This window comes from Fundidesulfovibrio putealis DSM 16056 (assembly GCF_000429325.1).
Lineage (GTDB): Bacteria > Desulfobacterota > Desulfovibrionia > Desulfovibrionales > Desulfovibrionaceae > Fundidesulfovibrio > Fundidesulfovibrio putealis.
This window is the reverse complement of record NZ_AUBQ01000013.1, coordinates 1-57,671: the sequence shown is the minus strand read 5'-3', so window position 1 is coordinate 57,671 and position 57,671 is coordinate 1. Positions and strand designations below refer to the sequence as shown.

Below are 57,671 nucleotides of genomic sequence, written 5' to 3'. Positions count from 1 at the left end.
ACAAGTACGAGCCCCAGGCTCTGGGCGGCAAGGAGCCGGTCTTCAAGAAGATGCAGTGCATGCACTGCAAGGAGCCCGCCTGCGCGTCGGCCTGCTTCGTCAAGGCCTTCACCAAGCAGCCCGAGGGCGGCGTCACCTACAACGGCAGCGTGTGCGTCGGCTGCCGCTACTGCATGGTCGCCTGTCCCTGGGACGTTCCCACCTACGAATACAAGAAGCTCGTCCCCTACGTGCAGAAGTGCCACATGTGCCACCCGCACATTAAGTCCGGCGTCGCCAAGCTGCCCGCCTGCGTGTCGGCCTGCCCCATGGAGGCCCTGACCTGGGGCAAGCGCACCGACCTCCTGAAGGAAGCCTGGAAGCGCATCGGCAACGTGCCGGGCAAGTACCTGCCCCACGTGTACGGCGAGCGCGAGATGGGCGGCACCAACTGGATGTACATCTCCAACGTGCCCTTCGCCCAGATCGGCCTGCGCGAGGATCTGGGAACCACCCCTGCTCCCCAGCTGACCAGCTCCGCGCTGGGACTGGTCCCCCTGGTCGCGTGCCTCTGGCCCGTTCTCCTGGGCGGCATCTGGCAGATCACCAAGTGGAAGGACAAGAGGGCCGAGGACGAGAAACAAAAAGCCGTTGCCGAGGCGATCGCTCATGAGCGCGCCAAGGCCGGGAAATAAGGAGGCCGACCATGAGCAATCACGATCACGGCGCTCAGCCGGTCATTCTGCCTCCTACGGAGGCCTGGGGCGTAATCAAAAGCCTTATGAGCCCCAAGACCTATCTGCAGTTCGCCAAGGAACACCCGATCCTGTCGCTCATCTTCGTGGTGGGCGTGGTCGTCACCATCAACCGCTTCCTGGTGGGCGGACTGGCGGCTACCACCAACCTGGACGACAACAACCCCTGGGGCATCTGGATCAGCTTCGACCTGCTCTGCGGCGTCGCCCTGGCCGCCGGTGGCTACACCACCACGGCAGCTGGCCTGATCTTCAACATCAAGGGATTCCGCACGGCCATCAAGCCTGCGATCCTGACCGCGTTTCTCGGCTACGCCTTCGTCGTGTACGCCCTGCTGTACGACGTGGGCCAGCCCTGGCGCCTGCCTTACCCCGTGTTCTGGTCGCCGGGCACAAGCTCGGTCCTCTTCGAAGTCGGCCTGTGCGTCATGCTGTACGTCACGGTGCTGATGATCGAATGGATGCCCAACTTCACCGACTGGGTGGGTTGGCAGAAGATCAGCCACATCATCCACAAGTGCACGATTCCCCTGACCGTGATGGGCGTGGTGCTCTCCACCATGCACCAGTCCTCGCTCGGCATGCTCTACCTCATCGCGCCGCACAAGATGCACCCGCTCTGGTACACCTACCAGCTGCCCTTGCAGTTCTTCGTGTCCTCGATGTTCGCGGGCATGTCCATGGTCATCTTCGAGGGAACCATCTCGCATCACTACCTGCACAGCCGCATGAGCCCGGAATACAATCGTGACCACGATGGTATCCTGTTCTCCTTCGCCAAGGCCTGCTCCATCGTCATGCTGGGCTACTTCGCCATGAAGATCATGGCCATCGCCGGCGAAGACAAGTGGGGCTACATCTTCCACGGGAAGTACGGCCTGATGTGGCTCACCGAGATGTTCGGCTTCGTGCTGCTGCCCGCCTTCCTGTACGCAGTGGGCTACCGCAACAAGCACACCGGCACCATCAAGGTGGCCGCCACCCTGGCGGTGCTCGGCATCGTGTTCAACCGCTTCAACGTCTCCTGGTTCGGCTTCAACGTGCACCTGCCCGAGTCGGCACGGTACACGCCCTCGCTCCAGGAAATCATTGTCTCGGTTTTCGTGGTCACCCTGATCATCCTGTGCTTCCGCTTCATCTCCAAGTACATGGCGATCTTCTCCGACCACCCGGCCTACAAGGGCCACCATTAAGAGAGGAGAATAGGACATGGAATTCCACGTCTATCACGACTTCATGGTCTACACCAAAGGGGTGGCCTACATCCTGATGGCCGTCACCCTGGGCGCCGCCCTGGGCTGGTGGATCTTCCTGACCGGCAAAGAGCCCAAGGACGACAACCACCATTAGGCCCCGGCCCGCCGGACCGCCTTACGACTGCAAAGGCCACGGAGCACCGCTCCGTGGCCTTTTTGCGTCTGGCGGGGGATTTGCCGCATGTCCGCACACGGCACTATCGGCATGCCCCACATGGCAGGCATAGGCAGGCACAGCCCGATGCGATCCAACCCGGAGGGCATGTCTTGACCGGCGAGATATGGCGGGATCTGGCATGTCCCGGCGTAGCCCCAACCGCTTGCCCTGCGCGGGCCCTGCGGCTACAAGAGCTGAGCTTTTCGCGGAGGTTCTGCCATAGCCCTTTCCGTGCTCGTCGCGCTGGTCTTGGCGCTCATCCTTGCCGTGGTCGTGCTGGGCGGGATGCAACGCGGCCTGCGCTCCATCGCGGGGGCGGGGCAGCTCGCGTCGGGGCTGGCGCTGGTGGCAGCCGGGCAGGGCGCGTGGCTGCATTCCCTGTGGATGGGGGTCTCTTCCCGGGGGCTTGGCGGTCAGGCGGCTCACCGCGACATCTTCGATTTTTCCGACCCGCTTCAGGTCCTGCTGCTCCTGGCGGTTCCGACTGCGGGAGTCATTCTTCTCATCCTGGGCGTCAGGCGCATGGCCCCGAGCCTTCAGGAGCTTCGGGCCGCCCGCGAAGCCCTGCGCGACAACGAAGCCCGCTACCGTCTCGTGACCGAGAACCAGACCGACCTCATCATCAAGCTGGACCGTGTAGGCCGTTTCCTGTCGGTCAGCCCGTCTTATTGCCGGGCCTTCGGCAAATCCGAGGCCGAGCTCCTGGGCTCGGCCTTCATGCCCGTGGTCCACGAGGACGACCGCGCGGCCACGGACAGGTTCCTGAGCGCCCTGGCGCGCCCTCCCCATATCGCCACCATGGAGAACCGGGTACTGACCGCCCAGGGCTGGCGCTGGTACTCCTGGCACGACACCGCAGCTGTGGACCCGCAGGGGCTGGTGCACGAGATCATCGCGGTTGGCCGGGACGTCACCTCGCGCAAGCTGGCCGAGGAGGCCTCCCACGAGGATTCCGCCCGCTTCAGGGCCATCGTGGAGTCGTCGCCGCTTGGCATGCAGCTCTATCGCATGGAGCAGGACGGCACCCTCATCTTTGTGCGGGCCAACGCGGCAGCGGACGCGATCCTTGACCTGGACAACACCCGCTTCATCGGAAAAACCATCGACGACGCTTTCCCCTCCCTGGCAGGCACGGAGATCCCCGAGCGGTTCCGCGAGGTCTGCCGTACAGGCCAGACCTGGGAGGCCGAGCAGTTCCTGTACAAGGACAGGCACATCTCCGGGGCTTTCCGCATCAGGGCCTTCCGCACCGCGCCGGGCGAGGTGGCCGTGTTCTTCGAGGACATTTCCGAGCGCAACCGCCTGGAGTCGCAGGTGGAGCATCTGGCCCTGACCGACGCCCTGACCGGCACCGCCAACCGCACACTGCTCATGGAGCGCCTGGGGCGCGCCCTGGAACGGCGCAAACGGCGCGACGACTACCGCTACTGCCTGCTCTTCATCGACCTGGAGCGCTTCAAGACCGTGAACGACAGCCTGGGCCATCAGGCCGGGGACGACGTGCTGCGCGAGAGCGCCGTGCGCATCCAGAACTGCGTGCGCACCCTGGACACCGTGGGGCGTTTCGGCGGGGACGAGTTCCTGGTGCTGCTGGAGGATTTCGAGACCTTCCGTACCGTGATCAAGGTCATGAGGCGCATCCAGGAGGCCCTGAAGCTCCCCATCCCGGCTGGCGGGCGCGAGGTGCGCCTGGGGAGCAGCATAGGCCTGGCCATGGGACTGGCCACGCACAGCTGCGCCGAGGAGCTGGTGCGCCAGGCGGATCTGGCCATGCGCAGGGCGCGCGAGCGTGGGCGCAACCGCTTCCGGGTGTTCTCGCCCAGCATCCTGCGCCAGACCGAGCGCATCCTCCAGCTGGAAGGGGACCTGGAGAGCTCTCTGGCAAACGGCGACTACCATCTGGTCTACCAGCCCATCATGAGCCTGGGCGGCGGCGATCTGGTCGGCTTCGAGACCCTGGTCCGCTGGAACCATCCTGAGCTGGGACCGGTGTCCCCAATGGAGTTCATCCCCCTGGCCGAGGAGACCGGCAAGATCGTGCCCTTGGAGCAGTGGATCATGCGCGAGGCCCTGCGCACCTTCGCCGGGTGGCGCGCCAGCTATCCGCACGCGGCAGGGCTCACGCTCTCGGTGAACCTGTCGGCCCGGCACATCCCGGACCAGGATTTCACCCGTTTTGTGCTGGAGACGCTGGCGGAGAACGGACTGCCTTCGGCTTCGGTGAAGTTCGAGATCACCGAGACCTCGCTTTTGACCGGCGGCGCTCCCATGATCCGCAAGCTCGAACAGCTCCGGGCCGTGGGCGTGCGCTTCTGCATCGACGATTTCGGAACAGGGTACTCGTCCATGGCCTACCTGAACAGGCTGCCCATCGATGACCTCAAACTGGACATAGCCTTCGTCAGGCATCTGGAAACCCGCGCGGACACACTGGAAATCGCCAGGGCCATCATCGGGCTGGCCCACGGGCTGGGCCTCTCCGTGGTGGCCGAAGGCATCGAGACCCTGGGCCAGCGCGCCATCCTGCAGGAGATCGGTTGCGAGATGGGCCAGGGGTATCTGTTCGCGCGTCCGATGACTGCGCAGGACGTGGAATCCACATACTTCGAATCCCCAAGGAGAGAACATGCCCACCAGTGACCCCGCCAAGGATCTGGAGACGATCTTCACCGCAGCGCTTCACCGCATCGACCCCTACAAGATGATCACCAACCACGTCCGCCTGGAGGGCGACGTGCTGGTGGTGGACATGGAGGGCGAGGTGCGCCGGGTGGACCTGACGCCGTTTTCGCGCATCCTGGTGCTGGGCGGCGGCAAGGCTTCGGCCCGCATGGCCAGGGCCTTCGAGGAACTCCTGGGCGGGAGGATAACGGCTGGGCTGGTGGTGGTGAAGTACGGCCACACGGACACGCTCACGCGCATCGAGCAGGTGGAGTCCGGGCATCCCGTGCCGGACCAGAACGGCGTGGACGGCGCGCTCCGGCTGGCCGAGCTGGCCCGCGGCGCCGACGACAAGACCCTGGTCATCACCTGCATCTCCGGGGGCGGCTCGGCGCTCATGCCTGCGCCGCTTCGCTACGTGGTAAACGGCGAGACCATCGTGCTGACCCTTTCCGACAAGCAGGAGACCACCAAGGCCCTCTTGGCCTGCGGGGCCGACATCCGCGAGATCAACTGCCTGCGCAAGCACCTGTCCATGCTCAAGGGCGGGCGTTTCCTCAAGCTCATGGCCCCGGCCAGGAGCCTCAACTTCATCCTGTCCGACGTGGTGGGCGACTGCCTCCAGACCATCGCCTCAGGCGTCACCAGCGCCGACGAGGGCACCTTCGCCGAGGCCATGGGCATCGTTCGCAAATACGGCATCGCGGACAAGCTGCCCCCCAACGTGCTCAAGGTTTTGACCCTGGGCGAACAGGGTGCGGTGGAGGAGACGGTGAAGCCCGGCGACCCTGTGCTGGCCCTGGCCGACAACATCCTCATCGGCACCAACCAGGCCGCGCTGATGGCAGCCTGCGACAAGGCTCGCGAGCTCGGCTACAACGTGGCCCCCCTGACCTGCCTGCTGACCGGCGAGGCCCGCGAGGCCGCCAAGTTCCAGGCGGGCATCGCCAAGGACGTGCGCAAGTCCGGCATGCTGGTGGCCAAACCCGCCTGCGTGCTGCTGGGCGGCGAGACCGTGGTGACCCTGGCCGGAGAGGGCAAGGGCGGGCGCAACCAGGAGATGGCTCTGGCCTTCCTGGCCGAGATGGACAAGGACGCCGACTCGGGCAAAAACATCTATTACCTGTCCGCCTCGACAGACGGCTCGGACGGCCCCACGGACGCCGCAGGAGCCTTCGCAACGCCGCAATTGTTGGAAAAAGCCCGGAAAATGGGCCTGTCCATGGGGAAAGCCCTGGCCGAGAACGACTCCTACCACTTTTTCGAGGCCCTGGGCGGCCTGTACAAGACCGGCCCCACCATGACCAACGTGTGCGATCTGCATATGATCGTGGTGATATAGCTTGACAAGACAGCCTCGCTGAGAGGAATTTGTCTGGATTCGAACACATCCATCAGCCCGGAGGAGAGCATGACCCGAGTGATTGCGCTCATGGCTTTGCTGTTGTCGTTGGCGGTCCCCGCCATGGCGGAACCCGTCGCAAACCCCGTTCCCATCGGCTTTGCCGTGGCCACAACCAGCAACGTGGCCCTTTTCGGCGAAGAGCAGATGAACGGCGCGAAAATCGCCGAGGCCTATTTCAACGCCCAGAACGGCATCAACGGCACCCCCATCAAGCTGATCTACCAGGACACCGCCGGCGACGAAGCGGGCGCGGTCAACGCTTTCCAGAGCCTGATCACCGGCAAGGTCGTGGCCATCATCGGCCCCACCCTGTCCCAGCAGGCCTTCGCGGCCAACCCCCTGGCCGACCGGGCCAAGGTGCCCGTGGTCGGACCCTCCAACACCGCCAAGGGCATCCCCCAGATCGGCGAGTTCGTGGGCCGCATCTCCGCCCCCATGACCGACGTGGCTCCCAACTCCCTCAAGAAGGCCATGGCGCTGAACCCCAACATCAAGCGCGTGGTGGTGATGTTCGCCCAGAACGACGCCTTCTCCGCCTCGGAGACCGGCATCTTCCAGGAAGCCATCAAGGGCCTGGGGCTTGAGGTCGTCACCATCCAGAAGTTCCAGACCACCGACACCGACTTCACCACCCAGGTGACCGCCGTGCTCGGCGCCAACGCCGACCTGGTGGTCATCTCCGGCCTCGCCGCCGACGGCGGCAACCTGGTGAAGCAGCTGCGCCAGCTGGGCTACAAGGGCCTGATCGTCGGCGGCAACGGCTTCAACTCCACCAACATGTTCCCGGTGTGCGGCCCCCTGTGCGAAGGCATCCTGGTGGCCCAGGCCTACAGCCCCCAGGCCGACAACCCCACCAACAAGGCCTTCGTGGCCAAGTTCGAGGAAGCCTACAAGAAGACTCCCCCGCAGTTCGCAGCCCAGGCCTTCACCGCCGTGCAGGTGGTGGTCGAGTCGCTCAGGAACATCGAGAAGCAGACCGGCAAGAAGATCACCGACATGGATCTGGCCGAAGTGCGCGTTGCCCTGAACAAGGCCCTGCGTACCGGTTCCTTCATCACCCCGGTGGGCGAGATCAGCCTGACTCCGGAGGGTGAGGTCGTCCAGAAGCAGTTCTACGTCTCCACCGTCAAGATGAACCCCGACGGCAAGACCGGCGCGTTCGTCCTGACCAAGTAACGACAGCATCCGGGGGAGGCGCAAGCCTCCCCCTATTTGTAACGCGTCCCTGGCATTTCCGGCTTTTCGCCCGTCCGGGCGGCTTCGCGGGCGGGTCCGACACCGCTCCCGGCCTTCCGGCCCAAACGTGATACTCAAGCAGACCCTGGTACCATGTCCCTAGCCTGGTTTCTACAAAATCTCCTGAACGGCCTGTCCATCGGCAGCGTCTACGCCGTGTTCGCCCTGGGTTACACCCTGGTGTTCTCCATCCTGGGCATCATCAACTTCGCCCACGGCGCGGTGTTCACCCTGGGGGCCTACCTCACCTACGTGCTGGCCGTGGGCCAGTTCGGGCTGAACGGCATGCTGGCCGGAGTGACCCTGCCCTTCAAGCTGCCCTTCGTGCTGGCGCTTTTGGCGGGCGCGTTCCTCTCCGGACTCGCCGGGCTGGCCGTTGAGCGGCTGGCCTTCAGGCCGCTTCGCAAGCGCGGCGCGGACGCCCTGCTGGCCCTGGTGTCCAGCCTCGGCGTGGCGCTCATCCTGGTGAACCTGATCCAGTACCTCTTCGGCGCGGAGATATACTCCTTCCCGCCCGACGTGTTCGGCTCCCTGCCTGCGGCCATGATCTTCAAGATCGGCGACAAGATCGTCGCGGTGCGCTCCGTGCAGGTGATTCTTTTCGGCGTGAGCATGCTCCTGCTCCTGGCCCTGGTGTGGTTCATCCACTTCACCAAGCAGGGCAAGGCCCTCCAGGCCACCGCCGAGAACCCGGACACCGCGAGCTTACTTGGCATCGGCGTGGACACCTTCATCATGGGCACGTTCTTCATCTCTGGCATCCTGGGCGGGCTCTCCGGCACGCTCATCGGAGTCAGCTTCGGGCTGGCCGGGCCGTACTTCGGCGTGGCCTACGGCCTGAAGGCCCTGGCGGTCATCGTGCTGGGCGGCCTGGGCTCCATCCCCGGCGCCGTGGTGGGCGGACTGGTCATCGGCCTGGCCGAGGCCTTCCTGCCACCGGACATGTCCTCCTACAAGGAGGCTGTGGCCTACGTGCTGCTCTTCGTCATCCTGCTGGTGCGGCCTCAGGGCCTGCTTGGCAAAAACGCGGAACAGAAGGTGTAGCCGTGGAAGATTTCATCTCGCGCTACGGCTTTCTTTTCGTGACCATCATCCAGCAGGCGCTGCTGGGCCTGAGCCTGTATTTCCCGCTCATGGCCGGGCAGCTGTCCCTGGCCAGCATAGGGTTTTACGCCCTGGGCGGCTACGTGGCGGCCATCATGGGCACGCATCCGGCCCTGGCTCCCCTGCGCGAAACCCTGGGCTTCTTCATCTTCCCGCTGGAATGGCTGGTGGCCGGGCTCATCTCCATCCTCCTGGGGCTTGGGCTCGGATTCCCGGCGCTTCGCCTGCGCGGCATCTATCTGGCCCTGGCAACCATCGCCTTCGTGCAAGTCTTCGGCGTCCTGGTGCTGAACATGCCTATCGCGGGCGGAGCCGTGGGCATTTTCGGCATCCCCCAGGCCTTCGAGAGCCGTCTGGCCTACATCTGGTTCTTCGGGCCGCTCCTGGTGCTGACGCTTCTTTTCCTCAAACGCTTGGAGGCCACCGGCACGGGCCGCCTGTTCTTCTCCATCCGCGAGGACGAGCTGGCCGCCAGGGCCATGGGCGTGAACGTCACCTGGCGCAAGGTGCAGGCCTTCGTCATCGGCTGCGCCCTGGCCGGAGTGGTCGGAGCCATGAGCGCCCCCTTCCTGAACACCTGGAACACCCGCCAGGGAACATTCGACGCGGGCGTGGCCTGTCTGGCCTACGTGCTCATCGGCGGCGCGCGCTCCAAGTGGGGGGCGCTTCTCGGCGCGGCCCTGCTGGTGAGCCTGCCCGAGCTCCTGCGCCCGCTCAAGGATTCGCGCATGATATTGAACGGTCTGGTGCTGGTGCTGGCCTGCGTGTACATGCCCCAAGGCATCGTGGGCCTCTTCTCCCGGAGAAAATCATGAGCGCCGTCCTCTCCGTGGAGAACCTCTCCAAGAGTTTCGGCGGCCTGATGGCCGTCATGGGCGTCGGGTTCGAGGTGGCCGAGGGCGAAATCTTCGGCCTGATCGGCCCCAACGGCGCGGGCAAGACCACCCTGTTCAACATGCTCACCGGGCTTACGCGCCCAAGCTCCGGCACGGTGCGCTTCATGGGCCGCGACATCACCGGCATGGACCCGGACGTCATCGCGCGTCTGGGCATGGCCCGCACCTTCCAGAATATCCGGCTTTTCGGCGGCATGAGCGTGCTGGACAACGTGCGCATCCCGCGTCACGCCCTGGGCACGTCCCAGGACGGCGCAGGCCTCTGGGCTGGCGTCTTCGGCACCAAGGCCGCCCGCGAGCACGAGCGCGACGCCCTGGAGCGCGCCCGCTCCCTGGTGGACCTCGTCGGCCTCTCCGACCGTGCGGATGCGCCAGCGGCCAGCCTGCCCTACGGCGCGCGCCGCCGCCTGGAGATCGCCCGCGCCCTGGCCCTGTCCCCCAAGCTGCTGCTTCTGGACGAACCCGCCGCAGGCATGAACCCCTCCGAGAAGCAGGACCTTGCCCGCTTCATCCGCGACATCCGCGACCGCTTCGAGCTCACGGTGCTGTTCATCGAACACAACGTGCCCATGGTCATGGGCCTGTGCAAGAACGTCGCGGTGCTCAACTTCGGCGAGCTTCTGGCTGTGGGCAGCCCCGAAGAGGTGCAGGCCAACCCCGCCGTGGTGGAGGCCTACCTGGGCGAGTCGCCCGAGACGGCGATGGTCAAGCCGGAGGTGTCCCATGCTTGAGCTCTCCGGAGTCACCCTGGCCTATGGTCCGGTGCTTGCCGTGCGCGACGCCACCATCCGCGTCGACCAGGGCGAGATCGTCACGCTCATCGGAGCCAACGGCGCGGGCAAGACCACCATCCTGCGCGCCATCTCGCGCCTCATCTCCCCGAAATCCGGCACCATCAGCTTTGACGGGCATGACCTCGCCGGGCTCACCCCGGACAAGGTGCTGCGCCTGGGCTTGGCCCACTGCCCCGAGGGGCGCCAGGTGCTGGCCCGCCAATCCGTGCGCGACAACCTGGAGCTCGGAGCCTACATCCGCTCCGACAAGGCCGGGGTGCAGGCCGACCTGGAAAAGGTCTACGGGCTCTTTCCGCGCCTCAAGGAGCGCGCCGGGCAGCTGGCCGGGACGCTCTCCGGCGGCGAGCAGCAGATGCTGGCCATCGGCCGCGCCATGATGTGCCGCCCGAAGCTCCTGCTTCTGGACGAGCCGAGCCTGGGGCTTGCGCCCATCATCGTGCAGGAGATCTTCCAGATCATCGCTGATTTGAACTCCGAAGGCGTCACCATCCTGCTGGTGGAGCAGAACGCCAACCTCGCCATGAAGACCGCCCACCGCGCCTACGTGCTTGAGGCGGGAAACATCGTGGCCGAGGGCGACGCCAAGGAACTCGCGGGCGACGAGCGCGTGAAGAAGGCGTATCTGGGGTAGCACCCTCGTTATTGAAAGCATGAACATGTTTTCAATAATAAAGTATAATGGTTTTCCTGGGTTAGGTTGAAAAGCAGGTGAGAGAGAGGCTGGGCTCCGCCCAGACCCGGCGGGCTCCGCCCTGCACCCGCCAGGGGAGAAGCCTCCCCTGGACCCGGCTCTTAGCTTCGCGTCGTGCGCGGGAGTGTTGTGTATTTGGGGCAGGGGGCTGACCCGCCTGTCTCAGTTCTAGCCCTTGTCGATCATAAGAAATAACAGCCCAGAAACGCGGCTTTGCGCGTTTCTGGGCTTTCTTGCGAGAAATCTGAAAAGTGACGGTGTTGCCTGCGAAGCCCACTGAGGGCCCAGGGGGATCATCCTCCTGGCGGGTCCGGGCAGAGCCCGGCACGTTGCCTACCCAGGCTTAGCCATTCTGGCTTTGTCCACTGCCTCCGCTGTGTGCAGGGGGGGTGTATGGGGCCGGGACCATGACAGGGGAAGGACCGGGTGATGGCTTCGGTGCTGGGCTTGCATTGGGGGCTGGGGTCGAGCGAGTCCCGTCTGGCTGGTGTGCTTTTCCCGTGGTCGGTGGAGTCACGGCGGGATCACACCCGAACGCCTTGAGTGCATCCTTGCTTTGGCTGATCAGATACGGGGCGAACATGCTAAGCCCCGCCCACAGGAAACCTTGGGCGTCGCCCATTGACGTGATTTTTCCTGTCCTGCCCAGCGTCCAGACCATCACCGTTCCCAATGCCAGAAAAATCGAAAGGAGTACGATCATGCCCAGGAAAGCGATGAGTCTGCTGGAACTCGGCAGATCGATATAAACCAGTTTCTTCTTGCATTGGGCTTCATCGTCTTGTTGTTCCATTACCGTGTTTTCTGAAAGTGCGCGTCCTAAGGACCACTGCTGATCGGAGCGCAGTTTCAGGAATATGAAAAGAACAGCGAAACCAACCAATGCGTATCCAACAGAAAGGACACCATAGAGAAGCTCTTCAGGCATGGGCTCGTGGGGTATGCCCGACTGTTTCGCATCCTGAGGTGGGGGAATGGCGAGTTGCATGATAACTGGCACAATTGTTGGGCCAGGTGCAGCTGATGGCTGGTCAGCTGCGCGTGCGGGGAGAGTCAGGGTGAGGAGCAGTGAAATCAGGACGAACAGAAGAAAAGACCGTCTCATGGTGGTACCTCCTTGCGTTAGTGAAAAGAGGTGAGTCGAGAGGCGGTGGCGAATGCCATAATCCGATGGACTGGCATTGCAAGAAAGGATATTCCTGTCAAATTAAATATATACGTCAATAAACTGGTATAAGCAATTGACATTCAGTGTTGGCGTGTAGCCGCCATTTCTGAGTTTTGTACCGCTTGCTGTTTCCTCGATCCATTTACAAGAATAGGTGCAATCCGTGCAGACGCGAAAACGGCCGACGCTTTCGCGTCGGCCGTTTCCGGTTTGCGGGTGGTTGGTGGTGGAGGATGGGAAACTATCTGTCAACTAGCCCAGGATGGCCTTGATGTCCTCGTCCGGGGTGGTGATGGGCATGATGTTCAGCTTGTCCACCAGCACCTTCAGCACGTTGGGGGTGATGAAGGCGGGCAGGCTGGGTCCCAGGCGCACGTTCTTGATGCCGAGCGCCACCAGGGTCAGCAGAATGGCCACGGCCTTCTGCTCGTACCAGGACAGGATCATGGACAGGGGCAGCTCGTTCACGTCGCACTTGAAGGCTCCGGCCAGGGCCACGGCGATCTGGATGGCGGAGTAGGCGTCGTTGCACTGGCCGATGTCCAGGAGCCTCGGGATGCCGCCGATGTTGCCCAGGTCCTTGTCGAAGAAGCGGAACTTGCCGCAAGCCAGGGTCAGGACCACGGTGTCCTGGGGCAGCTTTTCGACGAACTCGGTGTAGTAGTTGCGGCCGGGCTTGGCGCCGTCGCAGCCTGCCACCAGGAAGAAGTGGCGGATGGCGCCGGACTTCACGGCGTCGATGACCTTGTCGGCGACGCCCAGCACCGCGTTGCGGCCAAAGCCGGTGAGCACCTGCTTGCCGGGGGCGTCGGCTGTGAAGCCGGGCATCTTCAGGGCGTGTTCGATCACGGCGGAGAAGTCGTAGCCTTCAACGTGCTTGATGCCGGGGAAGCCGACCAGGCCGTGGGTGAAGACGTTGTCCGCGTAGGACTGGGCGGGCTTCATCAGGCAGTTGGTGGTGAAGAGGACCGCGCCGGGGAAGGCGGCGAACTCTTTCTGCTGGTTCTGCCAGGCGGTGCCGTAGTGGCCGTAGAGGTGCGGGTAGGTCTCCTTCAGCTTGGGGTAGCCGTGGGTGGGCAGCATCTCGCCGTGTGTGTACACGTTGATGCCCTTGCCCACGGTCTGCTTCAGGAGCTCTTCCAGGTCCTTCAGGTCGTGGCCGGTGATCAGGATGGCCTTGCCCTTGATCTGTCCCAGCGGCACGCCGGTGGGCTTGGGGTGGCCGTAGGTGTCGGTGTTGCCCTTGTCCAGCGCTTCCATGGCCAGCAGGTTGACCTGGCCGCAGCGGATGCAGGAGTTGAACCAGTAGTCCATGCCCAGGCCCGGCTTGGTGGCGGCGGCCATGGCCTCGTGGATGTAGTCGTAAATTTCCTTGTTCTCGACGCCGAGGATGCGGGCATGGTCGGCGTAGGCGGCGACGCCCTTCAGGCCGAACAGCACCATGTGCTGGAGCGACACGATGTCCGGATCGGTGTCGGGATTGTCCTTCATGCCGCCCTTGCCTTCGGAGGCCTGGGCGATCAGTCCGGCCAGGTCGGCGGCGGGAGTGAAGGTGACGGTGGCGTGGCCGGGGATGGTTCCACCAGCGGCCTTGACCTTGGCGGCCAGGGCGTCGCGCAGCTGGACGGTCTGCTTGATCCAGGCCTGGAAGCGGGCGGGATCGAAGTTCACGTTGGTCAGGGTGGAGAAGAGCATGGCGGGCACGTGGCGGTCTGCGTTTACGTCAACCACGCCGACCTTGCGGCCTTCCTCGGCCACCAGGGAGAGGCCCCGCAGCGCGTAAACCAGGAGGTCCTGAAGGTTGGAGGTGGTCTCGTCCTTGCTGCACACGCCAATCTTGTCGCAGCCCTTGCCGTGGCTGGTCTGCTCACACTGATAACAGAACATATTCATAGTCGTCCTCCGTAAGGGTTGTTGTCTGATTGCCTCGTCTGGCAACATCAATAGGCCGCTTCCGGACAACCAGATGTGACCTGAATCACGCGCGGGATAAAAAAGATGATTTTTCTCCCGATTACTGAAATTTCCTGAGCAGGGAACACCGTCAATCCCGGCGGAGCGGCTGGAAGGCCCGCCCGGCATGGGTCAGGGCATGATTGCACAAGGAATTGTCGAGGACATAGCATGCTCAGGTCATCTTGTCCGCCATTTTTTCGGCGATAACCTGCGGGCGTGCCTGCTGGACCTGCAAAGGGGTATGCCCGTAGTGTGGATTCATGATGCAATCGGGCATGGACGCAACATGATGACAGGGCACAACACTCTGGCACGAGCCCAGGCGCTGGCGCTGGCGTTCCTGGCTTTGTTTCTGGCTGGCGAGGGCCGGGCCGAGCCGGCCCAGGTGCGCATGTCCGGCGAGCACTACGTGTACGGCGCGTCCTTCAGGAACCGCAATTTCATCGGCTGGAGCACGGACGGGACGCAGACCGAGGACGCCTTCGCCCTGTGGCAGCGGCTGCGTCTGCGCACGGACGTCACCCAGGGGGACAACCTGGGGTTCACCCTGTGGCTCCAGGTGAACAACACACCCTGGGGAAACGATTACCTCACCGTGGACAACCCGGCTGTGTCGGTGCAGGTGTTCAAGGCGTATCTCCAGTTCACGGTGCCGGGCACGGACGTGCAGGTGACCGCCGGGAAGCAGACCGTGACCCTGCCGCAGTCCGAGGCCTTCAACGGCAGCGTGGTGATGGACACGGAGCTGGGGGCCTTGGCCGCGAAGATTCCCCTGGCCGAGTGGGCCGACCTGATCCTGGGCTACGGCAGGCCGCTCTCCTACGTGAACGCCCTGGAGGACGTGGCCGCATCCCCGCGCAACATCCTGGACATGGCGTTCCTCAGCCTGCCCTTCAGCTCGGAGACATTCTCCGTGACGCCCTGGACCGCGCTGGCCCTGTCCATGAACGCGCAAGGGGCGCACCCCTACGTCGGCAGCCCGGACGGCGCGCCGGACCTGGGCTACATCCGCCAGGAGCTCTACTCCCTGGGCTACTTCGCGGGCAGGCCGGGCTACCGGCAGGACACGGCGTCGACCCTGTGGGGCGGGGCGGCCTCAAAGCTGGCCGTGCAGAACGTGGCTCTTTATGCCGACCTGATAGGCGCAAGCGGGGGCCTGGGGGATGCGGGCAAGAATAAGCGGCGCGGCCTGTTCGCGGACATGGCCCTGGAGTACACGGGGTTCGACCGGGTGACGCCGCGTGTGTTCGGCTGGTGGTCCACAGGCGAGGACGCGGACATCGCCAACGGGTCAGAGCGCATGCCTGCCCTGGTGCGCACCTGGAACGCGGGCGGCTCCTACCTGTTCAGCACCGGGCAGACCTTCGACAACTCCACCAGCGTGTATGCGAGCCCCATCGGGGCCTGGGGAATCGGCGTCACCCTGGACAGGATGTCCCTGATGGAAGACCTCTCCTCGCGCCTGACGGCGGTGTACATGCGCGGCACAAACGATCCCGCGCCGCTTCGGCGCTCCGTGGCCCTGAACGGTCCCGGTTATATGGTGACCATGGGCAAGAACCTGAGCGTGAACGAGTACCTGATGGGCGTGAACTTCGATCACGCCTACGCGGTGACCCCGCAGCTCAAGCTGATCGTGGAGACGGGGTTCGCGCACCCTGGCGGCCTGCAAAAGAGCATCTGGGGGGCGCGGTTCGTGAACGCCGCGCAGGACTCGTGGAAGGTCGCCGCAGGTTTTCTCTATAGTTTTTGATCCCGTGACAGCATGCCGCCATATCCCGCGAAGCGAAATGGGTGTCCAGAGGGCGTAGCCCTTTGGCCGCCGGAGGCCTTCTTAGGCCTCAATGATCGAATCCCGCAGCCGCCGCTTACTCACGGCGCGCCATCGCTCCCGACTTCCTGCCTCCCCTCTCTCAACTCTCCTCAGTTGATGCCCAGACGCCTCTTCTGATCAGCGGTCAGCAGGAGCGTGGCCGTCGCGAGCCTGCCCTGGGCCAGCTGCCGGGCTGCGTCGGGAAGGTCGGGGTGGTCGTGGGCGCGGTCGAGCCAGAACCAGGCCCACAGAAGGTCGCGGGGCACGGCGAGTCCGTCCATGAACATGATGCCGAGCTGGAATTGCGCCTGGGGCTCGCCCATGCGGGCGGCCTCCAGGAAGGAGGCTGCGGCGCGGGTGGCGTCTTTGGGGACGCCCTGGCCGGTCAGGTGCCGGTAGCCCTCTGCGAAGAGGTCGCCGGGTGTCTGGTCAGGCGTCTCCTGCGAGCTGGCGGGAAAGGGCGTCCAGAGCAGGGTGGCCATCAGGGCGAAGCATGGGAGGAGGGGGCGCATGGCGTGGTGCCTCAATGGGGGGCCAGGAGTCGGTCCAGGTCGGGCAGAGGTTCGGGGGAGAGCGAAACCGACACGGGGTCGCCGGTGCTCGCGCCGCGCAGGGGCTTCGCAGGCAGGACGAGCGGCAGTTTGCCCGCCAGCAGAGGGACGGGGTCCAGCCAGGCGTCCAGGCGCATGGGAGAGCCGGGCGCGGCCCGCAGGCGGGCCTTGTCGCTGGTGAGCTCCAGGCGCAGGTAGACGCGCTGGGCGGGCTCTTTCAGCGTGACCCAGGCCACGCGGCGCTTGCCGCCCTCCCAGAGCTCCGAGCCGGAGACGCTGAAGGAATCCAGCTCGCGGTAGGTATTGCCGTCCGTGGACAGGGACAGGCGCGCTCCGTTGGTCTGGCCGGGTTCGCCGTAGGCTTCGGGCGAGTAGACCATGCGCACGGCCCGGATGGGGGCCGGAGACTCCAGCGCATAGACGACGAAGCAGCTGTTCTCGCCCTTGCAGCTGAGGTACGGCTCCGAGGCGGACTTCTCCACGTTGAACTGCGTGAAGACCTGCCTGTCCCAGGAGACGGGGCCGGTGAAGTCCATCACGGTGCGCAGCCTGCCAGCCCCGGAAGGCGCGAGGCGCAGGAGCGAACCGTCTGGCGCGGTGGGCAGGCGCAGGGCGGCGTCTCCTAAGGCGACGGTCTGCCCGGCGAATCTGCCGGACACGCTGACTCCCTGGACCGTGCCGGGGGTGAAGAGGAACTCAGGGCCGGGGACGTCCAGCAGCGGACGGGCCAGGGCCGGGTCGAACAGTATGAATCCGGGCAGCTCTGCCACGGGCGCGATGCCGGGGTGCGCGGCCAGGAAGTCCGCCAGGGCCGGGTCGTCCGGAGCGAAGGCGTAGAGGGCGTCGTCGCCTGCGCGCACCAGACCGGGAGTCCAGGTGGCGATGTTCAGCCGCGCCTTGATGCGTTCGGCCTTAAGGACATGCCGGGCGGCGGCGCCGTCGGGGGGCAGGTCGATCTCCAGGGAGACGGGCTCCAGGTTGCCGTGGACGGTTCCGGGCTCCAGGGCCACGGCCAGGAACAGGTCGCTGTCGCCGGGGTTGGGGATGGCCAGGGATATTTCCGTTTCGCCAACCAGGGCGTCCGGCGGGAAATCGGCCTGGGTGACGCGGGCGAGCTCCGTCAGGGTGTCAGGTCCGTTCCCGGCCAGTATCATTGCCGAGGCGTCCGGCGCGGGCGTGGCCTTGCTGCGGGACAGGCGCAGGCGGCAGCGCAAGGGCACATCCGCCTTGAAGCCCCCGATGGGAGCCGTGAACCGCCACAGGGCCAGACCGGGGCGGTTCGGGTTGTAGAGGCTGAGGGTTTTCTGGAAGAGGTCCGGCCCGATGTTGTTAAAGCGTTCGGCCTCGCGGTAGAAGTCCATGCCGGAGAAGTCCGCGCGCCAGGGTCCGGCGCAGTCCAGGGGACTCAGGTTCACCAGGCCGAGGCGGTAGCCGGACAGATCTCCGAAGGTCTCCGGGTTGCCAAGGCCCGGAGGCGTGAAGTCCTGCCCGGCCAGCAGCAGGACCCGCCGGTAGGGTACGGCGTCGCTGGAGCTCAGGTCGTCGAACACGCCGGGCAGGTACCAGCGCGTGAACATTTTCAGATGGCGGTTTCGCGGGAAGGCCAGGGCGTCGATGTTGGTTTTTGCCTCGGCCACTGCCAGCAGGTCGTCTCGCACGGAGTGCTGGTCGCGGCGGTAGTACTCGGCCAGCGAGCCCGGCCCGGCCAGCCCCGGCAGGCTGACGGCCACTGCCGCAGCAAGGCCCAGGAGCGCGGCGGCGCGGTCCGGGAGGGCCAGGGAGACGCCGCGCACCAGCATGTCGATTCCGGCCCCGGCCAGGAGCGCCAGGCCGGGCACGAAGTTCAACAGCGCGCGCGGGGTGTCCGTGATGCCTGTGCGCATCAAGAGCACCGCCGCCAGAGACAGGCACGTCCAGAGCAGCAGCAGGGCGGTCCCTTTGGGGTTTCGCGGGATGCCCACGGCCAGCCCCAGACCGGCGCAGGCCAGATACAGGGTGCCCTGGGCGGAGTATTCCAGCATGGCCCGGCGCAGCACCTCGAAACTGAGGCCCATGCCCTCGCCGGGCGAGGCGATCAGCTGCATGTGGAACAGATGGCCCGGCAGCCAGGGGGCGTAGGCCAGCGCAGTGGCGGCGAACGCGCCCAGGGCGGCCAGGAACGTCCTGGCGGGCAGCTGGCGGGCGAGCCCCAGCATCAGCACGTAGCCCGCCTGGGCGGCCAGGCTGGCCCCGCCCAGGTAGGATGAATAGAGCGTGGCTGCGGCTGCCAGGGCGTAGGCGGCCCAGTCCGGGAAGCGGTTCTTTTCCAGCGCTCGCAAGAGAAGCCACAGGGACGTGACGCCAAGCAGCAGATAGAGCGAGTAGGGCCGCGCCTCGCGGCTGTAGTGGATGTGGTAGAGCGACAGGGCCAGCAGGGCCGAGGCGAAGAGCCCGGCGCGCCCCCGGTACAGGCGTGTGCCCAGCGGGTACAGCACCAGCACCGTGAGCGTTCCGAAAACGGCGCTAGGCAGCTTGACCCAGGTCTCGGTGGCGCTGCCCAGTTCGAGCGCGTAATGCACGATGGCGTGCAGCAGCGGCGGGGAGGAATCAAGGGAGGAGTCCGAGGGGCCCTGGAAGGAGAGGCTCTGCCACAGCTCGCCCAGGGGAAGGCGCGCCCGGCCCAGGGTGACGAACTCGTCCCACCACAGGGGGATGGATTCCAGCCAGGCCAGCCGCAGGGCGGCGGCGACACAGACGACGATGGCGAGCAGTATGATTCTTGCGCGTGAATGTGACACGAAGCATCTGTAACAGGTTTGCGGGGAAAAAACAGCTGGACAGTGGGCTTCCAAATCCGTAGGTGACTTTTTTCGAGCGATTACCGCCAGGAGGAACGACCCATGGCTCACAAGAAGATCGAACGCAAGAAAGAGTTGGACCGCCGCCGCAAACGCCGCATGGAGCGCATGAAAGAGCGCATCCGCGAAGCCAAGGCCGCCAAGAAGTCCTAAGCTTTCCGATTGTTGCATGAGCGTCCCGGAATGCCGGGACGTTTCAGGCCCACGCCGCGCACGGCGGGACGTCCGCCGCATCGGCGCGCGTGTCTTGTCCCGTGGCCTGTCGTGGCCATTCAGCGCAGGTCTGCCGAGATACCGCCGTCCGTGAGAGTTGTTTGACAACCGCGCTCCGGCGTCTTATTCCTGCGCCGTTACGAATTGCGCCGAGTTTGTTCAAGGAGGAAGCCATGCCCATCTACGAATACCGCTGCCAGGAATGTCAGCAGACTTTCGAGGAATGGCAGAAGGACTTCACGGAGCGCCAGGTACCCTGCCCCGTGTGCGGCGGCAAGGCCGAGCGTCTCATTTCCAGTTCGTCTTTCGTCCTGAAGGGCGGCGGCTGGTATTCCGATCTGTATTCCAAGCCTGCGGGGGACTCGTCAGGGTCGTCCGCTTCGCCCGCTTCAACGGGTGCTGGCGCGTCATGCGCGCCCAAGGCCGAGGCCAAGGCCGAAGCCGCTCCCGAAGCCAAGCCTTGCGCGCCGACCTGCGCATCGGGCGGCTGTTCCAACTGATTTTTGATCCTGCGGGGCAGCTTCGGCTGCCTCGCTGGTTTACAGGCCCCGCCCGCCGCGCGGCCATCCCGTCAAACGGCGCACTCCCGAAAGGCCCTTGCCGACCGGGGGGAGCCACTAGCAACCCACGGCACACATGATAGACCGCTACACCCGCCCGGAAATGGGCCGACTCTGGAGCCTTGAGAACAGGTTCCGGGTCTGGCTCGAAGTGGAACTGGCCGTTTGCGAGGGCTGGTGCGCCATGGGGCGCATCCCCGCCCAGGACATGCAGACCATCCGCGACAAGGCAGACATCAACGTGGAGCGCATCCTGGAGATCGAGGAGCGCACCCGCCACGACGTCATCGCCTTCCTGACCAACGTGGAGGAGATCGTCGGCCCCTCGGCCCGCTATATCCACCTGGGCTGCACAAGCTCCGACATCGTGGACACCGCCAACGGCGTGCTCCTCAAGCGCGCCGGAGCGATGATCCTGGACGGGCTGGACAAGCTCCTCGGCGTGCTCAAGGACATGGCTCAAGCCCACAAGGGCCGCCTGTGCATGGGCCGCACCCACGGCATCCACGCCGAGCCCACCAGCTTCGGCCTGAAGATGACCGTGTTCTACGCGGAGTTCCTGCGCCACCGCGAGCGCGTGAAGCGCGCCGTGGACAGCGTGGCCGTGGGCAAGATGAGCGGAGCCGTGGGCACCTACGCCTATCTCTCGCCTGAGCTGGAAGAGCGCGCCTGCGCCATACTGGGCCTGACCCCGGACCCGGTGTCCACCCAGATCGTGCAGCGCGACCGCCACGCCGAGTTCTTCACCGCCCTGGGCCTTCTTGGCGGCGGTATCGAACGGCTGTGCGTGGAGCTTCGGCACTTGCAGCGCACCGAGGTGCTGGAAGTGGAAGAGGGCTTCGGCAAGGGGCAGAAGGGCTCCTCGGCCATGCCCCACAAGAAGAACCCCATTTCCGCCGAGAACCTGGCCGGACTGTCGCGCCTCTTGCGCACCAACGCGCTGGCCTCCATGGAGAACATGGCCCTGTGGCACGAGCGCGACATCTCGCACTCCTCCGTGGAGCGCGTCATCATGCCCGACTCCACCATACTGGCCGACTACATGCTGCACCGTCTGGCCAACCTGCTTTCCGGGCTTCGCATCATCGAGGAAAACATGGAGCGCAACCTGTGGGGCTCCTACGGGCTGTTCTTCTCCCAGGCTGTTCTGCTTTCGCTTATCGACAAGGGAATGGACCGTCAGCAGGCCTATGAGCAGGTTCAGGCCATCGCCATGCGCTGTTGGACGGAAAAAAAGCTCTTTGCCGATGAGGTCCGGCGTGATACGGCCATCGCCAATGCGTTGGGGCACGAAATGCTGGACGAACTGTTCAATCCGGCCAACTTCCTCAAAGAGGAAGACGCCATCTACAAAAGGGTGTTCGGGGCGTGAAACAGCGGTTAGCCAGAATCATTCTCGACAAGTCCTATCGCGAAGGCGATTTCGTCCTCACCTCGGGTCGCAAGAGCGACTATTATTTCGATTGCAAGCCCACGGCCCTGCATCCTGAAGGGTCCTACCTGCTGGGCAACATCTTCTGCGACATGCTCTCCGGCCTGGACGTGCAGGGCGTGGGCGGCATGACCCTGGGGGCCGACCCCCTGGTGAGCGCCGTCACCGTGATGTCCTACATTGGCAAGCGCCCCCTGCCCGGTTTCATCGTGCGCAAGCAGTCCAAGGGGCACGGGACCAACCAGTTTCTTGAAGGGCTCGTCAACTTCCAGCCCGGCGACAAGGTCGCCATGCTGGAGGACGTGGTCACCACGGGCGGCACGCTCCTCAAGGCCTGCGAGCGCGTGCGCGACGCCGGACTGACCATCGTGGCGGTATTGGCCGTGCTTGACCGCCAGGAAGGCGGTCGCGAGAACCTGGCAGCCGCCGGGTACGATCTCAACGCCATCTTCACCCGAGCCGATCTCGTCGCGGCCAAAGGCTAAAGGTAGTTGAGCCCGTTCAAGCCCACCGTCGACTCAAGGAGGAGCCAGACCGTGGCACTGTCCCACGCCATCACATCCGTTTCCGGTATCGTCGCTGCCGTCTTCCTGCTGTTGTCCTCGGCAACCGCCTCCCTGGCCGGCGAAGGCTGGGCGGTGAGCCTGCGGGCCGACCCTTACGGCCCCCAGAGGTTCCTGGCCGTGGACAAGTCCTCGCAGACCTTCTGGTTCTTCGAGCAGCAGAGCCCTTTGCAGCCCATCAAGCAGCTGCCCTGCACCACCGGGCAGGAGCCGGGCACCAAATGGAAAGAGGGCGACCTGAAGACCCCCGAAGGCGTCTATTTCATCCGCGAACGCATCAACGGCGGCCTGGATTACGGTCTCTACGGCGACCTGGCCTTCACGCTGAACTACCCCAATCCCATCGACGTGATCAACGGCCGCAAAGGCTCGGGCATCTGGATCCATGGGCGGGGCAGGCCCATCACCCCCATGGAAAGCCGGGGCTGCGTGGCGTTGAACAACCCCGACATCAAGGAACTGGACCCCCAGTTCACCAAGCGCGTGCTGCCCGTGGTCATCGCCAACGAGGTCCACTGGTCCAAGGACGCCCCCGCTGCCGCCAAGGAGGCCCAGGAAGTGGTTGCCGCCACCCTGGAGTGGGCCAAGGCCTGGTCGCGCAAGTCCGAAGACTTCTTCGCCTTTCATGACGCAGCCAAGTACTCCGTGGCTACCGGCGAACCCTTCGACGCCTTCCGCAGCCAGAAGCGCCAGCTTTTCTCCAAGCTTCCCTGGATTCACGTGCTGATCGACGACGTGCGCGCCGTGCAGGGACCCGACTACTGGGTCACCTATTTCGGCCAGCTGTACCGTTCCCCGACGCTGGCCAGCGAGGGCGTCAAGCGTCTCTACTGGCAGCGTAACGAGCAGGGCCGCTTCGTGATCGTGGGCGTGGAGTATGCCGAGACCTCCCTGGGTCTTGAAGGCAAGTACCTGGCCCGCGTGCGCGGCGACGTGACCAAGGTGGTCGAGGCCTGGCGCCAGGCCTGGGAAAAGGGGAAGGTGGCCGAGTACATGCAGTTCTACGGTCCCAACGCCACCCAGGGCGACCGCAAGGGCGCGACCGCCATTCGCGAACACAAGCAGCAGATCTGGAACGGCAACAAGGCCCCCAAAAAGGTCGCCATCCGCGACATGAAGTTCACCCTGGCCCAGGAGGGCGTGCTGGTGGAATTCATCCAGGAGTACGCCAGCAAGGACGGCGTGGCCGACAAGGGCAAAAAGAAGATGGTCTTCGGCCCCGTGGGCGACGGCTGGGCCATCCTGGACGAGGACTGGAGCAAGATGTAAATGGCCCCCCCCGGCAAGCTCAACCTCATCTGGTTTCGCGATCAGGAACCGGCCAAACGCCTGTGCATCCGCTCCGGCTGGATTCGCGCGGTCACCTACCTCATGGTGTTCGTGACGCTGTGCGCCGCCGGAGGCCTGTTCGCCGCGTACGAGTTCTGGCGGCGCGGCCAGGAGATGCAGAATGAGCGTCGCGAGGTCGAGAAACGCCTGTCCGACACGCTCCTGAAGCTGGAGCGGCTCCAGAACATCGAGAAACTCCTCCAGACCTCCGACGCCAACGAGCTCTCCCAGCTGCTGGCCGGGATGGGGCTGGAATCCACCGCAACGAAAAATCAGGGCAAGCCTGCCAAGGATGCCCCGAAGGATGCACCCAAGGAAGCCGCCAAGAACAGCGCCCCCGCTGAACGCCCCGCCGGATTCGATCTGGCCGGCGTGATGGGCAAGGTGGACCTGGGACAGGTGGGCGTGGAGAACTTCCGCGCCAAGGTCGAGCCCAAGGGGTTGAGCTACGGATTCGACCTCTCCAACCTGATGCCCCAGGCGCTCTCGGGCAACGGCCAGCTCCTGGCTGTCAGCCGCGAGGGCAACATGGTCCCCTTGCAGACCGGCAAGGACGATCTGGGGTTCAATATTCAGCGCTTCAAGCAGGTCGCGGCCCTGGCCCCGATTCCCCAGGGCCTGGAACCCGGCTCAATTTTCGCAGTCAGGCTGGTGCTCACCAATGCTTCAGGAAAGACCATCTTCAGCGAGACGTATCCGCTTGCCCAGACTCCCTGACCGCCCAGGCCGCGCTGCCCGGTTGCGGTCCCTGCGGATCATGCTCTTCCCGTGCGTTCTGGCCGCCGCCCTGTGGCTGGCCCTGCCCTGCGCCCAGGCCCGGGCGGAGATGCACACATTTTTCCCCGGCACGCAGTATTCCCTGGATGTGCACTTCCTGAGGGGCGACAAGCCCGGCCCCACGGTCATGGTGCAGGGCGGCATCCAGGGCGACGAGTCCGCCGGATTCCTCACCGCCCAGCTGCTCACCAGGGCCAAGGTCACGCGCGGCACGGTCATAATCGTGCCCCGGGCCAACCCCCCTTCCATCCATGAGCGCAAGCGCGCCATCAACGTGGACCTGAACCGCCGCTTCGACAAAGACTACAACGAATTCTACGAGGACCGCCTCGCCCGCGTCATCCGCTATCTGGTGGCCCAGAGCCAGGCCCTGGTGCACCTGCACGAAGGCTCCGGCTTCTACGATCCCGTGCGCAAGTCCGACCTGCGCGGCCCCATGCGCTACGGCCAGTCCGTCATCATCGACACCACGGAGTACAAGCGCTCCGTGCAGCTGGAACGCCTGGTGCGCCAGGTGCTCGTGAAGCTGAACGACGGCTTAGCGCCCAAGGACTACGCCTTCCAGCTCTTCAACATGGACACCTTCAACGACCGCTCCAAATACCTGGAGCAGCGCAAGTCCCTGACCTACTACGCCCTGTCCAGCGTGGGCATCCCCGCCGTGGCCGTGGAGGTCAGCAAGAACATTCCGGACCTCTCCTGGAAGACCGCCCAGCAGTTGAAAGCCACCGTGCTCTTCCTGCGCCAGTTCGGCGTGGAGCTTGAAGCGCCGCGTCTGGCACCCGAAGATATGAAGACCTATCCGGGACGCAACCTCAAGGTGGTGATCAACGGACGCGAGATCGAATCCACCGCCAGCGCCCCGGCCCGCATCAAGGTCTCGCCAGGAGCGCCGCTTGACGTGCGCTGCGAAGCCCCCGCCGGGAGCGAATCCATGAGCCCCGTCACGGCTGTCTTCGCCTCGGACCGCCCCGGCTTCAACCTCGCCAAGGCCCCCCGCCTGCCCATGGCCCCGTTCCAGACCCTGGACGTGCGCGCCGACGGCGTCCCGCTCGGCAAGGCCACCCTGGAGTGGACCGGCACGTGGCCCGCCGCCCAGACATCCGGCCCGCCCGCTTTTGTCTTCTGGCTGGGCGGACAGCTGAAAACCGTGCAGTCCGGCGACGTGCTCGACGCCGTGCAGGGCGATCAACTGGTGTTGGAAGGTGTGCGGGGCAGCAAGAAGGACGAAGTCCTCAACCTTAAGGGCTACGTCACCCGCGTGGGCAAGAACGACGGCCAGGACGCCGGACAGGAGATAATCCTGGATCCCAAGAGCTTCCTGCCGCGCTTCATGACCCAGCAGGACAACGGCGTGTTCCTGTGCGAAGTTGTGCGCGAGACGCCCAAGGAACCCGCCGCCAAGTTCACCATCCGCGTGCATCCGCGCGAGGTCCAGTCGCTGATCCTGGCCACCGCCGACGGCAGGGAAATCTCCCTGGCCTGGACGCCTGGAAAGCACATGCATCTCGCACCTGGGCGCTACACCTTGAAGGACGTGCGCGGCAACGGCCCCGCAGGCATGGTGCAGCTGTTCGCCGGGAAGTATCCGGTCAAGATCGGACAGACCTTCCAGGTGGCCGACAAGGACGAACTGGTGCTCAGGCAGGCCACGACGTTCGCCGAGATGGGTAAGATGCCCGTCACCGGACGCGTGGCGCTGTCCATGGCCAGCCGCGTCGCGCCCTGACCGGAGGGGAGAGGCTGGGGCTCTGCCCCAGACCCCGCAAGGGCTCTGCCCTTGACCCGCCAGGGGAGAAGCCTCCCCTGGACCCGGCTATAAGCTTCGCGTCGTGCGCAGGCGGGTTGAGTTGGGAGGAGCGGGGGCGTGAACCGCCTGGAACGCCCAAAGCGGCTTATCCCGGCGGAGAGTTGGGATAAGCCGGTGTTATTTTACGAAGGGAGCGAACGCCGGATCGGTCATGACGGCGTCGAACTCCATGACGCTATAGGCGGCCACACCTTCGCGCTTGAATGGGTCGCGCTCGAGGATCGCGTCCAGTTCGCATCTGCTGCATCCGCGAGCCAGGATCACACCGCCTGTCCTGGGCACGCACGGACCCGAAGCTATGAAGCGCCCGAGCGCGTAGTTCTCCCGCAAAAATTCCCGATGTTCCTCAAGCCACCGGTCTACTTCCTCCAGCGGCTTCGCATACTCCAGCACGATCACAAACATGATCTCTCCAATTTCATACGGGTTCTGGGGGCATTGAAACTTTGATCGCAAGGTGCGGGCATTTCTGCATGTCAGCAGCACATCCCGCAAAGCTAACTGAGGGTCCAGGGCGGAGCCCTGGTGGGGTCTGGGGCGAAGCCCCAGTATCACCTGTTCAAGCGTTCCAGCACCATGGCCCGGTCCAGGGTCAGCGAATGGCCCTGTTCGGTCTTCTGGAGCCGTTTCTGCCCGAAGGGGTCGAACTCGGCGTCGGCCATAATCCGGCTGAATATCTCGCGCAGCGCCCTGGCTCCGATGCGGGTGTTGCGCAGGGCGTGCTCGGCGATCATCTCCAGCGCCTCCTGGGTGACGCGCAGCTCAATGCCCATGGAGGCGAAGAAGTCGCGGCAGTGTCGCAGGGGCGAGTCCTGCGCGGCGATGAGTATCTGCACCAGGTCTTCCTTGGCCAGGTCGTCCAGGATGGCCATGGAGGTGAAGCGCGACAGGAACTGCGGCAGCATGCCGTAGGCGAACATGTCCGAGAGGCGCATGTAGTCCACCAGCTTGAAGCGGGTGACGGCGGTGACGCGCACCTCGCCTTCGAGGGTGCGCTGGAGCTCGGTGGTTTCCTTCAGGCGGCGGTCGTCCTTGCGGTTGATGATGAGGCTGTAGACCTGGTCGTAGAGTTCCTCGAACGCGCCGCCGCACACAAAGAGCATGCGCCCGGTGTCCACGGGGACGTGCGTGGCGACCTCCTGGCCGTTTTCTGTGACCGTGACGGGCACCATGATGGTTTCGCCTTCCAGGATGGTCAGGAGGGCCTGCTGGAGGGCAATGCCGATGGGGTTTGGCTTGCCGGAGATGCGCGCGGAGATCTTGTCCACCTCGTCCAGGCAGACGGTGGCGTTCTGGAGCCCCTGGCGCATGGTCTCGCGGTCCACGTTTTCGCCGAGCTGCTTCTTGACGGCTGCTTCCAGGGCGGTGAACAGGCGCGCGGTGCGGATGTCACCCTCTTCGCCCGCCAGGATGTTGGCGTTCAGGACGGCCATCACCCTGAAGGGGGCCATCTCGTCGTGCTCGTGGTAGAAGCGGTGGATGGTCTTCATGATGGTGGTCTTGCCGGTGCCGGAGTTGCCCACCAGGAGGATGTTGCCTGCCCGGATGCCCGAGACGTGCTTGTACACGGCCACGGAAATGAGCCGCAGCACGTCGCGCTGGCCCAGCACGCGCTGGGCCATGAAGGCGTGGATGTCCTTGGGCAGGATGGGCATGGCTAGAAGTACCGCATGCTGGTTTTCTTGAATTCCTTGCGGCTCTCCAGCACGTCGTGCTCCTCGACTCCGGAGAGGCGGGCCAGCTCGGCGATGGTGGCGCTGCACTCCTCGCGGCTCTTGGCGTGGACCATGGTGTAGAGGTTGTAGGGCCAGTCCATGCAGTTCACGCGGTGGTAGCAGTGGGATATTTCCGGGCGCGCGGCCATGAAGGCCCCGATGCGGTCCATGTCGGCGTCGTCCACGTACCAGGCGACCATGGCGTTGCAGCCGTATCCGGCCTTCTGGTGGCGAAGCGTGGCTCCGAAGCGCCTGATCTCGCCGCGTTCCTTCATGCCGGAGAGAAGCTCCAGCACTTCCTCCTGGGTCACTCCGGCCTGTTTGGCGATTTCGGCGAAGGGTTCGGGTCCGTCGGGCAGGTCGCCCTGGACCAGCGAGAGGACGCGTTTCTGGGCCTCGGTGAATTCTTTGGCTTTGGTCATTGCCGCTCCTTGAAGTCTGGCGCGAAGCGCAGGCATCGGCGGGACACGCCGATAACGCCTTTATCTCTACCGGGTTCATGTGCTAGTTGCAATCGCGGCGAAACGCGCGAGCGCGCGTGAAGCCACGAAAACAACATCGACGGATATCCGTGGAGAACCCATGAAAGTAGCAGTGATCGGCGGCGGCAGCTGGGGCACCACCCTGGCCGACCTGCTGGCCCATAAAGGCGTCGACGTCACCATCTGGCTTCGCGAGCGGGAACTGCTGGCGGAGTTCAAGTCCAAGGGCGAGAACTCCTGGTACATGCCCGGCGTGAAGCTGTCGCCGAACCTCAAGACGTCCAACGACCTGGAGCAGACCTGCGCGGGCAAGCAGTTGTTCCTGATGGCCGTGCCCAGCCAGTTCATGCGCCCGGTTCTGGGCGACATCCGCGAGCTTTTGCCCAAGAACGCGGCCATCGTGTGCGCCAGCAAGGGCATCGAGCTGGACACCGGCAAGACCATGTCCGAAGTGTGCGAGGAGGCCATGGGCGGCAAGAAGCACCGCTTCGGCGTGCTCTCCGGTCCGAGCTTCGCCTACGAGGTGATCCGGCGCATGCCAACGGCCGTGAGCCTGGGCTGCAAGGACAAGGATCTGTCCAAGGAAGTGCAGGAGCTGTTCGCCACGGACACCTTCCGCGTCTACACCAACAAGGACGTGCGCGGCGTGGAGCTTGGCGGCGCGGTGAAGAACATCATCGCCATCGCGGCGGGGGTGTCCGACGAGTTGGGCTTCGGCACCAACGCCAGGGCCGCGCTCATCACCAGGGGTCTTGCCGAGATGGGCCGCCTGGGGGCCAAGATGGGGGCTGACCCCAAGACCTTCATGGGGCTCTCGGGCCTGGGCGACCTGGTGCTGACCTGCACCGGCGACCTGTCGCGCAACCGTCAGGTGGGCAAACGCCTGGCGCGCGGCCAGAAGCTCATGGACATCCTGTCCGAGATGAAGATGGTGGCAGAAGGCGTGAAGACCACCCAGGCCGTGCACCTCTTGAGCCAGAAGCTCAAGGTGGACCTGCCCATCACCGAGCAGGTCAACGCCGTGCTGTACGAAGGCAAGGACCCTGCCCAGGCCGTGCGCGAGCTGATGACCAGGGCGCTGCGCGACGAGTAGGGCCGTTAAGTCCGGCACGGGCTGAGAGAGTGAGGGGAATCGAGCGTCCGTGGGGGTGACCCTGCGGGCGCTTTTGTGTTTGGTGAGTGGCAGGAAAGGCAGCAGGTGTGCGAGGGCTCGGTTCGGATGTTCTTATGGGTGATCGTGCGGAGAACGAACGTGTCAGGTCAAACAGCCGAAGAACATTGATGGTCCAAATTGTGAGTATCAACAAGAAAGGCGTCGCGCTAAGACATGAATCGACGCAGCCTACTGCGGCTGGTTCAGGCAGTCCAGGCACGTGAACGCAGCGCGGGCGCAGTTCCGGCCGTCGCTCTTGGCAATGTAAAGCGCCTCGTCCGCCCTGTTCAGCAGGGTGTCCGGGGTGTCGTTCTCGGAGAGCGAGGCGACACCAATGCTTATGGTCTGCGACCTGTTGCAGGTGAATGTGAATTGGCTGACTGCATGGACGATTCGCTCGGCAACGATCATGGCGCTTGGAGTGTCCGTATCCGGACAAATGATCAGGAACTCCTCGCCACCCCACCGCCCGACAACATCAATGCTGCGCACCTGGGACGCCAATATCCGGCTCACCTCTTTCAGGACGGTGTCCCCGGCAATATGGCCAAGCTCGTCGTTGACTTTCTTGAAGTGGTCCAGGTCGATCAGGAGCACGGACAGCGGGTGCCATTTGCGCTTGGCGCGCGCGAACTCATAGCTGAGCACGGTGTTCAACTTCAAGCGGTTCGACACATTGGTCAGCGCATCAGTCTGCGATATCAGCGTGAGCTCTTTGTTGTGGGCTCTCAGTTGGCGCACCCACAAGGCCGCGACAGCGATGACAAACAAGAGGATGCCTGCAACTTTGTAGAGTAAAGAGTAGTCGGTGACGGTCTGAACGTTGATGGAGATGTGCTTGTCGATTATCGCGCCGCGATCCTGGCCGCTGATGGAGAGAATTCCCTTGTTGATGATGTCGAGAAGATTGGCCTTGTCTTTTGTCAGTCCCACGCGCAGTCGGTTTGTGTAGCCGGGAAGCTGCCCGGAAATTTTCAGGTTGAACCAGCCCTCTTTCTTGATCGTGTAGGCGGCCACGATGAGCGAACGCATGGTCATGTTCGCTTTGCGCTCGGAGATCATTTGGAACGCTTCCGCTTCCGTATCGACGGTGATGATGCGGAGGTTGGGGTAGTCCTTGCGTATGAACTCCTCCATGGCCGTGCCCTTCGGCAACACGAGCGTCTCGCCGGTCAGCGCTCCGGGATCGGATATGAAGGGATGCTCTTCTCTGGTAATGAAGACGTTGACGTCCGTGAAAATGGGCTCGCTGAACACCAGCCATTCTTTGCGTTTCGGCGTCTCGTTCAGGAAACTCAGGGCCTGGCATTTGCCTGACTTGGAATAGTCCAGGCTCTCTTCCCAGGTTTGTGTCTGCACCAGCTTGAATCTGAGGCCGGTCCGTTCGGACACGAGCTTCAGCAGGTCAGCTGCAATGCCCTGGTGTTCTCCGCGTTCATTTATGGATTCAAAGGGAACCCAGTCCGGATCGACGCAAAGCAATATTTCTCCATTGGTCTCGACATAATAGCGTTCAAGATCCGTGAGCGCGACGTCTGCGGCGAAAGATCGGGTCGCAAGAGAGGTCAGTGCGAAGAGCAACGCCAGGGGCAGCAGGCATGCGTAAAGCGAGCGTGTGTGATTGCGGCGCGGATGGTGTGGGTGTTCATGCATGGTGACAGGTCGATCGAGATCGGGAAACAATGTGAACACGTATTGCGCAGTCCTGCCAGTGAAGAACGGCAAATGCGAGGGCCGTTGCAGACCGCATGGCCAGTGGATGCGCTCATGATGCAACTTTTCCCCAACACTGTATATGCCAAGAGAACGAAGGAGTCGAGGCCGGAATTGCTGCCGCGGGCCGATGCGCCAGTGTCCGCAAACCGGAGACATGCCCGGGGGCAAATCCGGGAACTGTCTCTTGGCCGGGGCTGCGAGGCGCGCGAGCCCTTCAGGAAACGAAAAAAGCCGACGGGACTGTCGTCCCGTCGGCTTGCAATGCTTGGCCGTGTGGCCTTTGCGGCCTGAGGCTAGATCTTCAGCGCGGTGCGCAGGTCGGCAACGGCGTCGGTCTTTTCCCAGGTGAACTCGGGCAACTCGCGGCCGAAGTGGCCGTAGCAGGAGGTCAGCCCGTAGATGGGGCGCTTGAGGTCCAGGCGCTTGGTGATGAAGTAGGGGCGCATGTCGAACACTTCGCGCACGGCCTGGGTCAGGACTTCGTCGGAGAAGTCGGAGGTTCCGCCGGAGCTTGCCAGCACGGAGACGGGCTCGGCCACGCCGATGGCGTAGGCGATCTGCACTTCGCAGCGGTGGGCGGCGCCGGAGGCGACCACGTTCTTGGCCACGTAGCGGGCGAAGTAGGCAGCGGAGCGGTCAACCTTGGAGGGGTCCTTGCCGGAGAAGGCGCCGCCGCCGTGGTGGCCCATGCCGCCGTAGGTGTCCTGGATGATCTTGCGTCCGGTCAGGCCGCAGTCGCCCAGGGGGCCGCCGATGACGAAGCGTCCGGTGGGGTTGATGTAGATCTTGGTGTTCTTGTCCAGCAGGCTTTCGGGCAGGGCCTTGTGGATGACTTCGGCCTTGATGGCGTCCACCAGGTCGTCGTAGGCCACGTGCTCGTTGTGCTGGGAGGAGACGACGATGTTGTCGATGCGCACGGGCCTGCCTTCCTGGTACTCGACGCAGACCTGGGTCTTGCCGTCGGGGCGCAGGAAGTCGAGGATGTTCTCCTTGCGCACATAGGCCAGGCGGCGGGAAAGCTTGTGGGCGTAGTACACGGGGGCGGGCATGAGGGTGTCGGTCTCGTTGACCGCGAACCCGAACATCATGCCCTGGTCGCCCGCGCCCTGCTCTTCGGGCTTGGTGCGGTCCACGCCCTGGGCGATGTCGGCGGACTGCTTGTCCACAGAGGAGATGACCGCGCAGGTCTCCCAGTCAAAGCCCATCTGGGAGCTGTTGTAGCCCACTTCCTTCACGGTTTCGCGCACGATGCTGGCGAAATCGGCGAAGGCGGAGGTGGTGATTTCACCGGCGATGAAGGCCACACCAGTGGTGACCAGGGTCTCGCAAGCCACGCGGGCTTCGGGGTCCTGCTTGAAAATGGCGTCCAGGACGGCGTCGGAAATCTGGTCCGCGACCTTGTCGGGGTGGCCCTCGGTGACGGATTCGGAAGTGAAGAGATACTTGCCTTTAGAAGCAGCAACCATGAAGGTTCCTCCCAGGGAAGAAATGCGCCCGTTCCAGTCAGGAACCGGCGATGAAAACACAGTGAGCGGCCCAAAAAGGCCGCTAGGCCATGTGTCACAAGTCGTAAAGTCTTGTCAAATGCTTCGGGTGTCTTTTCTATATCTTTCTTGAGAGACGCGTGGCGGCTTCTGCCGCGATGTGACGGCTCAGTGCAAAAGCATGTTGTCGATAAGGCGCGCGCCGGGAAACTTGACCGCCACGGCCAGCAGCGCTGGCCCGCTAACGTTCTGAAGGGGCACGATGGTCTCGGGGTGCACGCATTCCAGATAGTCCACAACGGCGTCCGGCATGGACTGTCCATAGAAATCGGCCAGATCGGCCAGGACTTTAGCCGCGTCTGATTCGCCCGAAGCCACCTGGGCCTTGGCCCGCAGGAGCCCCTGATGGATGGACGGGGCCTGGGCGCGCTCCTTGGGGGAGAGGTAGACGTTGCGCGAGCTTATGGCCAGCCCGTCTGGTTCGCGAAATATGGGGCGGCCCTCGATGGCCACGGGGATGTCCAGGTCACGCACCATGCGCCGGATCACGGCCAGCTGCTGCCAGTCCTTGCAGCCGAACACGGCGGTGGTGGGGATGGCCAGCATCAGGAGCTTGGAGACCACGCCGGTCACGCCAGCGAAGTGGCCGGGGCGGGAGCGTCCGCACAGCGCCTCGGTCAGGCCGGACACGCTGACGGTTGTCGCGAAGCCGGGCGGATACATCGCGCCGGGTTCGGGCATGAAGAGCACGTCCACGCCTGCGGCGCGGGCCTTGGCCGCGTCGCCCTCGGGGTCGCGCGGGTAGCGGTCCAGGTCTTCGTTCGGCCCAAACTGCGTGGGGTTGACGAAGATGCTGGCCGCGACTTTCTGCGAGTTGGCCCTGGCCCACTCGAACAGCGAGACGTGGCCCGCGTGCAGGTAGCCCATGGTGGGGACGAAGGCCGAGGTTAGGCCCTGGCAGCGCCAGGACCAGCATAGGGCCTGGAATTCTTGGGGAGAAGTGATGATTTGCATGATGGATTCCCGTTGGCGTGAAGTCGCGGGGAACCTACTCCCATGCGTGGAGCGTGTCTACCCGAGCAGCTTCACCAGCCGGTGCTTCTGTTCCAGCTGGAACTCGCTGGTCAGGTTCGGGCGCAGGGAATCGAAGGCGGATTCGGGCTTGAGCCAGCCGTCCAGGCTGTTTCCACGGATGTCCGCCACGGCCTGTTGCCACGCCGGGACCAGCCCGACGGGCTTGTCCCACAGGGTGGCGCGGGAGCGCTGCGCGTCGGCGGAGAGGGAGTTCCAGAAGGTGTCCAGGTTGGTCCAGAGCTGTCCGCTCTTTCCCATGCTGGAGACGCCCAGCCAGCGCAGGTTCCCGGCCTGGGCGGCCAGGGGGGCCTCCAGCTTTGCACCGAGCGCGTGGTCCAGCAGGTCGGCGTTGTTGCGCAGGTATTTGGCCAGCCCGTTCCAGGCGTCGGTGATGGCCGACCAGCTCTTCTGCACCTGATCCATGCCGGAGGTCACAGACAGCGGCAGGGCCTCGCCGAAGCTGTCCTCCAGGGTGAGGAGCACCCGGCCCTGGTCCTGGCTGAAGGTGTTGTTCTCCGAGACCTGCTCGCGGCCGTTCACCAATATCTTGCCGTCCTGGCCTGGCCGCTGGTTGCCGATGATCCCCATGGTGGCCAGCGCCCCGGTGCGCCCGTCTGTCAGGTTCACCCGCTCCCCGATGCGCTGCCCGCTCTGGATGATGGAGAGATAGGCTCCTTCGTGCCAGAGGTCCTTGCCGGGCGTCACGGTGGAGGGGATGCGCGTGGTCTCCACCTGGGCAGAGAAATGCGTCTGCGAGCCGTTCAGGGCCGTGGCCGCCGAGTTGTACACGTCGCGCCAGGTGTCGCCCGAGCTCACATTGAAGGACACGGGGGGGCCGTCCAGGCGCGTGGTCAGGCCAAGGGCGGAGAGGAGCCCCCCGGAAGTGTCGGACAAAGCGAAGCCGTCCGCCTTGTCCGCGCGCACCGTGAGGGACTGCCCGTCGGTGGTGACGCCCTGCTGCGCGGTGGGAATGGGCCAGTAGTCCACGGACGCACTGACGCCGGGCTGGGAATACGTGGTGGAGGGCGCGCTCATCGCGGGGCTGGCGGTGACCACCCAGGCAGGCTGGGCGTTCACTTCGGCCCCCACGGTGCGCAGCACGTCGCCCCAGGTCCAGCCGGAGCCGATGGTCACGGAGTGCGAGCGGGTCTCGCCGTCGTACTCCGAGGTGAAGGTGTAGGTCCCGGCTGCCACGGTGGTGGCCTGGGTGGGGTCGTAGGCCTTCGAGATGTAGCTTCCGGGCTGGTCGGCGTTGCCCCCGGAGCCTACAGTGTAGGCCAGGTCGTGGCGGCCCGTAGACAGGGTGGTGGCTGCGCGCGGGTCCACCGGGGTGGAGGAGAAGTACGTGGGAAGGGCCTTTTGCAGGCCGGTGACCGTGTACTCCCGCTCGCTGGCCGGGCCTATGGGGTTGCGCGTGGCCGCAAGCCGCAGCGACGACAGCAGCGAACCGGACACGTCCGCCACCTGGAGATCCTGGCTCTTCCGGTCGGGATTCACCGACAGTGTCAGCACCGAGCCGGTCCCGGCCATGTCCGGGTTCAGCTGGAACGCGGCGTTCTGGTAGACCACGTCGGCGCGCGCCGCGATGGGAGCGTCGTTCACGGCGTCCCTGACCCCGGAGAGCACGTCTCCCCAGGTGTCTCCAGCGGCCACGTCCACGGACAGGGTTTCGGTCTCGCCGCCCAGGGTCAGGTCGAAGGTGTAGGTTCCTGCGGCGATGTCCGTTCTGGCCAGGGCGTTGAAGCCGCCGGACACGATCTTCACTTCCGGCGTGGACTGGTCCGTGGCGCGGACGGTGCCGCTCATTTTGCCGCGCGCGTCCTGCGCGCCGGTAACCAGCCGGGACTCGCCCCAGGGGGGCGGGGAGGTGGGCCAGGCGAAGGAGGAGAGGGCGCTTTCGAATTCGGAGAGCTTGCGGTCCAGTCCCTGAATGGTCTGGTTGGACCAGTTCTGGCGCAGGGAGCGGTCCTTGGCGTCCTCAGTGCGGGACAAGACCTCCCGTGCCGCCCAGTCCCTCTTCACCTGGGCGGTCGTGAGTGCGGTCTCGTTCAGGACCGGTTTCACCGGGCTGTCGCTCACTGTCGCAGAACTCCATGCGTTCCAGGCACAGGCCCCTGGCGGGCGCGGTCTGCGGGGCCAGGGTTCTGTCCTTCGTCGCCAGAAGAGATCGGACGGTTTGGGCGTTTGCTTTACCCCTGCCCACTTCCACCAGGCAGCCCATGATGTTGCGCACCATCTGCTTGAGGAACCCCCCGCCGGTGACGGCCCACACGGACTCGTAAGGCTGGCAGGTCTCGCGCCGCACGATGGCGTCCACCGTGCGCACGGTGGACACGACGGGCGTGCCCGCGTTCTGGAAGGCGGCGAAGTCGTGGGTGCCCACGAACTCGCGGGCGGCGTGCTCCATGGCCGCGAAATCAAGCGGGCCGACTGGCCAGACGAAGGCCCTGCGCTGGGGCAGCAGGAAGCCGTTCTCGTGCCAGAAGGTGTAGGTGTAGGTCTTGATGGCCGGGCAGGCGCGGGCGTGGAAGCGCGGTGCGGCCCGCTCCACGGAGATCACGGTGACGTCGGGCGGCAGGATGGCGTTCAGCGCCCTGCGCCAGGGCAGGTGCACGCGGTCCGCCGGGACGTCCACGTGGGCGGTCTGGGCCAGGGCGTGGACCCCGGCGTCGGTGCGCGAGGCTCCCTGGAGGCGCACGAAGGTTCCGGCCAGGCGGGCCAGCGCCTCTTCCACGCAGCCCTGGACGCTGCGCCCGAAGCCCTCGGGCTGGAGCTGCCAGCCGGAAAAGTCTGTGCCCTGGTAGGCCAGGACCAGTTTCAAGCGCACGGTCTCGTTCATGGGCAGGGCCTCTACACCGGGCCGCGCCGGGAGGGAAGACCCCGGCACAACGTGAAGGGCCTCCCCGGATCGCGCCTGCGCGTCCCGGAGAGGCCCTGATTGATGAATGGTCGGTGCGGCTAGGGCTTGTCGGGCAGGTTCGGCCCGGCCTGGAGCTTGGTGAGGTCCTCGGAGAGCTTGGCGGCCTTCTTGGCGCTGACGTTGGAGAGGATCTCGCCCGCCTGCCTGCCCTTCATGCCCGACAGAATCTTGACGGCGATGTTCTCATCCAGGGCTTCCAGGGCCGACGCGGCCTGCTTGGCCTTCATGTTGGTGTACACGTCGATCAGGTGACGCATGTTCTCTTCCTTGATGGACTTGGCCTCGGTCAGCATGCCCTTGAGAAGGGTTTCCAACGCCTGGAGCTTGGCCAGGCGGGTATTGAGGTCGGCCTCCAGGGTCTTCAGGGCCTGCTCCTGGCGATCAAGGGCCTCGGCGCGGGCTTTCAGCTGCTGCACGGACAGCACGGACTCGGGCTGCGCGGGCGGGGCTTTCTTGTCCGCCGCCGCGGCCGGGGCCTGCTGGGCGGCCATGGCCAGGGATTCCTCCAGGATGACGGCGCGCACGGCCTGAACGGCCTGGGCCGGGGACAGGGTCTGGCCCGGCGTTTTTTCGGAAGAGGCGGAAATCGGGGCCTGGACGCCAGCGGGCGCGATGCCCTGCTGGGCCGAAGAGAGCGCAGAAGTCTGCCCAGTCGCCTGGGCCTGCATCTGCACGGATGTCTGCCCCTGCGCCTGCGGTACGGGAGCTCCCGGCTTCGAGGGCGAGCCGAACCCCATCACCAGCAGAAGCGCCAGCTTGGCCCCGGCCAGCACGGCCACGGCCAGGGCGACTTTAGACAGCCGGAACCTGGTAGCGAAGGGTTGCCATCTCGTCGAATTCGGCCTGCTCTTTTCGGTTCTCATCTCGCGCATGGCGTTCCGCCTGTGTTTCTTTGAGTTTTTCCAGAAGCTTGCGCTCCTTGGCCCGATCAACCAATTCCTGGCGGCGCAGGATCACGTCCTGGGCCAGCCGCGCTTCCTCCTGCTGGGCCAGATACAGGTCCCCCGCCAGTCTTTTGGCGTAGTTCCTGCCCAGCCAGATGTCGGCCGCGCTTTTCGCCCCGCCCTGGGACATGGCTTCCAGGTGGGCCGACAGGCTGGACTGAATGTGCTCCACGCGGGCGCGTCCGGCCTGATGGGCCTGCTCGGCCTTGGCCAGGGCCTGCTTGGCCTGGTCTTCCAGCTGGGCGCGGTAGTCGAGCACCTTCTGCAGGTTGAAGCGAAACGGTCTGGGCATGATGCGCCCGTTTAAGCAAGGACCGGGCCAGCTACGGAATCGGTTCGATCCGCACCTCGCGCAGCAGAACGGCAAGTGATCGGTGGTCCTGTGGGGCGAAGGTGCTGTCCGGGGTGAGCCGGTTGAAAAGGGCGTACTGCAAAGTCACGGTGTTTTCACCGGCCTGGGCCTGGAAGACGACCTCGTTGTCAGCGAACATTATGCCAGGGAACGCTGGAATGGCGCCGTATCGGTTGACGGTTTCGCCGTTGACGGCGGTGCGGACGACCTGGCCTTCCAGAGGATTGAACAGGGAGTATCGAAGGCGGAAAGGACCGGGTGTCTGCGCATGAAAACGGAAGGTGCTGGAGGGGCCAAAGCCCCATCGGCACGCAGACCCGCCGACTTCTTCCACCGGGCCGAGGCCCTCGGAGCGCTCCGGGAATGCGAAGTCGGGAGGAAGCGGGTACTGGAGAACCAGAAGCTCCTTAAAGGCCACGGGATACAGGTCGCACATGTCCATGCCTGCGGCGGGTTCGTTCTGGATGAACTCGAGCTTCACCATGCATTCCCGGAACGGTTGCGTCCTGCTGTAGGTTATCATCACGCTGGGGCGGTTGTCGGGCGCGGCGCTTTCGAACACTGTTAACGGCGGTTCCGAATCGAATACGAGACTAGCCCGCACCAGCCCCCTTCCGCCAGTGTTGCGCAAACCCAGCGTGAAGCTCAGGAACTGCGGCTGCTGCCAGTTATTGCGCCAAACGGCCTCGAACCGGCCCGGAACGCCGATGTGCAGCGGGATCATGACGTTTCCGCCGTGCGGCAGAAATGTCATGTGGCGAACGCCCATGGCGTGCCGCAGGAAGACGTCGGGGTCGGCGGTGAGGTGGGCGTTCTCCCCGCCCGGCGAGACGGACAGGGGGACCGGGGCTGGCAAATCCCACCGGAACACCCGGGCTCCCTCGATATCCTGGAAGTGCCGGGGTTTGCCGAGCCTTGAAAATCCGGTGACCTCAGGGGTTCCCGATCTGCTGGACTCGGAAAAGTCCAGCAGCAGGAAGCTCTTTCCGTCGCTGCCGGGCAGTTGTCCGGGCTCCCGGAAGTCGGGGACGCCGGAATCCGAAAGGTACCAGTTGAGAGCCCGGGCAGAGAAGAAGTCGGAGGCGTACCAGGTGTCCCCGTTGCGCAAAAGTGGAAGGAGCCTTGCCGCAGTCGGTTTGTACACTCCGTGATTGCTCTGCACACGATAAAAGAGGTGCGGCGTCAGCAGGAAGATCGCGGCGCAGGCGCAGGCGGCGAAAAGCGCCGGCGCCGGGCGGGAACGCAGAAGGGGAACCCTGGCCAGCGCGGCCCCGGCGCATATGGCGGCCAGGGGCATCAGAAAGCTGAGATGCCAGGGGGCGAAGTAGCTGTTGTAGCCGCCCACGGACAGGATCACGCAGGGCAGGGCGGCGAATCCGAGAAACATCCAGGCCAGCCGCCTGTTGCCGCGCCAGAGCACGGCGAGACCGATCGCGAGCGCCGCAAGCAGGAGCATGGCCAAGGGGAGTGGGACATTCTCGAACAGCACGCGCCACGCGTTGAGCCCGTAACGGGAGATCACGGCCCACGGGGAGCTGTCGTAGGCGGCCTCCTTGCCCATCCGCGCCAGCATGAAGACGGCTCCGGGCAGGGCGGCAACAACGGTCGCGGCGCAGTAGGCGAAAAAGGCTCGGAGCCTCTTTTCCCGCGAAGCCGCCAACATGGCAAGAACCATGAGGCCCTGGGCGGCCACCAGCAGGAAGGACAGGAAATGCAGGAGCAGCAGGATCGCGTTGGCGGCGCTCAGCGTAAGGAGACTGCGGCGGTCCTGCCGGTCCAGGTAGCGGTGAAAAGCCTGGAGCATGAACAGGAACGCCAGGAGAAACAACGTGTATGGCCGGACTTCACGGCTGTAGAGGATGTGGCTCGGGTTGAGCGCCATCAGGGCGGCGGCCCAAAGCCCTGCGCCGGGTCCGGCTGCGGAGTTCCCCAGGAAGAAGACCGCCAGGACACCGCCCAGGCCCGCCAGCGCCGGGACAACGCGCATGGCGAAGTCGTTGTGGGCGAGGATCTGGGCTGCTTTCGTGAGCAGTGCGAACGTCGGAGGATGCGTGTCCATCACCAGGGAACGCTTGACGATGAAGAGAGCCGGATTGAGGGCCGTCAGCGTGAGGTTCATCTCGTCATACCATTGGGAGGGCAGGCCAAGTTCGTAGAACCGGAGAAGGGTCGCGACGGCAAGGATGAACGTCAACCCCGGCCAAAGGATGGTCTGGGAGGCGCCGAAATGGGCTTTCACGCTGGTGGAGACCTTATTTCAACTTGCTGTCGCCCTCGGCCAGTTCAGTCAGGCGGTCGCGATCGGCGATGGTGATGGTGCGGTTGTCCATGACGATGAAGCCCTGGTCCTCAAGCTTGGCCAGGGCGCGGGACAAGGCCTCGCGCGTGGCGCCCAGAAAGCCCGCCAGGTTGCCCTTGCTCATGTCCAGCACGAAGGTTTCGGATTCCTTCTCCGATGCCTGGTGCAGCAGGTAGGCTGCCAGACGTGCTGGGACCTCGCGCAGGGTGAGCTGGCCGATCATGGTGGCCATCTGGCGCAGCCGCTGGGACAGGGCGGCCAGCATGGCCATGGCGAGCCCTGCGTCGCGCTCCATCAGGCGGGTGAGCACGGATTTCTCGGTGTAGAGCACGGTGCTCGGCTGGATGGCCATGGCGTTGGCCGGGAACTTGCCGCCCGTGAACATGGGGACCTCGGCGAAGGGTTCGCCGGGGGGGAGCACATGGAGGATCTGCTCCTTGCCCTCGGGAGAAGACTTGTAGATCTTCACCTGGCCCGAAAGCAGCACGTACAGGCCCTTGGCCTCCGCGCCTTCAAAAAACACCACCTGGCCCTTGTCCAGCTTGAGGACTGCCGAGTTGTTTTCCAGGGTGGTGAGCTGTTCGCGGCTCAGGCTCGAAAACAGCGGAACCGTTGCCAAAATAGTCTGCGTGGCGCTGGGCTTGACATGCATGGGGCCATGCTAGCCGCTTTTTGATGCAAATCAAAGCCCCATGAGGGGAATACGATAGCTTCAGGGATGATGGCTCGTGAGTCGGACGGATAACCCGTCCATTTCAGGATCGGCAGGGAGAAGGGCATGAAAAAGGCTGCGTTGATAACGGTGGTGATCCTGGGGGGGCTGATTCCTGCAGCGCACCTGCACCGCTGGCAAGGGTTGCCGGAGGCACTGGCCTGGCTCGCCCCGTTGGCGCTCCTGCCCCTGCGGCGCGAGTTCGTGCGCCGCGCCTGCCAGGCGCTCATGCTGGCCGGAGTGCTGGTCACATTGAACAGCATGGTGTTCTTCATCAAGATGCGCCTTGCCATGGGCATGCCCTGGACGCGGCTGGCCGTGATCCTTGCCGTGGCGGCCATGCTTCCGGCCCTGGCGGCCTGGGCGCTGGAACGTCCGTATTTCGCCTCTCGCCCGAAGGGCGGGGCTGCCCCTGAAACCGCCGGGGGAGTCGGCCCCGCTGATGTCGGGGGCACACCTGGCGAGCCCTCCGGCCGAGTCTCCGGCATCGGCCAGCCGGAAGAAGCCCTGTCCGGCTGGCGTGACGCGCCCCTCAAGCCTTTACAGATAACCCAGCGTCCACCCGCCTTGGCGCGCGACACCACCATCCCCGCCTTGGCCGCCTGGGCCTTGACCCTGTGCGCCCTGGGGGCCGTGCAGCTGAAGGCCTCGACGCCCATGCTGCTGGCCGAGCGCTTCCTGCCCGGCGCAGGCTGGCTGGAGGCCTCGCTTCTGGCGCTCTATGCCGGGTTCGTGGTGCAGGCAATGCTTTCGCCGGGGCGCTCGCCCGTTGTGCGGCGGCGCATCTGGGGGCTCTTCTCGTTCGTCTTTTTCGCCCAGCTGGCCCTGGGGCTCGTGGGTTTCGAGCGCTTCCTCATGACCGGGGCGCTGCACCTGCCCGTGCCGGCGCTCATCGCCGCAGGGCCGCTCTTTCGCGGCGAGGGCCTCTTCATGCTGATCCTGTTCGGGAGCACGGTGCTCCTGCTGGGGCCTGGCTGGTGCAGCCACCTGTGCTACATCGGCGCGTGGGATTCGGCCATGTCCGGCGCAAAGAAGCGCCCCGGCCCGCTTCCGGCCTGGGTGCGCAGGGGGCGTGCGGCGCTGGCCGTGCTGGTGCTGGGCGGGGCCTGGCTCATGGGACGCCTGGGCGTTCCCGTGGTCTGGGCCGCCGGATTGGCTGCCGGGTTCGGTCTGGCCGGAGTGGGCATTATGATTATCGTGTCGCGTCGCGCGGGGGTGATGACCCATTGCACGGGCTGGTGCCCCATGGGGCTGGCGGCGGGGATTTTGGGGAAGCTCTCGCCCTGGCGGCTGCGCATCCGCGAGGGCTGCACGTCCTGCGGCGCGTGCTCCATGGCCTGCCGCTACGACGCGCTCCGTCCGGAGGATCTGGCGGCGCGCCGCCCTGGCGTGTCCTGCTCGCTCTGCGGCGACTGCCTGGAACGCTGCCCGCGCGGCGAGATGTCCCTGACCGTGTTCGGGCGCGGCGGGCCTGGCGCGCGCGCCGCGTTCGTCACCCTGGCCGTGAGCCTGCATGCGCTGTTTCTGGGGGTGGCCCGCCTGTGAGGGAGGGCATGTCGTATATGAGCATCATCGGAGCGTTGTTGACCGCCTGGGCCAGCAGAGCAGAGCCACGATAAGCAGGACAAACGCTCCCCAGCCTGCGATGGATATGGCAAGCCCCAGATTCCGGAACTTCTCAGCCGAAAATTCCAGGAGCAGGCCGTTCGGAGGGTTGTCTGGAAGCGGGTAGGCGTTCATGAAGCCGTAGGCTTTGAGGGGCTTGATCGTTTCGCTGGCGGATATTGTCAGCCAGGAGGGATGATAGGCCTCGCTGAAAAGCAGCAACCCGTTGGCGGGCAGATTCCCTTGAACGCTGTAGCGTGCGGCACTCAGGCGTGTGGAGTCCGGGGAAACCATCGGTCCTGGCGCTTCGGCTTGCGGTTGTCCGCGCATTTCCAGCAGGTCGCAGGCGGCGTTGCCGGTATTGCCGGGAGCATCTACGTCCAATTCCACCAGCCCCCGGGGACCGGGCTCGAAGGTGCCCAGCTCTTGCCAGAGGGGACCCTGTGGGGTGAGCAGGCGCGCCCGGACGCGGTGAGGGCCGGAGCCCAGGGGCCGCAGCGCGAAGCGAGCAGGCAGCATGACGGCCTGTCCCATGGAGGCCGCGTCCGGATAGGAATTCGCAGGGGCGACGGTGATGGTCATGGGCTGGTTGGGGGGATTCACGAGAGAGCCCAGCTGGGCCTGGCGCAGGTCGAAACGAATCCAGACGGAAGATAGCGGCTGGCGGATCGAGACTTCCTTGCGTCTGGCGTACACGTCTTCCCATTTTCCGTCCGTGGCCGCAGTGAGTTCGTACAGGGGCAGATATGTCTTGCCGTCAGCCGACCAGGAGGCCCGAACGTAGGCTTTCCCGTCGGGATCGCCAAAGAGGCGGGGGTAGCTGGTCAGGGTGAATCCCGAGACGGGGTAGGAGAAATCCAGGCGGAACGAAGCCTGCCCAGGCTGGTCGCCCTCGGCGGCCAGGGTGCCCGCCCCCGAGCCGTCCAGGTTTTCCGCCCGCAGGTTCTCCGTCTGCATGTTCACCCCGGGCACGGGTGTCAGCAAGGCGATGTCCCGGATTGCCGAATACACGCCCTGAGACTGCAGCACGCAGGCCTCCGCTTCGGCCAGCACGGTGCCCGCGTTTATGGAGAAGGCCTTTTCCAAGGCCCTCCGTGCGGCGACGAATTCTCCCTCCGGCACGGCCAAGACGCCAGACACCACTGCCCCCCTGCCCCTTGCCAGAATACTCACGGGATTTCCGTCCATGATACGGGTTCCCAGATCAAGCCAGCGCCATCCCTTGTCGAAAGGATCGGTCGAGGCTGTTGTCGCCAGCGTAGTGCCGCTATGGGCTATCGTTAGGCCATGTTGCGCAGGTAGGTTGCCCACGCGCGCCAACAGGCGGTAGTGGCCCGAACCGGCGAGTGGGATAGATATCGTGGACGCCTCGCGGGAAACCAGCGCCCCGGTGTTCAAGGGCGACCCCTCGAACCAGAGTACCTGGTGCCAGCGGTCGGACACGCGCTCCCACCCGTCCGGAGCGGCCTTGCCCGGTTCGAGTGCGGGCCGCCAGCTTCCGGCGGGAAGATAGGGCAGCAGAAGTTCAGGCCATGAGTCGTTGTGGACCAACACCTCGCCACGGGCCTTCCCCAGCCGGTCGATATCGGACTTGTCCAGATCCGTGGAGAAGAACAGGGCGGTGCGTCCGAAGGGATTGGCCTCGAGCTGGGCCATGCTGGAGAGCAGCGGAAACCCACCGGTTGCCAGCGCTGCGGACTGCGTGGCGCGGATTCGTGGCAAATAGTCAGTGTTGTCCAGGACCACGAAGGGACCGAAAGACCAACTCTTGTCGGGAGGCAGGTCGCGTTGAGCCTGTAGAAACGGGCGCAGGACGTCCTTCGGATCCGGCAGGGTTTCCGAGCCTCGTTTGGCCGGGGGCATCCAGCCGAAATCCAGGTAGGACAGGTACGGCTCGTCCTTGTCCCAGACCACCCTGCGCACCGCGCTCAGGCCGAGCAGCCGCCCGTATTCGTCGGTGGAGGGCACCCTCCGGTGGGCCACGGACAGCAGGTACCGCCCGTAGGGGTTGCCGATGAAGGCCGGACCTACGAGCGAGTCCTTGCCCATCATGCCAAAATTGCGCGTGAGGCTCGAGGAGGGGGGCGCGGGGATGTCCCCGGTGGGGCTGGATATGGTGGGGAAGACCGCCACACGGTATATGCCGGGGTCGCGGGCCAGGGCCTCGGCCAGGGCGCGTTCCTCCGGGCGGAGGGGTTGGGGAGTGATAGCCATGGTCTGCGTGGTCTCGTTCTTGGGCACGGCCAGCTGTCCAGACCACCAGGGAAAGAGGTAGACCGCCAGCGTTGCGGCTGTGAAGGCCACGGCCAGTCGGTCTGGCCAGCGGTGTGTCGTCCAGATGCTCCGGCGGAACACGGCTTCCAGACCAAGTCCGGCCAGCAAGGCGAACCCGGTATAGTAGACCAGCAGCCAGCGCGTGGGTCTGGCCATGAAGAAGAACAATACCTTGGCCTGATACAGCACCACCTCGTACAGGAAGCGTCCAGGCAGTGTCCGGGTGCCTGTGAGCAGCACGAAGCCGAGCAGAAGGCATAAGGCCGCGAACCACTTGAGCGTGGGGTTGGGGGAGCGCCCGAGCAGGCCGAGCAGCCCAAGCGCCAAGATCGCGAAAGCCGAGGGCTTCCACCATTGATCGGCGGGGGCAGCCACCGGGTAGGCGTACTCGGAGCCCATGCCATGGTTGTCTGTGTGGCCGATCATGGCTTGGCGCGGCGGGATGGAATACTCCCGATATTTGTGGACGTAGTCGGCCTGGATCTCAGCGACACTCTGGTTGTGCTTGAACGCGTTGGCCCCGGCGGAGCCCAGGGCCGTGGGCAATATCCAGTGCATGTGCAGCACGATCATGACCGCACCAGCTATGGCTAGGACAGCCAGGGAGCGCCACGGGGAACCGGGCGCGCTGGCCATGGCGGACGCGCAGTAGAGCGCCAGCAGCAGGCCCGCCGATGTGACGCCGAAGGGGGAGGAACAAGCCAATGCCAGGACCATGCCCGCGCACAGCCCTGCGGCCAAGAAATGACGAGGGTTCGAGGCCTTTACGGCCACATCTGCGAGGGTGATGATCCACGGGGCCAGTGCGTATGCGAATCCCGCTTCGGTATGTCCGCTCAAGGCCATCGAATATGTGCGGGGGTTGAACTGGGAGAGGGCGCAGACCACAAGCGTGGATATCCCGGAGAGCCCGAGCCGCCGGGAGATCATCCAGAACCCAGCGGTTCCTAGCAGCATGTAGGCCAGGTTGAGCCAGCGGGCCAGGATTCCCCCCCCGAGCCAGGACAGGCCGTTGCGGACGAGGAGGTCGAAATAGAAGGTCAGGCCGTTCATCGGGCCGGGCGAACCTAGCTCGAAGATGCTGCTCCAGGTGGCATGGGAGATACTCCCGTAAGTTCTGATCTCTTCAGGAAAGGGCGGGAATGATTGGTCCCAGTTCTGGGAAATGTGCCCCGGCGCCCAGAGCGCGTCTCCGTAGGCCAGCAGGTAGCCTGCGGCGGTCACGGCCAAGGCTGTCGCCAGGACGATCCACCAACGCTGCGGACACAGGATAGGGGTGGGTTTCGGTTGGGTCACTTTGCGAGCGAGAGGATATCCGGGGTATATTCGGCCACCTCCCGTTTCATGATCTGGCGCCAGTCGAACTCCTCTTCTACCAGCTTGCGTCCGGCAGAACCCAGCCGTTTGGCGAGCTCGCGGTCCTCGATCAGGCGCAGGAACGCCGCAACGTAGGCGTCTACGTCTTCCGAGGGGCAGACCAGCCCGTTCTCCCCGTCCTTGACGATCTTGCCGATGGCCTTAAGCTTGGTGACCACCACGGGCAGGCCGCAGCCCCAGTATTCGAAGAGTTTGAAGGACAGATAGTTGTCGTGGTTCAGGGTGGCCCGCAAGGTCATGCAGCCGATGTCGCAGGCGTTGATGTACGCCGGGACTTCCTGGTGGGGAATCCAGCCCGGGGTCAGCACGTTGGCGTCAAGACCCAGGGAGGCGATCAGGGGGCGGATCACTGAATCGAAGTACGGTCCGCCGCCGCCCAGTATGAGAAGCTTCGTGTCCGGGCGGGCCTTCACGATTCCGGCCAGTACGTGCATGAGCACGTCCACGCCGTCGTCGTGCTTGATGTCGCCGTGGAAGATCAGCATGGGGGCCTCGGGCGCCACGCCCAGCTTGCTCCGGACCGCCGCGCCGTCCAGGCCTGGACGAAAGACTTGGCTGTCTGTTCCGTCCGCCACCACGACGACCTTCTCGGGGGGAAGTTTCTTGACCGTGATAAGATGCTCGCGCATCACGTCGCTGACCACGAACACCCGTTGGGCCTGGGACAAGACCAGATTTTCAAGCCAGACCAGAGGTTTCGACAACAGCGGCATGTCCGTGCGGGCGATGTCCGAGTAAAAGTCGGTGAAGTCCACGAAGACCGGCCTGCGGATGATCTTCCCGGCGATAACCGCAGCCATCCCGGCCAGGGGGTTCCAGGCGTGGACGGCGCAGATGCCGCGTGCCTTGTGCTTGCGGTAGATGATTTCCAACAGGATGATGGTGATAATGGAGGCCAGGAAATGCCACAGGCGCACGGGCAGCCTGAGCGTCCCGTAAAGCATTTTGCCGAACCCCGGATACTGGTTCATCCAGATCCACTCCGTGTAGTAGGAGCGGCGCGAGGCGAGATCCTGGCTGGGCGCGACCATGTTCACCATGGCCTTCTTTTCGGCGATGAGTGCCTTGGCCAGCCAGTACATGCGAAGGTTCGCCCTGGAGACCGGGGGGATGGTGGTCTCCACAAGGATGGCTACGCGCGGATGGCGTTCCAGATCGAACCCTTCGGGCTCTGAGGAACCCACATTGCGGCGGAAGAATCCCATGGGTCAGCCGTTGCGCACCGGAGTGATGCAGGTGGGTGCGGTGTCCATCATAAGTGCCATATGGATGAAATACCTATTCGTTGCCGTTTGAATGGTCAAGCGCGCGAAATATGCCTTTGAATTCACTTAGGTTCAGCCCACGCGCTCGAACAGGATGAGGTTGTCCTGGCTGAAGGTGATCTCGTAGCCGGGCAGGTCCAGCTCTTCGGGCTTGACGAAGTTGGTGCTCACCAGGAAGGCGTTCAGGTTGTACTTCTCGGCGATCTCGGTCAGCGGCTTGGTGATCAGCGGGAACCAGTCCACCAGCTCCCACACGCCCACGGAGTTGTCCGAGAGGAGCACCTGTCCGTTGTCCAGGAAGTAGGTGACAGCGTCCGCCAGTCCGTGGGGCAGGCAGGCCAGGCGCACAGGCTTCGGGCGGCTGTTCAGGTGGTCGATGAGCGCGCGAAGTGCCGGGGTGATGGACTTGTCGGGGTTCTTCACCACCAGCTTCAGCTGAAAGAACAGCACCAGGATGAGGCACCCCAGGCCGATGATGCAGGGCACATAGCGCACGATGCCCCACACTTCCGGGTTGCCCTGGAACCTTAAGATCATGGCTCCGGCCACGGCTGCGGCCGCCGAGGTGCCGAACTCCAGATACCGCTGGCCCTCGCCCAGAAAGCGCAGCAGCGGCAGGTTGAACAGGATGCCCAGGCCAAAAAGCGTCACGCTCCAGAGCACGTAGGCCTTCATCCAGGGGTCGCCCGCCTGGGGCAGCACGCTGAACACCGCACAGAAGGAGTAGAGAATCCAGGGATTCACGGCCAGAAACGGCGCAACCGGGATGGTCCAGATCAGGTGCTCGATGCGCCTGACGAAGTCGGTGTGCTTGCGCTCCTTGGTGGGGTTGCCGCGCACCTGATGGGCCAGCCTGTTGTGGATGTTGTACATCCAGAAGCTGATCATGAGCAGGTGCCCGCGCAGGTAGCGCAGGTACAGGCCCTTGGTGGCGAACACCGCCGCCAGGACGCCCACGGCGAACACCAGCAGGTGGTTCACGTCTCCCGTGACCATGGCCATCCAGAACAGGGTGAAGAAGAACACCTGCATGGCCATGCGGTGGGTCATGGACAGGAGCATCACGCCGCCCACGCCCAGCAGGAAAGTCCACCAGGACGGGTGGAGCACGTAGCTCATCACCAGGAGCATGGCCCAGGTGAAGATGAGGCTGCCCAAGGTGCGCAACGACAGGTTGGAGGCTTCCAGCGGCACGACCGGCGTGAGAAGATACGCCATCTGGGCGAAGTGGCCTCCGGCGGCCTGCCCGGTGGCGGAGTAGCCCATGAAGTAGACCGTCAGGCTGCCCAATACGTCGAACATGGGCGAGATGAGACCCTGGTTGCGGTCCAGCCAGTCCTTGGGAAACAGCGAGCACAGCCAGGGCAGCAGCGGAGGGTTGTCCACGGAGCCCGGAACGATGTACTTATGGGGGAGGCTTTCCGGGAGCTTCCTGTTGTCGCGGATGTACTGGGCCAGCAGGGTGAAGCGCCAGGTGTCGATGCCGAAATAACGGTTTATGAGCCGGGGCCAGACCTGCAGGGCGAACCCGGCCAGGCTGATCCCCACGGCCACGAGGAGGTCGAACATGGAGTCTCCAGGAGAAGGGATGATAACCGGCTTTGGCCTTACGGCTGAAGGAGGGGGAAGTCAATGTTGACGGATATTGCGCGCCAGGACGGTATGGCTTGGACGATGACGGCTCCTGTCCGAGGGGCCGTAAGACGGTCGGCTCCAGAGTCAACGGGCATGGCGTCCTGCGGCTGGTTTATGGGAAAAAACGGAATTGCGGTTTGCTTGGTCCTTGCGCTGGCTTGCCTGGGGGGCTTCTCCCCGGCCTGGGCGCAGGGCCAGCCGGGGCCGCCGGGTTCTGAAACTCCGGCCACGCTGGAAAGCCTGGAGAAACAGCTGCGTCCGGGGCGAGACGCTTTGGCGCGGGTGATGCCGGAATTGGACGCCATGGCCGAACCCATGAGCCGCGACGTGCTGGACGGCAAGGCCGATCTGCACGTGTTCTACGGCATGGTGCTGGCGCGGGTGCTCTACGAGCAGTGCCAGGACACCCTGTCGCTGATGCGTTCGGCTGCGCTTCAGGAGTGCCCGGCGCTCCAGGCGGGGCTGGCCAAGCGGCTGGGCGATGCGGCGGTAAGGCTGGAAGGCGCGGCGGCGCTCATCGCCGGGAGCCTGCCCATGACCATGCGTTCGCGCGTGGGCATCGTGGGGCATGCCACGGTCAGGGCGCTGGAGGCCTACATCGCACCGCTCAAGGCGTACGCCCTGGCGGCAGGGAGGCAGGAGTTGTAGCGGCTTACTCGATCAACCCTGCGCTTCCAGAAGCTTTCCGGCCAAGGCCTGCCCTTGTTCGCCGCCACCGGCCATACGAGAGAGTTCGTCGGCCAGCCCCGGGCCATCCAGGCCGGTCACGGTGGTCTCGGTCTGGCCGTCGCTGACGTGCTTGGCCACCAGGAAGTGCCTGCCCGCCAGCGCGGCCAACTGCGGCCAATGGGTAATCAGCAGCATCTGGCGTTTGGCGGCCAGCTGCTTCAACCGCTCGCCCACGCGGTTCAGGGTGATGCCGCCGATTCCCGCGTCCACCTCGTCGAAGATCAGCGTGGCCGTGTCGCTTCCGGCGCGCAGGCTGGTAAGGGCCAGCAGAAAGCGCGACAGCTCGCCGCCAGAGGCGATGCGGTCCAGCGGGCGGGGCGGCTGGCCTGGGTTCGGCGCGAACAGCAGCCGGGCGGAGCGCTCTGTCAGGGGTGGATGGGCCTCGTCCGCCGGGAACAACTCCACGGGGACGAACTCGAACAGCACGCGCACGTGCTCCGAGAAGCCCAGTCCCCGCAGTTCTTCCTCGATGCGCGCGCCAAGCGCCACAGCGGCTTCGTTGCGAGCTGCGTCCAGGGCCTCGAGCGCAACGCCCAGCCGGGCGCGCAGTTCGCCCCGGAGGCGGTCCATGCGCTTGAAGTCGAGGCCCGCGTTGTCCAGAAAGTTCAGGTTCTCCTCGATCTCGCGGCCAAGGGCCAGCACCTCGGGCATGGACAGCTTGAGCTTGCGCTTGAGCTGCGCCAGCTCCCACAGGCGCGATTCCACGGCCTCGGGGTCGTCCTCCAGGCCCGGCAGCCCGCCGCGCAGGCGTCCAGCCAGATCCGACAGGCTGAGCCGCGCCTCGCGTACGACCTCCAGGTCAGCCTGGAAGTTCTCCGAGGTCTGGGCCAGCGCGGCCAGTTCCCGCTCCAGTCTGCCAAGGCCCGCCGGGATGCCCGCCTCGCCGTGCAGCATGTCCAGGGACGCGTCCAGCGCGGCCCGCGCCTTGCGGGCGATTCGCAGCGTCTGCTGGCGCTCCATGAGGGCCTCTTCCTCGCCTTCCAGGGGAGCAACCTTGTCGATTTCGGCGCGCTTCAACTCCAGCACTTCGCGCCGGTCTTCCAGGTGGGCGAGGCGCTCGTGCAGAGACTGGATGTCGCGCTCCAGGCCGGTCAGCTCGCGCACCAGCCCGTTGCGTTCTTCCAGGAGCCCCGCGTCCGGCAGGAAGTGATCGAGCAGTCTGGCCTGGAAGGCCGGGGCCAGAAGTTGCTGCTGGCCGTGCTGGCTGGCGTGAAGCAAGAGGCGCGGCTTCAGTTCGCGCACGGCGTCCTGGGTGGCCAGCTGGTCGTTGATGTACAGGCGGGCGCGGCCCGTCTGCGCCGAGAGCTCGCGCCTAAGGATCAGGTCTTCCCCCTGGTCCACGAACAGGGCCTCCACCTGGGCCTTCTCCGCGCCGGGGCGGACCATGTCCGGGGTGAGGCGCTCGCCGGTGAGGAATTCCAGGGCTTTGAGCACGAAGGTCTTGCCCGCGCCTGTCTCGCCGGTCAGCACGTTCAGGCCCGGCGCGAATTCGAGCTCCACGTCGGCTATGAGGGCCAGGTTCTTGATGCGCAAGAGTTCTATCACGAGTGGAGTGCCTCCGGCGGCCCAGAGGAGAACTTTTTGAAAAAAGTTCTCCTCCGGGACCTCCTCTCAAAAACTATTAAGTAGCTTCGCATTCCAGCGCGACAGTATGTCGTTTCGTCGATTGGGGGCTGGGGGTTGGGAGTTGTCCCGTTCGTGCCATGCGCGGCGGACTCGAATCGATTTGAAGACGATTCGTCGCCCGCCGCGCATGGCACGCCCATTACAATTCCCAACCCCCAGCTAGCGCCCCCGCTCAAGAATGCGAAGCCCATTGAGGGTCCAGGGGGATCATCCCCCTGGCGGGTCCAGGGCAGAGCCCTGGTCATCTCTTACTATTCTCTTACTGCCTCAGCCTCGGGTCCAGAATGTCTCGCAGCGATTCGCCCAGCAGGTTGTACCCCAGCACGGTCAGCAGGATGGCGATACCTGGGAAGAGCGATAGCCAAGGGGCGATCTCAAGCACTTCCTTGCCTTCCAGCAGCATGTTGCCCCAGGAGGGCATGGGCGGCTGCACCCCGAGCCCCAGGAACGACAGCGACGATTCGGTCAGTATCGCGCCCGCCACGCCAAGCGTCGCCGACACCAGCACGGGCGCGGCGGCGTTGGGCAGGATGTGTCGCAGCAGAATGCGCGGGTTCCCGGCCCCGGCCAGCTTGGCAGCGCGCACGAAGTCGCGGTGCTTGAGCGTCAGTGCCTCGGCGCGCACGAGTCGGGCCACGCCCATCCAGGAGGTCAGGCCGATTATTATCATGATGTTGGTCAGCGACGGCTCCAGAAAGGCGATCACCGCCAGAATCAGGAAAAACGACGGGAAGCAGAGCATTACGTCCACGCCGCGCATCACCACTTCGTCGATCAGGCCGCCGAAGTAGCCCGCAACGAGGCCGAAGAAGAGCCCAAGCGCCACGGACAGGCCCACGGCCAGAAAGCCAACCCACAAAGACACGCGCCCGCCGTAGAGCATGCGCGAGAGCACGTCGCGCCCCAGGGCGTCGGTGCCGAAGGGATGGGCGAGGCTCGGGGCCCTGAGCACGTTGTTCACATCCAGGGCCGTCGGGTCAATGGGCGTGATGAGCGGCGCGAAGATGGCCGCCAGGGAGATGAGCCCCACAAGGCCCATGCCCGCCACGAACATGGGGTGCGCCAGGGCGCGGCGCAGGCCGGAATCAGCCATTGCCGCCTCCGGAGCGGATGCGCGGGTCGGCCAGGGAGTAGCCCACGTCGGCCAGCATGTTTCCGGCCAGGGTCAGGCCCGCGCCGAGCACCAGGTTGGCCATAATGAGCGGATAGTCGCGCGACATGACGCCCTGGTAGAAGAGCTGCCCCAGGCCCGGCAGGGAGAATATCTGCTCGATGATGACCGAGCCGCCGATGAGGCCGGGGATGGACAGGCCCAGCAGGGTGATCACCGGCAGCAGGGCGTTTCGCAGGGCGTGGCGGTAGATGACCACGCGTTCGGACAGGCCCTTGGCGCGCGCGGTGAGAATGTAGTCCTGGCGCAGCACCTCCAGCATGGAGGAGCGCATGTAACGGCTCATGCCCGCAAGCCCGCCGAACACGTAGATGAACATGGGCAGGGCCAGATGCGCGCACAGGTCCAGGGTCTGGCGCCACCAGGGCATCAGGGCGTGGTCCGGCGAGGTCAGGCCCGAGATGGGGAAAATGGGCCAGACGATGCCGAAAAGCAGCATCAACAACAGCGCCAGCCAGAATCCGGGCATGGCAAAGCCCACGAACACGAACACGGTGGACGCCCGGTCGAAGAAGCCGTTCTGTTTGGCCGCTGCCGTGACGCCTATTGGGATGGCCAAAGAGAGCGTGAGGATAAGCGCGGCCAGGTTCATGCCGAAGGTAAGCGGCAGTCGCTCCTTGATCTTGTCCCAGACGGGGCGGCGGTCGCCGGTGAGGGCGTTGCCGAAGTCCAGCTTGGAGAGGCGTTTCAGCCACAGCCAGTATTGGATGTGCACGGGCTGGTCCAGGCCGTAGAGCTTTTCCAGGCGCGCCACGGCCTCGGGGGTGATGAGCGGGTTCAGGTCCGTCTGGAGGTCGGTGGGTTTGCCGGGGGCCAGATGCATGACCCAGAAGCTCACCAGGGTGATCCCCAGGAACACCACGACGAGCCAGACGGTTTTGATGAGAAGTCGATGCAGCAGGGCTAGCACGTTAGAAGCCTCCAGACGGGCTGGATGTATCAGGCGGGACCTGCGCGAGGGAAGGGGGGATGAAGAAATTTTTAAAAAATGAAAATTTGCTGTTGACGGATTCGAAAGTCTCGGGCAAAAGCAGTTCTCCCGTGTGGGGCTGTAGCTCAGTTGGGAGAGCGCTTGAATGGCATTCAAGAGGTCGTCGGTTCGATTCCGTCCAGCTCCACCACTTATTTCAAGGGGTTATCCAGGAAACTGGGTAACCCCTTCAAATTTTTACTTAGCCAACATCCGCCAACAAAAGTTGTTGGCACCCCCAGGCTGAGCTGATCCAGCGAAGCACAATCACCCCTGTTTGATCATCGAAGACGAAGGCCTCTTGAAAGTTTTTCAAGAGGTTGTCTTTTGCTGCGTCTATTCGCTGGGTATTGATGTTTTCTCCTGGAGAAGACGGAGCGGAGCATGAGGCCCTTGGCGAAGGGACTCTTGGTGGATTTTCAAGCGGTGGTGGGTATTGGGTTTTGCTGCTCCTGGCCTGGGTATTCGCAAATGCTCCGAAGGATGATGAAGCGCTGACGGGGCTTGAGCTTGAGCTATTTTGAAAGCGACCTTTCTGGGAAAAATAAAAGGGTTGCGGGCACCTGGGGTGTTTACTGATCCTGGGCGGCTGCGTCGGTTTGGACATTCGGACATCTCCGGTGCATCTATGGAGAAAGTCGAAGGACGAGGGATGACCAGGGTTGGTGTCGCGCATCATTTTCTACCTGGATGAGTGATGACGTAAGTTTTGACGCGGGGACAGCTGCAGTGAGTCACAGGGGATTAGGGATTTACTCTGGGCAGTTTGTCTGCTGGGGCTCTCTTTGTATAATCCTTGTACAGGCTCGTCATGTGTCTTAAGAGTTGGAAAAGAGGATCATTCCTGGCGAGGTTTCGATGGCCAAGCACCGTAACAACTCAAGTCCTGACGAACGGAAGGTGGATGCGTTGTTGGACGCCAAGACCAGCCTGCGCACAGTTCTCGAAGCCTCGCCGATGAGCATGTTCGTCATTGGCCAAGATCGCACCCTCCTGTTTATCAACTCCATTGCCCGAGATTTGTTTAAGTTCCACCCGACTGAATGCACGAATTGCTTCTGCGACCTCATTGCATGTAGAAGCAGAAGTTTGAATCAAAGTGAGTGCGGTCAATCCCCTGAATGTCTGCAATGCGAGTTGAGCAACGCCATCGAAACGATTCTGAAGGGTGAGGGAGGGGCCGCAGGTCTGCGCGGCGAATCCCGTTTTTACTCTGACAGAGACCAGGATGTCTTATGGGTGAAATTTGCCGTTACTCCACTCTATATTGACGGAATGCGGTACGCATTAGTCAGTGTGGAGGATATAACTGAAAACAAGCTGACTGAAGAGACTATTCTGGCGAGAGAACGGCGTTTCTCGGAGATTGTCCGGTACTCATTTGATTCGATAACAATTCTTGATGCGGAAGGAATTCAAATTTTTGTCAGTGATGCGGTTGAGAGGATGCTGGGGTACAATCCGTCAGAACTGATAGGGATTCCTGTCATCAAGACAATGATTCACCCAGATGATCAGGAGCGGGTTATGGCAACGTTTACAACAATTTTGAAGGATGGAATGGGGGGGACTCAGTACAGACATAAGCATAAGAACGGCTCATGGGTGTATCTTGAAGCATGGGGGACGAACCAACTGGAGAATCCAGATATCCGTGGGGTATTCGTTAACGTTCGTGATATCACCGAGAGAAAGCTAGCTGAGCATGCATTGAGTGTGTCTGAGGAGCGTTTCAAAAGCATTGTGGAATCTTCTCCGATGGGCATACATTTCTACCAATTAGATGAGAATGATCGATTGATCCTTGTTGCTGCAAACCCAGCGTCAGACAGTTTGCTTAACATTGAGCATTCAAAGCTCATTGGCATGTTCATTGAGGACGCTTTCCCAGGTCTCAATGGGACTAACATACCGGAAATGTATCGAGAGGTTGCGCTTGGAAAAATCTGCATGCAGACGTTCGAGACGCCATATCAGGACAAAAATATTTCAGGAGTCTTCGAGGTATATGTTTTCAAAACAGGACATAGGGCGGTCGCAACGTTGTATCTCGACATCACCGGTCGCAAGAAGATGCAGGATTTGATAATTCAATCTGAAAAAATGATGAGCGTTGGCGGATTAGCTGCCGGGATGGCGCACGAGATAAATAATCCCTTAAGCGGAATTGTGCAGAATGTTCAGGTGTTGATGAGTCGCCTTGCAGCTGAAATTCCAGGGAATTTAAGTGCTGCAGCGCATGCCGGATGCTCATTTGACTCGATCAAGTGCTATATGGAGAAACGCGGCATCTTTTCTGCGCTTGAGTCCATACAGCATGCTGGAGAAAGAGCCGCTCATATAGTTTCAAGCATGCTTGAGTTTAGTCGCAAAAGTACATCAGGCCATGTCCCGATAAGCATAAACGCTCTTTTGGATAAGACCTTAGAGCTTTGTTCTACGGACTACGACTTGGAAAAGAAATACGATTTCAGGCATATTCGGACTGTTCGAGATTATGACCCCGTCCTGCCACTTGTTTCATGTATTGAAGCGCAAATTCAGCAAGTAGTTATGAACATCCTAACCAACGCAGCTCAGGCCATGGCCGGGACTCCTTCTCCAGTCATCTCATTAAAAACGTTTGCGGACGGTGAGTGGGCGTGCATTGAGATTGAAGACAATGGGTCTGGCATCGCCGAGGACGTCAGCAGGCACGTCTTCGAGCCGTTTTTCACTACTAAACCCGTCGGAAAGGGTACGGGGCTCGGCCTTTCTGTGTCTTATTTCATTATTGTTGACAATCATAATGGCACAATTAATGTCGAGTCTATGCCTGACAAGGGCACCAAGTTTATTGTCCGCTTGCCAATTTCGCCGAATCGCACCGATAAATTTTAGAGTGTCAGTGGTGACACAGTCAGAGGATTATGATCCTGCACAAAACGAAAGAGTTGCTTCAGTACCCTGGTATCGGTGAGAGCGAAGGATCCTGTGGTGTTTGGGGGACATTAATACCGCAATTAGTATCTGGATTCATATCCTAGGGCTATATAGTGCCGCCGCTTGAGGCGCATTGCCATCGCTGGATAGCCGATCCAATTGATCGCGAAATATATGGGGGCGACTAATGGAAACATGGTGTTGTAACTTGAAGATATGAAGAAACCTGCAAAGGTAATTGTCATGACAGCCATTGGTTTCCACATCTTGAGTGACATGAAATACAGCGGGCCAAACAGTAGGCAATAAACGAAGTCCGCAATGCTGATTGTTCTTACATCGCCAGCAAGTTTATGTACATACCTCTCGTACTGTCTCCATACGGATGTCGACTGTCCGCAGCAGCTGCATGCTTTGTCTCGTAAACGGATTTGCTCTCCGCATCTGCATTCTACCAGCACGTTTAACTCCCCCTGGGTAGGAGGCTAAGGTAATATTCGGAAGGAAGATAGGTAGGGTTTCCCGATTTGTCATGTGGTGTTTGTTGATTGATAAAGAATAGATGCGCACGAAGCTGGGTAGTTCGCTTTTGGTCAAGTACAGTTCCTGCCTGTGCACAAAGCCCCATTTCCCCGTCAGCCTCCTCGTTTCCCGCTTCTTCCATTCGTTTCGATCGCAACGGGTGTAAGCAGGCAAAGAGCTGAAGTGCTGGGGCGGTACAGGTGTGAAACGCATGCTGGCAGTTGATGACGAAGGGCTCCCGGTGAATATGCCCGGCCCTGTGTCTGCACCGTCCAAATTCCATCTGCCTCTCGGCCAAAAGCCCCAGCACCCCTCAGCCTCCCCTGTCCCCCAATTTCCCACATAACAGGGCCGCCCTGGAGCTTTTCCCTGGAGCTGGGGGATTGGGCTTCCCCGGCTCTGGAGCTTCCAAGAGGAGCGAGATATGGAGGAATGAACTGTCGGCGACCGCCCCTATGGGTCCATTCGATGTTCACCCAATGGAGCCACCGGATGTTCACCTAATGGAGCCACCCAGTGCTCACGCAATGGGGCCATTTGATGATCAGGTAATGGAGCCAGTCTAGCCTGGCCGAACCGGGTTTCGGACCTTCGAGATGCCACGTATTTCCGCCGGATTCACGAGCGGGAGGTACGCGGGATGTCCAATCGGAGGTTCGAGATGTTTGAATATCGCCATGCTCTTGTCCGGATGCGCCTTGGCGAATCGGACAGGCAGATAGCCAAGACACACCTCATGGGCCGCAGAAAGCTGGCCCAGGTCCGAGAGATAGCCGAAACT

43 protein-coding genes and 1 tRNA gene (1 of these 44 running past the window's edge) are annotated in these 57,671 nt (G+C 63.7%); 22 read left to right on the top strand and 22 right to left on the bottom strand.

Features of this window, described 5'->3' with window-relative positions:
- From hmcB to G453_RS0110315, 10 genes are all read left to right on the top strand, one after another.
- Positions 1–674, top strand: partial view of a sulfate respiration complex iron-sulfur protein HmcB gene (hmcB, locus tag G453_RS23395; protein WP_051272269.1) — the 3' portion only. 298 nt of this gene lie to the left of the window's left edge; 674 of the gene's 972 nt are visible here — the last part of the coding sequence; the start codon falls outside the window, past its left edge; its stop codon occupies positions 672–674.
- A gap of 86 nt (positions 675–760) precedes the next feature.
- Positions 761–1,927 (top strand): sulfate respiration complex protein HmcC, encoded by a 1,167-nt coding sequence (gene hmcC, locus G453_RS0110355; protein ID WP_051272332.1) that lies wholly within the window; start codon positions 761–763, stop codon positions 1,925–1,927.
- A gap of 16 nt (positions 1,928–1,943) precedes the next feature.
- Positions 1,944–2,084 carry a sulfate respiration complex protein HmcD gene (hmcD, locus tag G453_RS28410; RefSeq protein WP_169725313.1) on the top strand — a complete coding sequence of 47 codons (141 nt, stop codon included), beginning with the start codon at positions 1,944–1,946 and terminating at the stop codon, positions 2,082–2,084.
- Positions 2,085–2,378: 294 nt separating this feature from the next.
- Positions 2,379–4,787: an EAL domain-containing protein gene (locus G453_RS26255; RefSeq protein WP_027191014.1), complete on the top strand. Its 2,409-nt coding sequence runs from the start codon at positions 2,379–2,381 to the stop codon at positions 4,785–4,787.
- Positions 4,774–6,150 (top strand): glycerate kinase type-2 family protein, encoded by a 1,377-nt coding sequence (locus G453_RS0110340; protein WP_027191013.1) that lies wholly within the window; start codon positions 4,774–4,776, stop codon positions 6,148–6,150. Before G453_RS26255 ends, G453_RS0110340 begins: the two co-directional genes overlap by 14 nt.
- A 69-nt stretch (positions 6,151–6,219) precedes the next feature.
- Positions 6,220–7,389, top strand: coding sequence for an ABC transporter substrate-binding protein (locus tag G453_RS0110335; RefSeq protein ID WP_027191012.1), 1,170 nt, complete (start codon positions 6,220–6,222; stop codon positions 7,387–7,389).
- Positions 7,390–7,542: 153 nt separating this feature from the next.
- A complete protein-coding gene (locus tag G453_RS0110330; RefSeq protein WP_027191011.1) occupies positions 7,543–8,493 on the top strand; it encodes a branched-chain amino acid ABC transporter permease in 951 nt (316 codons plus the stop codon).
- A gap of 2 nt (positions 8,494–8,495) precedes the next feature.
- Positions 8,496–9,368: a branched-chain amino acid ABC transporter permease gene (locus tag G453_RS0110325; protein WP_027191010.1), complete on the top strand. Its 873-nt coding sequence runs from the start codon at positions 8,496–8,498 to the stop codon at positions 9,366–9,368.
- Positions 9,365–10,180, top strand: a complete 816-nt coding sequence (locus G453_RS23385; RefSeq protein ID WP_043645419.1) for an ABC transporter ATP-binding protein — start codon at positions 9,365–9,367, stop codon at positions 10,178–10,180. Before G453_RS0110325 ends, G453_RS23385 begins: the two co-directional genes overlap by 4 nt.
- Complete coding sequence (locus tag G453_RS0110315) at positions 10,173–10,874, top strand: ABC transporter ATP-binding protein (RefSeq protein ID WP_027191009.1); 702 nt, start codon at positions 10,173–10,175, stop codon at positions 10,872–10,874. Before G453_RS23385 ends, G453_RS0110315 begins: the two co-directional genes overlap by 8 nt.
- 403 nt (positions 10,875–11,277) lie before the next feature.
- Here the strand turns inward: G453_RS0110315 and G453_RS0110310 are convergent, their stop codons facing one another.
- Positions 11,278–12,039 (bottom strand): hypothetical protein, encoded by a 762-nt coding sequence (locus tag G453_RS0110310; RefSeq protein WP_027191008.1) that lies wholly within the window; start codon positions 12,037–12,039, stop codon positions 11,278–11,280.
- A gap of 315 nt (positions 12,040–12,354) precedes the next feature.
- Complete coding sequence (gene hcp, locus G453_RS0110305) at positions 12,355–13,989, bottom strand: hydroxylamine reductase (RefSeq protein WP_027191007.1); 1,635 nt, start codon at positions 13,987–13,989, stop codon at positions 12,355–12,357.
- Positions 13,990–14,344: 355 nt separating this feature from the next.
- On the opposite strand from hcp, the gene G453_RS0110300 reads away from it, so the two are divergent.
- Positions 14,345–15,811, top strand: a complete 1,467-nt coding sequence (locus G453_RS0110300) for an outer membrane homotrimeric porin (protein ID WP_051272265.1) — start codon at positions 14,345–14,347, stop codon at positions 15,809–15,811.
- Between the two features lie 170 nt (positions 15,812–15,981).
- Here the strand turns inward: G453_RS0110300 and G453_RS23380 are convergent, their stop codons facing one another.
- Together G453_RS23380 and G453_RS0110290 are read right to left on the bottom strand one after the other, a co-directional pair.
- A complete protein-coding gene (locus G453_RS23380) occupies positions 15,982–16,383 on the bottom strand; it encodes a tetratricopeptide repeat protein (RefSeq protein WP_043645416.1) in 402 nt (133 codons plus the stop codon).
- An 11-nt stretch (positions 16,384–16,394) separates the two neighbouring features.
- Positions 16,395–19,199 (bottom strand): glycosyltransferase family 39 protein, encoded by a 2,805-nt coding sequence (locus tag G453_RS0110290; RefSeq protein WP_027191005.1) that lies wholly within the window; start codon positions 19,197–19,199, stop codon positions 16,395–16,397.
- 446 nt (positions 19,200–19,645) lie between these two features.
- Here G453_RS0110290 and G453_RS0110280 point away from each other — a divergent pair, with 446 nt between their 5' ends.
- The 6 genes from G453_RS0110280 to G453_RS23375 all read left to right on the top strand — a co-directional run bounded on the left by G453_RS0110280 (position 19,646) and on the right by G453_RS23375 (position 25,862).
- Positions 19,646–19,972, top strand: a complete 327-nt coding sequence (locus G453_RS0110280; protein ID WP_027191004.1) for an FmdB family zinc ribbon protein — start codon at positions 19,646–19,648, stop codon at positions 19,970–19,972.
- Between the two features lie 136 nt (positions 19,973–20,108).
- A complete protein-coding gene (purB, locus tag G453_RS0110275; RefSeq protein WP_027191003.1) occupies positions 20,109–21,404 on the top strand; it encodes an adenylosuccinate lyase in 1,296 nt (431 codons plus the stop codon).
- Entirely contained in the window at positions 21,401–21,949 is a 549-nt protein-coding gene (gene pyrE / locus G453_RS0110270; RefSeq protein ID WP_027191002.1) for an orotate phosphoribosyltransferase, read from the top strand. The genes purB and pyrE overlap by 4 nt, the downstream gene beginning before the upstream one ends.
- A 51-nt stretch (positions 21,950–22,000) precedes the next feature.
- Positions 22,001–23,296 carry a L,D-transpeptidase family protein gene (locus G453_RS0110265; RefSeq protein WP_051272262.1) on the top strand — a complete coding sequence of 432 codons (1,296 nt, stop codon included), beginning with the start codon at positions 22,001–22,003 and terminating at the stop codon, positions 23,294–23,296.
- Positions 23,297–24,073 carry a hypothetical protein gene (locus G453_RS0110260; protein WP_027191000.1) on the top strand — a complete coding sequence of 259 codons (777 nt, stop codon included), beginning with the start codon at positions 23,297–23,299 and terminating at the stop codon, positions 24,071–24,073.
- Between the two features lie 40 nt (positions 24,074–24,113).
- Positions 24,114–25,862, top strand: coding sequence for a M99 family carboxypeptidase catalytic domain-containing protein (locus G453_RS23375; RefSeq protein WP_051272258.1), 1,749 nt, complete (start codon positions 24,114–24,116; stop codon positions 25,860–25,862).
- Between the two features lie 198 nt (positions 25,863–26,060).
- On the opposite strand, the gene G453_RS0110250 is transcribed toward G453_RS23375, so the two are convergent.
- The 3 genes from G453_RS0110250 to ahbB all read right to left on the bottom strand — a co-directional run bounded on the left by G453_RS0110250 (position 26,061) and on the right by ahbB (position 28,080).
- Positions 26,061–26,348, bottom strand: a complete 288-nt coding sequence (locus tag G453_RS0110250) for a YciI family protein (protein ID WP_027190999.1) — start codon at positions 26,346–26,348, stop codon at positions 26,061–26,063.
- Between the two features lie 146 nt (positions 26,349–26,494).
- On the bottom strand, positions 26,495–27,598 hold the full coding sequence (locus G453_RS0110245) for an AAA family ATPase (RefSeq protein WP_027190998.1): 1,104 nt from the start codon (positions 27,596–27,598) through the stop codon (positions 26,495–26,497).
- 2 nt (positions 27,599–27,600) lie between these two features.
- Entirely contained in the window at positions 27,601–28,080 is a 480-nt protein-coding gene (gene ahbB / locus G453_RS0110240; RefSeq protein ID WP_027190997.1) for a siroheme decarboxylase subunit beta, read from the bottom strand.
- Positions 28,081–28,240: 160 nt separating this feature from the next.
- Here ahbB and G453_RS0110235 point away from each other — a divergent pair, with 160 nt between their 5' ends.
- On the top strand, positions 28,241–29,233 hold the full coding sequence (locus G453_RS0110235) for an NAD(P)H-dependent glycerol-3-phosphate dehydrogenase (RefSeq protein WP_027190996.1): 993 nt from the start codon (positions 28,241–28,243) through the stop codon (positions 29,231–29,233).
- A gap of 249 nt (positions 29,234–29,482) precedes the next feature.
- Here G453_RS0110235 and G453_RS23370 read toward each other — a convergent pair whose 3' ends face one another.
- The 9 genes from G453_RS23370 to G453_RS0110190 form a co-directional block, all read right to left on the bottom strand.
- A complete protein-coding gene (locus G453_RS23370) occupies positions 29,483–30,985 on the bottom strand; it encodes a diguanylate cyclase (protein WP_205620062.1) in 1,503 nt (500 codons plus the stop codon).
- 317 nt (positions 30,986–31,302) lie between these two features.
- Positions 31,303–32,475, bottom strand: a complete 1,173-nt coding sequence (gene metK / locus G453_RS0110225) for a methionine adenosyltransferase (protein ID WP_027190995.1) — start codon at positions 32,473–32,475, stop codon at positions 31,303–31,305.
- Between the two features lie 186 nt (positions 32,476–32,661).
- Entirely contained in the window at positions 32,662–33,507 is an 846-nt protein-coding gene (panC, locus tag G453_RS0110220) for a pantoate--beta-alanine ligase (protein ID WP_027190994.1), read from the bottom strand.
- Positions 33,508–33,564: 57 nt separating this feature from the next.
- On the bottom strand, positions 33,565–35,646 hold the full coding sequence (locus G453_RS0110215; protein WP_156920874.1) for a hypothetical protein: 2,082 nt from the start codon (positions 35,644–35,646) through the stop codon (positions 33,565–33,567).
- Positions 35,546–36,406 carry a tRNA pseudouridine(38-40) synthase TruA gene (gene truA / locus G453_RS23365; protein ID WP_051272255.1) on the bottom strand — a complete coding sequence of 287 codons (861 nt, stop codon included), beginning with the start codon at positions 36,404–36,406 and terminating at the stop codon, positions 35,546–35,548. Before truA ends, G453_RS0110215 begins: the two co-directional genes overlap by 101 nt.
- A 119-nt stretch (positions 36,407–36,525) precedes the next feature.
- Positions 36,526–37,359: a MotE family protein gene (locus G453_RS28780; protein WP_235731740.1), complete on the bottom strand. Its 834-nt coding sequence runs from the start codon at positions 37,357–37,359 to the stop codon at positions 36,526–36,528.
- Positions 37,280–37,723: a flagellar export protein FliJ gene (fliJ, locus tag G453_RS0110200; protein WP_027190991.1), complete on the bottom strand. Its 444-nt coding sequence runs from the start codon at positions 37,721–37,723 to the stop codon at positions 37,280–37,282. The genes G453_RS28780 and fliJ overlap by 80 nt, the downstream gene beginning before the upstream one ends.
- Before the next feature lie 31 nt (positions 37,724–37,754).
- Complete coding sequence (locus tag G453_RS0110195) at positions 37,755–40,022, bottom strand: glycosyltransferase family 39 protein (protein ID WP_027190990.1); 2,268 nt, start codon at positions 40,020–40,022, stop codon at positions 37,755–37,757.
- A gap of 13 nt (positions 40,023–40,035) precedes the next feature.
- Positions 40,036–40,734 carry a Crp/Fnr family transcriptional regulator gene (locus G453_RS0110190; protein WP_043645410.1) on the bottom strand — a complete coding sequence of 233 codons (699 nt, stop codon included), beginning with the start codon at positions 40,732–40,734 and terminating at the stop codon, positions 40,036–40,038.
- Positions 40,735–40,860: 126 nt separating this feature from the next.
- Here G453_RS0110190 and G453_RS26250 point away from each other — a divergent pair, with 126 nt between their 5' ends.
- Entirely contained in the window at positions 40,861–42,339 is a 1,479-nt protein-coding gene (locus G453_RS26250) for a 4Fe-4S binding protein (RefSeq protein WP_027190988.1), read from the top strand.
- 24 nt (positions 42,340–42,363) lie between these two features.
- Here the strand turns inward: G453_RS26250 and G453_RS23350 are convergent, their stop codons facing one another.
- From G453_RS23350 to G453_RS0110170, 3 genes are all read right to left on the bottom strand, one after another.
- The gene (locus tag G453_RS23350) at positions 42,364–45,969 is read right to left on the bottom strand and encodes a hypothetical protein (RefSeq protein WP_156920873.1); all 3,606 of its coding nucleotides are present in this window, start codon (positions 45,967–45,969) and stop codon (positions 42,364–42,366) included.
- Entirely contained in the window at positions 45,966–47,255 is a 1,290-nt protein-coding gene (locus G453_RS0110175; RefSeq protein ID WP_027190987.1) for a glycosyltransferase family 4 protein, read from the bottom strand. Before G453_RS0110175 ends, G453_RS23350 begins: the two co-directional genes overlap by 4 nt.
- A 132-nt stretch (positions 47,256–47,387) precedes the next feature.
- Positions 47,388–48,884 (bottom strand): hypothetical protein, encoded by a 1,497-nt coding sequence (locus G453_RS0110170; RefSeq protein ID WP_027190986.1) that lies wholly within the window; start codon positions 48,882–48,884, stop codon positions 47,388–47,390.
- A 207-nt stretch (positions 48,885–49,091) separates the two neighbouring features.
- On the opposite strand from G453_RS0110170, the gene G453_RS0110165 reads away from it, so the two are divergent.
- Positions 49,092–49,598, top strand: a complete 507-nt coding sequence (locus tag G453_RS0110165) for a hypothetical protein (RefSeq protein WP_027190985.1) — start codon at positions 49,092–49,094, stop codon at positions 49,596–49,598.
- A gap of 12 nt (positions 49,599–49,610) precedes the next feature.
- Here G453_RS0110165 and G453_RS0110160 read toward each other — a convergent pair whose 3' ends face one another.
- From G453_RS0110160 to G453_RS0110150, 3 genes are all read right to left on the bottom strand, one after another.
- Complete coding sequence (locus G453_RS0110160; protein ID WP_027190984.1) at positions 49,611–51,224, bottom strand: DNA repair protein RecN; 1,614 nt, start codon at positions 51,222–51,224, stop codon at positions 49,611–49,613.
- Positions 51,225–51,564: 340 nt separating this feature from the next.
- The gene (locus tag G453_RS0110155; protein ID WP_027190983.1) at positions 51,565–52,398 is read right to left on the bottom strand and encodes an ABC transporter permease; all 834 of its coding nucleotides are present in this window, start codon (positions 52,396–52,398) and stop codon (positions 51,565–51,567) included.
- A complete protein-coding gene (locus G453_RS0110150) occupies positions 52,391–53,386 on the bottom strand; it encodes an ABC transporter permease (RefSeq protein ID WP_027190982.1) in 996 nt (331 codons plus the stop codon). Before G453_RS0110150 ends, G453_RS0110155 begins: the two co-directional genes overlap by 8 nt.
- A 135-nt stretch (positions 53,387–53,521) precedes the next feature.
- Between G453_RS0110150 and G453_RS0110145 the strand changes: the two genes are divergently transcribed.
- Positions 53,522–53,597: transfer RNA gene (locus G453_RS0110145), tRNA-Ala, on the top strand.
- A 707-nt stretch (positions 53,598–54,304) separates the two neighbouring features.
- A complete protein-coding gene (locus tag G453_RS26245; protein ID WP_051272250.1) occupies positions 54,305–56,326 on the top strand; it encodes a PAS domain S-box protein in 2,022 nt (673 codons plus the stop codon).
- Positions 56,327–57,671 lie beyond the last annotated feature (1,345 nt).

Bases quoted from the DNA above. Each gene is read 5' to 3' on its own strand.
- hmcC (WP_051272332.1), top strand. From the start codon at position 761: ATGAGCCCCAAGACCTATCTGCAGTTCGCCAAGGAACACCCGATCCTG.
- hmcD (WP_169725313.1), top strand. From the start codon at position 1,944: ATGGAATTCCACGTCTATCACGACTTCATGGTCTACACCAAAGGGGTG.
- G453_RS0110340 (WP_027191013.1), top strand. From the start codon at position 4,774: ATGCCCACCAGTGACCCCGCCAAGGATCTGGAGACGATCTTCACCGCA.
- G453_RS0110335 (WP_027191012.1), top strand. From the start codon at position 6,220: ATGACCCGAGTGATTGCGCTCATGGCTTTGCTGTTGTCGTTGGCGGTC.
- G453_RS0110330 (WP_027191011.1), top strand. From the start codon at position 7,543: ATGTCCCTAGCCTGGTTTCTACAAAATCTCCTGAACGGCCTGTCCATC.
- G453_RS23385 (WP_043645419.1), top strand. From the start codon at position 9,365: ATGAGCGCCGTCCTCTCCGTGGAGAACCTCTCCAAGAGTTTCGGCGGC.
- G453_RS0110315 (WP_027191009.1), top strand. From the start codon at position 10,173: ATGCTTGAGCTCTCCGGAGTCACCCTGGCCTATGGTCCGGTGCTTGCC.
- G453_RS0110310 (WP_027191008.1), bottom strand. From the start codon at position 12,039: ATGAGACGGTCTTTTCTTCTGTTCGTCCTGATTTCACTGCTCCTCACC.
- hcp (WP_027191007.1), bottom strand. From the start codon at position 13,989: ATGTTCTGTTATCAGTGTGAGCAGACCAGCCACGGCAAGGGCTGCGAC.
- G453_RS0110300 (WP_051272265.1), top strand. From the start codon at position 14,345: ATGATGACAGGGCACAACACTCTGGCACGAGCCCAGGCGCTGGCGCTG.
- G453_RS23380 (WP_043645416.1), bottom strand. From the start codon at position 16,383: ATGCGCCCCCTCCTCCCATGCTTCGCCCTGATGGCCACCCTGCTCTGG.
- G453_RS0110280 (WP_027191004.1), top strand. From the start codon at position 19,646: ATGCCCATCTACGAATACCGCTGCCAGGAATGTCAGCAGACTTTCGAG.
- purB (WP_027191003.1), top strand. From the start codon at position 20,109: ATGATAGACCGCTACACCCGCCCGGAAATGGGCCGACTCTGGAGCCTT.
- G453_RS0110260 (WP_027191000.1), top strand. From the start codon at position 23,297: ATGGCCCCCCCCGGCAAGCTCAACCTCATCTGGTTTCGCGATCAGGAA.
- G453_RS23375 (WP_051272258.1), top strand. From the start codon at position 24,114: ATGCTCTTCCCGTGCGTTCTGGCCGCCGCCCTGTGGCTGGCCCTGCCC.
- G453_RS0110250 (WP_027190999.1), bottom strand. From the start codon at position 26,348: ATGTTTGTGATCGTGCTGGAGTATGCGAAGCCGCTGGAGGAAGTAGAC.
- G453_RS0110245 (WP_027190998.1), bottom strand. From the start codon at position 27,598: ATGCCCATCCTGCCCAAGGACATCCACGCCTTCATGGCCCAGCGCGTG.
- ahbB (WP_027190997.1), bottom strand. From the start codon at position 28,080: ATGACCAAAGCCAAAGAATTCACCGAGGCCCAGAAACGCGTCCTCTCG.
- G453_RS0110235 (WP_027190996.1), top strand. From the start codon at position 28,241: ATGAAAGTAGCAGTGATCGGCGGCGGCAGCTGGGGCACCACCCTGGCC.
- metK (WP_027190995.1), bottom strand. From the start codon at position 32,475: ATGGTTGCTGCTTCTAAAGGCAAGTATCTCTTCACTTCCGAATCCGTC.
- panC (WP_027190994.1), bottom strand. From the start codon at position 33,507: ATGCAAATCATCACTTCTCCCCAAGAATTCCAGGCCCTATGCTGGTCC.
- truA (WP_051272255.1), bottom strand. From the start codon at position 36,406: ATGAACGAGACCGTGCGCTTGAAACTGGTCCTGGCCTACCAGGGCACA.
- G453_RS28780 (WP_235731740.1), bottom strand. From the start codon at position 37,359: ATGCGCGAGATGAGAACCGAAAAGAGCAGGCCGAATTCGACGAGATGG.
- fliJ (WP_027190991.1), bottom strand. From the start codon at position 37,723: ATGCCCAGACCGTTTCGCTTCAACCTGCAGAAGGTGCTCGACTACCGC.
- G453_RS0110190 (WP_043645410.1), bottom strand. From the start codon at position 40,734: ATGCATGTCAAGCCCAGCGCCACGCAGACTATTTTGGCAACGGTTCCG.
- G453_RS26250 (WP_027190988.1), top strand. From the start codon at position 40,861: ATGAAAAAGGCTGCGTTGATAACGGTGGTGATCCTGGGGGGGCTGATT.
- G453_RS0110175 (WP_027190987.1), bottom strand. From the start codon at position 47,255: ATGGGATTCTTCCGCCGCAATGTGGGTTCCTCAGAGCCCGAAGGGTTC.
- G453_RS0110170 (WP_027190986.1), bottom strand. From the start codon at position 48,884: ATGTTCGACCTCCTCGTGGCCGTGGGGATCAGCCTGGCCGGGTTCGCC.
- G453_RS0110155 (WP_027190983.1), bottom strand. From the start codon at position 52,398: ATGGCTGATTCCGGCCTGCGCCGCGCCCTGGCGCACCCCATGTTCGTG.
- G453_RS26245 (WP_051272250.1), top strand. From the start codon at position 54,305: ATGGCCAAGCACCGTAACAACTCAAGTCCTGACGAACGGAAGGTGGAT.